The organism is Xanthobacter flavus (genome assembly GCF_017875275.1).
Classification (GTDB): Bacteria; Pseudomonadota; Alphaproteobacteria; order Rhizobiales; family Xanthobacteraceae; genus Xanthobacter; species Xanthobacter flavus_A.
Genome location: NZ_JAGGML010000001.1, coordinates 4,184,726 through 4,242,396, shown reverse-complemented (window position 1 = coordinate 4,242,396; position 57,671 = coordinate 4,184,726). Strand labels below are relative to the sequence as shown.

Annotated in this window: 49 protein-coding genes and 1 pseudogene (1 of these 50 cut by a window edge); 34 read left to right on the top strand and 16 right to left on the bottom strand. The window is 67.5% G+C overall.

Annotated elements, in window-relative coordinates:
* Positions 1–36 precede the first annotated feature (36 nt).
* A pseudogene (locus tag J2126_RS20040) lies at positions 37–367 on the bottom strand (transposase); the annotation flags it as partial.
* On the opposite strand from J2126_RS20040, the gene J2126_RS25855 reads away from it, so the two are divergent.
* From J2126_RS25855 to J2126_RS19990, 10 genes are all read left to right on the top strand, one after another.
* Positions 314–1,069, top strand: coding sequence for an RNA polymerase sigma factor (locus J2126_RS25855; RefSeq protein WP_348634352.1), 756 nt, complete (start codon positions 314–316; stop codon positions 1,067–1,069). The pseudogene J2126_RS20040 and the gene J2126_RS25855 overlap by 54 nt on opposite strands.
* 28 nt (positions 1,070–1,097) lie before the next feature.
* On the top strand, positions 1,098–2,063 hold the full coding sequence (locus J2126_RS20030; RefSeq protein ID WP_209488605.1) for a FecR family protein: 966 nt from the start codon (positions 1,098–1,100) through the stop codon (positions 2,061–2,063).
* A 205-nt stretch (positions 2,064–2,268) separates the two neighbouring features.
* Entirely contained in the window at positions 2,269–4,668 is a 2,400-nt protein-coding gene (locus tag J2126_RS20025) for a TonB-dependent siderophore receptor (RefSeq protein WP_209488604.1), read from the top strand.
* A 367-nt stretch (positions 4,669–5,035) separates the two neighbouring features.
* A complete protein-coding gene (locus J2126_RS20020) occupies positions 5,036–5,758 on the top strand; it encodes a response regulator (RefSeq protein WP_209488603.1) in 723 nt (240 codons plus the stop codon).
* The gene (locus J2126_RS20015; RefSeq protein ID WP_209488602.1) at positions 5,755–7,077 is read left to right on the top strand and encodes an ATP-binding protein; all 1,323 of its coding nucleotides are present in this window, start codon (positions 5,755–5,757) and stop codon (positions 7,075–7,077) included. Before J2126_RS20020 ends, J2126_RS20015 begins: the two co-directional genes overlap by 4 nt.
* Before the next feature lie 78 nt (positions 7,078–7,155).
* Positions 7,156–8,796 carry an efflux RND transporter periplasmic adaptor subunit gene (locus tag J2126_RS20010; RefSeq protein ID WP_209488601.1) on the top strand — a complete coding sequence of 547 codons (1,641 nt, stop codon included), beginning with the start codon at positions 7,156–7,158 and terminating at the stop codon, positions 8,794–8,796.
* 8 nt (positions 8,797–8,804) lie between these two features.
* Positions 8,805–11,936, top strand: a complete 3,132-nt coding sequence (locus J2126_RS20005; protein ID WP_209488600.1) for an efflux RND transporter permease subunit — start codon at positions 8,805–8,807, stop codon at positions 11,934–11,936.
* A gap of 12 nt (positions 11,937–11,948) precedes the next feature.
* The gene (locus J2126_RS20000; protein ID WP_209488599.1) at positions 11,949–12,323 is read left to right on the top strand and encodes a hypothetical protein; all 375 of its coding nucleotides are present in this window, start codon (positions 11,949–11,951) and stop codon (positions 12,321–12,323) included.
* Positions 12,324–12,376: 53 nt separating this feature from the next.
* Entirely contained in the window at positions 12,377–13,834 is a 1,458-nt protein-coding gene (locus tag J2126_RS19995; protein WP_209488598.1) for a multicopper oxidase family protein, read from the top strand.
* Between the two features lie 171 nt (positions 13,835–14,005).
* A complete protein-coding gene (locus J2126_RS19990; protein WP_209490402.1) occupies positions 14,006–15,055 on the top strand; it encodes a DMT family transporter in 1,050 nt (349 codons plus the stop codon).
* A gap of 401 nt (positions 15,056–15,456) precedes the next feature.
* Here the strand turns inward: J2126_RS19990 and J2126_RS25680 are convergent, their stop codons facing one another.
* Positions 15,457–17,133 carry a sigma-54-dependent Fis family transcriptional regulator gene (locus J2126_RS25680; RefSeq protein WP_209488597.1) on the bottom strand — a complete coding sequence of 559 codons (1,677 nt, stop codon included), beginning with the start codon at positions 17,131–17,133 and terminating at the stop codon, positions 15,457–15,459.
* Positions 17,134–17,626: 493 nt separating this feature from the next.
* Between J2126_RS25680 and J2126_RS19980 the strand changes: the two genes are divergently transcribed.
* Entirely contained in the window at positions 17,627–18,529 is a 903-nt protein-coding gene (locus tag J2126_RS19980) for a LysR family transcriptional regulator (protein WP_209488596.1), read from the top strand.
* A gap of 71 nt (positions 18,530–18,600) precedes the next feature.
* Here the strand turns inward: J2126_RS19980 and catA are convergent, their stop codons facing one another.
* Entirely contained in the window at positions 18,601–19,527 is a 927-nt protein-coding gene (gene catA, locus J2126_RS19975; protein ID WP_209488595.1) for a catechol 1,2-dioxygenase, read from the bottom strand.
* Between the two features lie 42 nt (positions 19,528–19,569).
* Positions 19,570–20,754 carry a muconate/chloromuconate family cycloisomerase gene (locus tag J2126_RS19970; protein ID WP_209488594.1) on the bottom strand — a complete coding sequence of 395 codons (1,185 nt, stop codon included), beginning with the start codon at positions 20,752–20,754 and terminating at the stop codon, positions 19,570–19,572.
* A gap of 315 nt (positions 20,755–21,069) precedes the next feature.
* On the opposite strand from J2126_RS19970, the gene J2126_RS19965 reads away from it, so the two are divergent.
* From J2126_RS19965 to J2126_RS19950, 4 genes are all read left to right on the top strand, one after another.
* The gene (locus J2126_RS19965; RefSeq protein WP_209488593.1) at positions 21,070–21,897 is read left to right on the top strand and encodes a transporter; all 828 of its coding nucleotides are present in this window, start codon (positions 21,070–21,072) and stop codon (positions 21,895–21,897) included.
* Between the two features lie 104 nt (positions 21,898–22,001).
* Positions 22,002–23,069 (top strand): aromatic ring-hydroxylating dioxygenase subunit alpha, encoded by a 1,068-nt coding sequence (locus J2126_RS19960; protein ID WP_209488592.1) that lies wholly within the window; start codon positions 22,002–22,004, stop codon positions 23,067–23,069.
* Positions 23,066–24,022: a PDR/VanB family oxidoreductase gene (locus tag J2126_RS19955; RefSeq protein ID WP_209488591.1), complete on the top strand. Its 957-nt coding sequence runs from the start codon at positions 23,066–23,068 to the stop codon at positions 24,020–24,022. Before J2126_RS19960 ends, J2126_RS19955 begins: the two co-directional genes overlap by 4 nt.
* Positions 24,023–24,092: 70 nt before the next feature.
* On the top strand, positions 24,093–25,157 hold the full coding sequence (locus J2126_RS19950; protein ID WP_209488590.1) for an aromatic ring-hydroxylating dioxygenase subunit alpha: 1,065 nt from the start codon (positions 24,093–24,095) through the stop codon (positions 25,155–25,157).
* A gap of 107 nt (positions 25,158–25,264) precedes the next feature.
* Here J2126_RS19950 and J2126_RS19945 read toward each other — a convergent pair whose 3' ends face one another.
* The 6 genes from J2126_RS19945 to J2126_RS19920 all read right to left on the bottom strand — a co-directional run bounded on the left by J2126_RS19945 (position 25,265) and on the right by J2126_RS19920 (position 31,975).
* Complete coding sequence (locus J2126_RS19945) at positions 25,265–25,639, bottom strand: 2Fe-2S iron-sulfur cluster-binding protein (RefSeq protein ID WP_209488589.1); 375 nt, start codon at positions 25,637–25,639, stop codon at positions 25,265–25,267.
* The gene (locus tag J2126_RS19940) at positions 25,639–27,333 is read right to left on the bottom strand and encodes an L-aspartate oxidase (protein WP_209488588.1); all 1,695 of its coding nucleotides are present in this window, start codon (positions 27,331–27,333) and stop codon (positions 25,639–25,641) included. The genes J2126_RS19945 and J2126_RS19940 overlap by 1 nt, the downstream gene beginning before the upstream one ends.
* Positions 27,334–27,672: 339 nt before the next feature.
* On the bottom strand, positions 27,673–28,857 hold the full coding sequence (rhmD, locus tag J2126_RS19935; protein ID WP_209488587.1) for an L-rhamnonate dehydratase: 1,185 nt from the start codon (positions 28,855–28,857) through the stop codon (positions 27,673–27,675).
* 64 nt (positions 28,858–28,921) lie between these two features.
* On the bottom strand, positions 28,922–30,232 hold the full coding sequence (locus tag J2126_RS19930; protein WP_209488586.1) for an MFS transporter: 1,311 nt from the start codon (positions 30,230–30,232) through the stop codon (positions 28,922–28,924).
* 136 nt (positions 30,233–30,368) lie between these two features.
* On the bottom strand, positions 30,369–31,121 hold the full coding sequence (locus J2126_RS19925) for an SDR family NAD(P)-dependent oxidoreductase (protein WP_209488585.1): 753 nt from the start codon (positions 31,119–31,121) through the stop codon (positions 30,369–30,371).
* Between the two features lie 11 nt (positions 31,122–31,132).
* A complete protein-coding gene (locus J2126_RS19920) occupies positions 31,133–31,975 on the bottom strand; it encodes a fumarylacetoacetate hydrolase family protein (RefSeq protein ID WP_209488584.1) in 843 nt (280 codons plus the stop codon).
* A gap of 136 nt (positions 31,976–32,111) precedes the next feature.
* Between J2126_RS19920 and J2126_RS19915 the strand changes: the two genes are divergently transcribed.
* From J2126_RS19915 to J2126_RS19890, 6 genes are all read left to right on the top strand, one after another.
* Positions 32,112–33,137 (top strand): LysR family transcriptional regulator, encoded by a 1,026-nt coding sequence (locus J2126_RS19915; protein WP_209488583.1) that lies wholly within the window; start codon positions 32,112–32,114, stop codon positions 33,135–33,137.
* Between the two features lie 241 nt (positions 33,138–33,378).
* Positions 33,379–34,128, top strand: coding sequence for a Crp/Fnr family transcriptional regulator (locus J2126_RS19910; protein ID WP_209488582.1), 750 nt, complete (start codon positions 33,379–33,381; stop codon positions 34,126–34,128).
* Between the two features lie 256 nt (positions 34,129–34,384).
* Complete coding sequence (locus J2126_RS19905) at positions 34,385–35,689, top strand: M20 family metallopeptidase (protein ID WP_209488581.1); 1,305 nt, start codon at positions 34,385–34,387, stop codon at positions 35,687–35,689.
* Positions 35,686–36,528: an ABC transporter permease gene (locus tag J2126_RS19900; RefSeq protein ID WP_209488580.1), complete on the top strand. Its 843-nt coding sequence runs from the start codon at positions 35,686–35,688 to the stop codon at positions 36,526–36,528. The genes J2126_RS19905 and J2126_RS19900 overlap by 4 nt, the downstream gene beginning before the upstream one ends.
* A gap of 26 nt (positions 36,529–36,554) precedes the next feature.
* A complete protein-coding gene (locus J2126_RS19895; RefSeq protein WP_209488579.1) occupies positions 36,555–37,571 on the top strand; it encodes a taurine ABC transporter substrate-binding protein in 1,017 nt (338 codons plus the stop codon).
* Complete coding sequence (locus tag J2126_RS19890) at positions 37,568–38,446, top strand: ABC transporter ATP-binding protein (protein WP_245327497.1); 879 nt, start codon at positions 37,568–37,570, stop codon at positions 38,444–38,446. Before J2126_RS19895 ends, J2126_RS19890 begins: the two co-directional genes overlap by 4 nt.
* A 24-nt stretch (positions 38,447–38,470) precedes the next feature.
* Here J2126_RS19890 and J2126_RS19885 read toward each other — a convergent pair whose 3' ends face one another.
* The 5 genes from J2126_RS19885 to J2126_RS19865 all read right to left on the bottom strand — a co-directional run bounded on the left by J2126_RS19885 (position 38,471) and on the right by J2126_RS19865 (position 43,408).
* Positions 38,471–39,847, bottom strand: a complete 1,377-nt coding sequence (locus J2126_RS19885; protein ID WP_209488578.1) for an amidase family protein — start codon at positions 39,845–39,847, stop codon at positions 38,471–38,473.
* On the bottom strand, positions 39,840–40,637 hold the full coding sequence (locus J2126_RS19880) for an ABC transporter ATP-binding protein (RefSeq protein WP_245327496.1): 798 nt from the start codon (positions 40,635–40,637) through the stop codon (positions 39,840–39,842). Before J2126_RS19880 ends, J2126_RS19885 begins: the two co-directional genes overlap by 8 nt.
* A 47-nt stretch (positions 40,638–40,684) precedes the next feature.
* Positions 40,685–41,524: an ABC transporter permease gene (locus J2126_RS19875; RefSeq protein WP_209488576.1), complete on the bottom strand. Its 840-nt coding sequence runs from the start codon at positions 41,522–41,524 to the stop codon at positions 40,685–40,687.
* 12 nt (positions 41,525–41,536) lie between these two features.
* Positions 41,537–42,523 (bottom strand): ABC transporter substrate-binding protein, encoded by a 987-nt coding sequence (locus tag J2126_RS19870; RefSeq protein ID WP_209488575.1) that lies wholly within the window; start codon positions 42,521–42,523, stop codon positions 41,537–41,539.
* Positions 42,524–42,652: 129 nt separating this feature from the next.
* Positions 42,653–43,408, bottom strand: coding sequence for an SDR family NAD(P)-dependent oxidoreductase (locus tag J2126_RS19865; protein WP_209488574.1), 756 nt, complete (start codon positions 43,406–43,408; stop codon positions 42,653–42,655).
* A gap of 225 nt (positions 43,409–43,633) precedes the next feature.
* Between J2126_RS19865 and J2126_RS19860 the strand changes: the two genes are divergently transcribed.
* The 3 genes from J2126_RS19860 to cydB all read left to right on the top strand — a co-directional run bounded on the left by J2126_RS19860 (position 43,634) and on the right by cydB (position 47,668).
* Positions 43,634–45,064 (top strand): MFS transporter, encoded by a 1,431-nt coding sequence (locus tag J2126_RS19860; protein WP_209488573.1) that lies wholly within the window; start codon positions 43,634–43,636, stop codon positions 45,062–45,064.
* A 177-nt stretch (positions 45,065–45,241) separates the two neighbouring features.
* Entirely contained in the window at positions 45,242–46,636 is a 1,395-nt protein-coding gene (locus J2126_RS19855; protein ID WP_209488572.1) for a cytochrome ubiquinol oxidase subunit I, read from the top strand.
* Positions 46,637–46,663: 27 nt separating this feature from the next.
* Positions 46,664–47,668 carry a cytochrome d ubiquinol oxidase subunit II gene (cydB, locus tag J2126_RS19850; protein ID WP_209488571.1) on the top strand — a complete coding sequence of 335 codons (1,005 nt, stop codon included), beginning with the start codon at positions 46,664–46,666 and terminating at the stop codon, positions 47,666–47,668.
* Positions 47,669–47,692: 24 nt separating this feature from the next.
* Here cydB and J2126_RS19845 read toward each other — a convergent pair whose 3' ends face one another.
* A complete protein-coding gene (locus J2126_RS19845; protein ID WP_209488570.1) occupies positions 47,693–48,442 on the bottom strand; it encodes a ribonuclease HII in 750 nt (249 codons plus the stop codon).
* 176 nt (positions 48,443–48,618) lie between these two features.
* On the opposite strand from J2126_RS19845, the gene ypfJ reads away from it, so the two are divergent.
* The 10 genes from ypfJ to J2126_RS19795 form a co-directional block, all read left to right on the top strand.
* Positions 48,619–49,512, top strand: coding sequence for a KPN_02809 family neutral zinc metallopeptidase (gene ypfJ, locus J2126_RS19840; RefSeq protein ID WP_209488569.1), 894 nt, complete (start codon positions 48,619–48,621; stop codon positions 49,510–49,512).
* A gap of 368 nt (positions 49,513–49,880) precedes the next feature.
* Positions 49,881–50,162, top strand: a complete 282-nt coding sequence (locus J2126_RS19835) for an acyl carrier protein (RefSeq protein WP_012113283.1) — start codon at positions 49,881–49,883, stop codon at positions 50,160–50,162.
* A 9-nt stretch (positions 50,163–50,171) separates the two neighbouring features.
* Positions 50,172–50,645: a 3-hydroxyacyl-ACP dehydratase FabZ family protein gene (locus J2126_RS19830; protein ID WP_209488568.1), complete on the top strand. Its 474-nt coding sequence runs from the start codon at positions 50,172–50,174 to the stop codon at positions 50,643–50,645.
* On the top strand, positions 50,638–51,831 hold the full coding sequence (locus J2126_RS19825) for a beta-ketoacyl-ACP synthase (protein WP_209488567.1): 1,194 nt from the start codon (positions 50,638–50,640) through the stop codon (positions 51,829–51,831). Before J2126_RS19830 ends, J2126_RS19825 begins: the two co-directional genes overlap by 8 nt.
* Positions 51,832–51,994: 163 nt before the next feature.
* Positions 51,995–53,278: a beta-ketoacyl-ACP synthase gene (locus tag J2126_RS19820; protein WP_209488566.1), complete on the top strand. Its 1,284-nt coding sequence runs from the start codon at positions 51,995–51,997 to the stop codon at positions 53,276–53,278.
* A 31-nt stretch (positions 53,279–53,309) separates the two neighbouring features.
* On the top strand, positions 53,310–54,062 hold the full coding sequence (locus J2126_RS19815; protein ID WP_209488565.1) for an SDR family NAD(P)-dependent oxidoreductase: 753 nt from the start codon (positions 53,310–53,312) through the stop codon (positions 54,060–54,062).
* 21 nt (positions 54,063–54,083) lie between these two features.
* Positions 54,084–55,106 (top strand): zinc-binding dehydrogenase, encoded by a 1,023-nt coding sequence (locus J2126_RS19810; RefSeq protein ID WP_168458869.1) that lies wholly within the window; start codon positions 54,084–54,086, stop codon positions 55,104–55,106.
* Between the two features lie 203 nt (positions 55,107–55,309).
* Positions 55,310–56,245 carry a lipid A biosynthesis lauroyl acyltransferase gene (locus tag J2126_RS19805; RefSeq protein ID WP_209488564.1) on the top strand — a complete coding sequence of 312 codons (936 nt, stop codon included), beginning with the start codon at positions 55,310–55,312 and terminating at the stop codon, positions 56,243–56,245.
* 75 nt (positions 56,246–56,320) lie between these two features.
* Positions 56,321–56,803, top strand: a complete 483-nt coding sequence (purE, locus tag J2126_RS19800) for a 5-(carboxyamino)imidazole ribonucleotide mutase (RefSeq protein ID WP_209488563.1) — start codon at positions 56,321–56,323, stop codon at positions 56,801–56,803.
* 1 nt (position 56,804) lies between these two features.
* Positions 56,805–57,671, top strand: the 5' portion of a protein-coding gene (locus J2126_RS19795; RefSeq protein ID WP_209488562.1) for a 5-(carboxyamino)imidazole ribonucleotide synthase. Its footprint extends 246 nt past the window's final position; only the first 867 of its 1,113 coding nucleotides appear in the window; its start codon is at positions 56,805–56,807; its stop codon lies beyond the right edge, outside the window.

The window sequence follows — 57,671 nt, the reverse complement described above, 5'->3', positions numbered from 1 at the left end:
GCACTGGAGGAGCTGGCGCAGCAGGCAGAGGCCGCGCCGCCGTTCGCTCATCCCATGGGCTTCCATAAGGTAGGCGACAGCTCTGCGCTCGGCAGCGGACTTCACCACTTCTTTCCCAGCAGATCCTTCAGCGCGACGTCGTCCAGCATGGCGTCGGCCAGCATGCACTTCAGCTTGGCGTTTTCATCCTTGAGCGCCCACAACCGTTTGGCCTCCGGCGCGTCCATCCTGCCGAAACGGGCTTTTCACTTGTAAATGCCGCGTCACTGAACCCGTGCTTGCGACACAGCTCCGAGACCGGCACCCCGGCCTCGTGCTCCTTCAGGATGCCGATGATCTGCTTTTTCGTGAAGCGGCTGCGCCTCATGTTCTGGCCCTCTCAGTGGGCCAGAACGAACTTCGATCTGAATTAGCCAAGAGGGGCAACGTCAGGTTTCTTCTTACACCACCTTATCATTACTCCAAATCATCGCGATTGCTCGCCTTCAGCGAAGCAGCTATCAATTTCGCTCTTCTTCACCGAATAGCCGCCTGCCCCGCCACGATGATTGCGAAAACTGACACCGGCGGCGATCTGATGCTCGCCTACATGCGCCAATGGCATGAGTTGCGAACCCAACTCAGTCGACGCGTCGGTTCGCGGGACCTTGCCGAAGAGGCCCTTCAAGAGACGTGGCTGCGGCTTGCCGGCATGGGGCAGGCTCCAGTGGGGGTGCGTGACTGCCACGCTTTCCTCCTGCGCATCGCTGGCAACATCGCCATCGACCTGCTGCGGCGAGAACGCCGTCATGCCGCCCGGCAGATCAGCGACGACGCAGTGCTACGCGAGATTGCCGATGCCACGCCCTCTCCGGAAGCCTATGCGTTGCACCGCGACGAATTGCGGGTGCTGGTACGTGCCCTTGCCGAGTTGGGGCAGAAGCCCCGGGCCGCATTGCTGTTTAGCCGGTGCGACGGGCTGACACATGCAGAGATCGGCGCGCGCTTGAAAGTCTCCGACAGCATGGTCGCGAAATATCTGGTTCAAGCCCTACGGCACTGCCGCGACAGGCTGCGAGCATTGGACTAGCTTCGGCACGTTGCTTCGGTATCCGCGCATGACGCCCACGCCCCGCTCCGTCTCGCCCGCGTTCGCCCGCGCACCCATTGCGGCAAGCGATCGCGCCATCGAATGGCTCGTGCGCATCCATTCCGGGGCACCGGGGGCGGAAGCGGAGGCGCAGGCTTTCGCGCGCTGGCGCGCCGAGAGCCCCGAACACGAGGCGGCGGCGCGCGAGGCCGAGGCGCTCTGGCACGGGCTCGGCGGCGCTGGAGCCGTCGCGCGGGATACGGCGCGCAAGACATCACGGGAAAAGATCACGCGCCGGGCGCTGATCGGTGGCGGGGCGTTCGCCGCGCTGGGCCTAGGCGCGCTCGCCGCCGGTACTATCCGCGATCGTCTCGCTGCCGACGTTGCTACCGGTGTCAACGAGGTGCGGGCGACGGACCTGCCGGACGGATCGCGCGTTCTGCTCAATGCGAGCACGGCGCTGGCGCTCGATTTTAGTGGGGCCGAGCGGGCCGTGAGGCTGCTCTCCGGGCAGGCCCTCTTCACCGTCGCGCGCGATCCGGACCGCCCTTTTGTCGTCACCGCCGCTGACGGGCGGACCCGCGCCCTCGGCACCGCCTTCGACGTGGACATGCAGCCCGACGGGGTAGTGGTGACAGTTGTGGAGGGCGGCGTCACCGTGGCAGTACGCGAGGGCAGCGTTACCCTGCGCGCCGACCAGAGCCTGCGCTATGATGCCCAAGGGCGCGCGATAGGCCCGCGGACGGTGAATGCCGACTCCGTCACCGCCTGGCGGCGCGGCAAGCTCATCTTCGATCGCCGGCCGCTGGTGGAGGTGGTGGCCGAGCTCCAGCGTCACACCCACGCACGCATCATCATTGCCAGCGGCCGCCTCAAGGGGCTTGAGGTGACCGGTGTGTTCGAACTGGCCGATCCCGGATCGGTGCTGGAGACCATCGAGCAGACGCTTCCGGTCCGCGTCGTGCGACTGCCGCTGCTCAACGTCATCCTCTGAGCGCAAAAAAATCGCACGCGCCGCTGCAAGGTCGCGGGCGTCGCTTCGTCCTTGTCTTCGAAGGTCCTGAACGGCGGCGCGCTGGTGGACCGGCCTGAAGGAGAAAGAGACGATGGCGGCGGGATGGGATCGGCGGTGGCAGGTGGATGGGACAGCTGGGCGGACGGCTTGGCTTTCAGGAACCGCCGTGTGCGCCATGCTGGCGATGATCTACCCCGGCCCAGGGCGCGCGCAGGAGGGCGCACCTGGCATCACCTTCAGCATTCCGGCACAGGACCTCGGGAGCGCGCTCACGACATTCGCTGACAAGGCCGGCCTTCGCCTTCTGTTCCCGTCAGATCTTGTGGCCGGACGCCGCGCGCCGGGACTCTCCGGCACCTATTCGCGCGATGCCGGGCTGGCACGCCTGCTGGCGGGTACGGGCCTGGTCTACCGCTTCACCAGCTCCAATACGGTGACCATCGCAGCGCCTCAGGCGCAGGGCGCAGCCGGCTCCGGCGAGGCTTGGCTCGGCACCGTGGACGTGGAGGGCGATAACGCCCAGCAGGTGGTGGCGCTCGAGACGTCGGCCGGGACCAAGACCGAGACGCCGCTCATCGACACCCCGCAATCCATCAGCGTGGTGACGCGGGCGGAAATGGACCAGCGCGGTGTGCAGGATTTCAATTCTGCCGTGGCTTACACCCCGGGCGTGCGGGCGGTGGACTATCCCGGCGGCCAAGGGATGCCGGACCTCTACATTCGCGGCTTCCGCGCTATCGATCAAAATGCCAATTACCGCGACGGCCTGCGCAATGGCTTCAACAACTATGACAGCGATATCGAGGTCTATGGCCTCCAGCGCCTGGACGTGGTCAAAGGGCCGACTTCGGCTCTCTACGGCGCCGGCACCCCGGGTGGCATCATCGACGCCGTCACCAAGCGCCCGACGGCCACGCCGTTGCACGAGATCGAGATCCTCGGCGGCAACTACGACCGCATCCAGGGCGCCTTCGATATCGGCGGGCCTGCGACCGAAGACGGCACCTGGCTCTATCGCGTCACCGGCCTGTTTCGGGACAGCGGCACGCAGATCGACTATTCCCCAGACAACCGCATCTACATCGCTCCCGCCGTTACCTGGCAGCCGAACGCCAATACCTCGCTCACCCTGCTGGCGAACTACCAGAAGACGGAAAAGGGCGGCTCGGAGCAGAGCATCCCCATGGCCAACAGCCTGTTTCAGCTGGGGCCGAAGATATCGCCCAGCCTCTATCTCGGTGCGCCCGGACTGAGCAGCTGGAACGTCGAGAACACTTCTGTCGGCTACGAGTTCAAGCACACGTTCGACAATGACTGGCAATTGGTACAGAACGCCCGGTACGCCCACGCCGATGTGGACTACAACACCGCCTGGGGCTGGGACTGGCCTATCGCGGTGGTAGACAACAAATATTACAATGTCGGCGTGCAGTTGCGACCCAAGGTTTCGGACAGCTTCCTGATCGACACCCATCTCTCCCGCCATTTCCAGACCGGGCCGGTGGCACACAAGATCCTGCTCGGCGTCGACGGGGGATGGTACAACGCCAGCGAAATCCGAACGAATTCCACCAACTACAACGCCATCAACATTTTCGCGCCGAACTATAATTTCATCTATACGTTCGGCCGCCCCTGGTCGGATACGGAGAGTACCATCTCCCAGATCGGGATCTACGCGCAGGATCAGATGACAATCAACAACTGGTTGCTCACTTTGAGTGGACGCCAGGATTGGGCGCGCAACGAGGAAGCAAATTATTACTCGCGCACCATCCTCGCAGACTACGGCTTTACGGACGAAGTTGTGGCGGCCAACTATTCCGCTTTCACATGGCGTGCGGGCCTGGGGTACAAGTTCGACAACGGCGTGATGCCCTATGCCAGCTACGCCACCTCCTTCCTGCCGGTGGCTGGGACGGATTTTCAGGGCCGGTCGTTCAAGCCAACGACCGGCGAGCAGTACGAGGCCGGCATCAAGTATGAGCCGCAGGGCTGGCGGGCCATGTTCACGGCGTCGGTGTTCCAGATCACCCAGCAGAACGTGCTCACCACGGATCCCATCAACGTGGGCTATTCGGTGCAGGACGGCGAAGTGCGCTCGCGAGGCATCGAGCTGGAGGCCAAGGCGAACGTCACCGCTAACCTCGATATCATCGCCTCCTTCACCTATCTCGACACGGTGGTGACGCAGGACAATCCCAACGACGCCGGCATAAGCAAGGTGGGCACCGCGCCGTCGGGCGTCCCGCACAACAGCGCCGCTCTATGGGCCTACTACACCTTCTACGAGGGAACTCTGGATGGGCTCGGCATCGGCGCCGGCCTTCGCTATGTCGGCAGTTCTTGGGCCGTCATGAACGATGCCAATGGCGGGCAGATCGCGATCCCAGGCTATGCGCTGGTGGACGCGTCTCTTCGCTACGACCTTGGCAAGCTCGATCATCAGCTACGCGGCGCCACCTTCTCGCTGTCGGGAACAAACATCTTCGACACGGAATACTACACTGCCGGCTTCTACTGGAACTCAGTGATCTATGGCACGCGCCGCACCGTCTACGCCTCATTGAATTATCGATGGTAGGAGCAGGGCGGCAGCAGCGAGTTCGATCTGCTCCAGGCAAGCTGAAGAGCCTGCACTTCGGTGAGACTGATCTGCGCGCCGAACCTACGCAGCCAGCGCGCAGGCTATGGCGGGCGCGATCCGCGAAGCGGAACTGACTTGAAGCACTTCGGCCGGCGTCCGGGACGCCGGGCGCCGGCAGCTGCTTTTCCATGGTAGCTTGGCGCGTCCGCCTCAAGCCCTGACACTGGGGCGAACGGAACCGGCAGACCGCCCTCATAGGTCGTCACCCTTCCGCCCCACCGACACCGACGCATACCTCCGGCGTGATGACGGTTGCGAAGGCTCGTCGAAGCTATAGAAATGCGGCTCCGAGGAGCGAGCGACCGTGTCCCCCGAAGGCCACATCCTCATCGTTGACGACGATGCCGAGATCCGGCGCCTGGCCGGCAAGTTCCTGCGCGAGCACGGGCACAAGGTCACGGCCGCGCACGATGCCCGCGAGATGCGGGAGGCGATGGCCGCCGGCACGGTGGACCTCGTGATTCTCGACGTCATGCTGCCGGGGGTGAGCGGGCTCGATTTGTGCCGGGACATCCGCCGCACCTCGAGTGTGCCCATCATCATGCTGACCGCCCGCGGCAGCGATGTGGACCGGATCGTCGGGCTGGAGCTGGGTGCCGACGATTACCTGGCGAAGCCCTTCAACCCGCGCGAGCTGCTCGCCCGCATCCATGCGGTGCTGCGGCGTATGCAGCCCCAAGGGACCGGCACGGGAGCGGGCGCGGCGAGCGGCGGGCGGCTCGCCTTCTCCGGCTGGACGCTCGATACCCGGCGGCGGGAGCTGACCAATCCGGGAGGCGCCATCGTCGATCTCTCCACCGGCGAATACGACCTGCTGCTGACCTTCCTCGAACACCCCCAGCGGGTGCTGACGCGCGACCAGTTGATGGACGCGGCCAAGAACCGCATCGCCACCGGCTTCGACCGGGCGATCGATATCCAGGTGAGCCGGCTGCGCAGGAAGCTCGATTCGAGCGGCGGGCCGGAGATGGTCAAGACGGTGCGCGGGACCGGCTATTTCTTCGTCCCGGAGGTGGCGCGCTCATGATCCGCGCCATCGACAGTCTCGCCCTGCGGACCGCAGTCGTGGCCGTGCTCGGAATCGTCGTCGTCCATGTGCTGAGCCTGTGGACCTACGAGCACGCCATCGAGCGCGAGCGCCATGCGGCACATGCCGTCCGCCTCGCAGATCAGGTCGTGGCGCTGCGCCGGTCGCTCGCCGCGACGCCGCCGGGCCAGCGCGAGGACGTGGCCCATGCGCTTTCCGGCGGCGCCATCGATGCCCATTGGGGCCGCGAGGCCATGGCCGCGACGGGGCCCCACGCTGACCCATCCGCCCAACGCCTCGCCGCCGAGGTGCGCGCGCTCGCACCGGACCTTGCCGCAGCGGACATTCTGGTTGGCGCCGGGCCCGATCCGCACCTCAGCCTCGTGGCCGTGCGCCTGCCCGACGGGAGCTGGCTGAACGTGCGCCTGTTTGCCTCGGTGCCGCAGACCGCCGGGGGGCACGGCTCCCTGCTCTCCACCACGCTGATGGCGGCGGGGGTGCTGCTCCTGTCCCTCGCCATTGCCGCGTGGCTCACGCGGCCTTTGCGGGCCATGGCGCGCACCGTCGCGGCCCTGCCACCGGACGCGGCGCGCATTCACCTGCCCGAGACGGGACCGAAAGAGGTGAGGGAGCTGGCCCATGCCTTCAACGGCATGCAGGCGCGCATCGCGGGACTGGTCGAGCGGCGCACCCAGGCCCTCGCGGCCGTCTCCCACGATCTGCGCACGCCCATGACGCGTCTGCGCTTCCGCCTCGAGGATGTGAGCGACCCGGCGCTGCGCGACGCCATCGCAGGGGATGTCGCGGAGATGGAGCAGATGGTCGAGGCCACACTTTCCTACCTGCGGGGCGAGGCGAGCGAAGAGCCGGTGCGGCCGCTCGATCTTGTGGCTTTGGTGGAAACCATCGTGGACGACGCGCGGGACCGGGGCCTGCGGGCCGATCTTTCGGCCCCGCCGCGCCTGGTCGTCGCAGGGCGGCTCGTCAGCCTGAAGCGGATGGTGGGCAATCTGGTGGAAAACGCGCTCGCCTATGGCGGCTCCGCGCATGTGTCCATCATGGACGAGGAATCCGATACCGTCCTGACGGTGCGGGACGAGGGAGCGGGGATTCCAGAGGACCAACTGGCCGCCGTGCTTGAGCCCTTCGTGCGGCTTGAGGCCTCGCGCAGCCGCGCCACTGGAGGCGTCGGGCTCGGCCTCACCATCGCGCATGCGGTGGCCGAGGCGCATGGAGGAACGCTGGCCCTCGCCAACGCCCCCGGCGGCGGCCTCGTCGCCATGGTGCGCCTGCCCAAGGTCCAGGCTGAAACAAACTGATACAGAAGCGATACGCGGCGTGACGCGCCGCACGCTATCGCTCTCCGCTACCGGAATCGGCAGCGGACGGGTTGAGGCATGGGGCGCCATTTCTTGCGGAAAGCCGTGTTCGGCCTGTGCGGGCTTCTCGCCGGCGCGGTGCTGTCCGGCCCCGCTGCGGCCCACGAAGGCCACGACCACGGTGCGCCCCCGCCGCCCCCGCTGACGACGCTCGCCCCCCGCGCCGAGGCGGCCTCGGCCGATTTCGAGCTGGTGGCGGTGCTGCGCGAGGGCACCCTCACCATCCACCTCGACCGCTTCGCCGACAACGCGCCCGTGGAAGGCGCCACCATCGAGGTCGATACGCCTGGAGGATCGCGAACGGCAAAGCCCGCCGGGCCGGGCGACTATGTGCTGCCGGCTCCCTTCGCAGCGAAGCCGGGCGCGCACGACCTTGCCTTCACCGTTACGGCCGGCGACATGGTGGACGTCCTTGCCGCCACCTTGACCATACCTGCCGCTCCGACACCGTCCGAGACGCAAGCCCCGGCGGTGCTGGCGCAGCTCGGCGGGCTGCGGGCGGACCTCCTCGCGGGCATTCTGGCGGGCCTCCTCATCGGCTTCCTGGCCGGGGCGCTGGCCATGTCCCGGCGGCGGGCGGGCGCGCTCCTCATGCTCGGTTCGCTCGGCGTCGCGCTTGCCGGCGTCCCGCAGGGGGCATGGGCTGCGGACACGCAGCCCCCCGCCCGCGATGCCGCTCAGCGCCTCCCCGACGGCTCGGTGATCGTGCCCAAGCCCACCCAGCGCCTCCTTGGCGTGCGCACCCTCGTCACCGCCGCAGGCACCTTTGCCGGCACCGTCGAGCTGCCCGGCCGCGTGGTGCCGGACGCCAATGCCAGCGGCCTCGTCCAGACCGCCGTGGGCGGGCGCCTCGCGCCGCCGGAAGGTGGCTTCAAGCCCCTCGGCACGAAGGTCGCGGCTGGCGAGATCCTCGCTTATGTGCATCCGCCCATCGGCGCCTCCGACCTCAAGGACCTGGAGCAGCAGGGCTACGAACTGGACCAGCAGATCGCCATCGTGAAGCGCCGCTACGAGCGGCTGTCCGCCATTCCCAATGCCGTCACCCGCCGCGAGGTGGAGGAAGCGGAAATCGAGCTGAAGGGTCTTCAGACCCGCCGCGCCCGGCTGGAGCGGGTGCAGCGCGAGCCGGAGGCCCTGCGCGCGCCGGTATCCGGCGTCATCGCCGCCGCCGATGCCGTGGCGGGGCAGATGGCCGATCCGAACACGGTCGTCTTCCGCATTGTCGATCCCGGCCGGCTGTGGGTGGAGGCGCTCGGCTTCTCGCCGGATGCCGGGCGGTCCGGTGCCACAGGCCGCCTCTCCGACGGGCGGAGCGTGGCCCTCGCCTTCGTGGGCGCGGGGATATCCGACCGGGCACAGGCCCTTCCCCTCCTGTTTTCCGTCGCCTCGAATACCGGGGAGCTGCGCCCAGGCCAGTTCCTGACGGTCTTCGCGGAGGCCGGCGCCCCGCGCATTGGCATCGCGATCCCCCGCTCTGCGGTGGTGCGCGGGGCGAACGGCCAATCCATCGTCTATGCGCACCTCAGTGCCGAGCGCTTCGTCTCTCTGGAGGTTAAGACCGAGCCCCTCGACGCGTCCAGCGTGCTGGTGGTGGCGGGCCTCTCCCCCGGCCAGCGCGTGGTCACCGACGGCGCCGAACTCCTCGACCAGATCCGCTGAGGCCCGCGATGTTCACGGTCCTCGTCACCCAGTCCTTGCGTAACCGCCTGCTGGTGCTCGCACTCGCGCTCGTTCTGGTGGTCTACGGCGCCTATGCGGTCACGCGGCTGCCGGTGGACGTGCTGCCGGACCTCAACCGGCCCACCGTCACCATCATGACCGAGGCGGATGGCCTCGCCCCCGCCGAAGTGGAGCAACTCGTCACCTTCCCGCTGGAAACGGCCATGAACGGCCTGCCCGGCCTCGTCCGCCTGCGCTCGGTGTCCGGGGTCGGCCTCTCGGTCGTCTATGTGGAATTCGACTTCGGCACCGACATCTTCCGCAACCGCCAGCAGATCGCCGAGCGCCTCGCCCTCGTGCGGGACCGGCTGCCGGCGAACGTCTCCCCGCAGATGGGCCCCATCAGCTCCATCATGGGCCAGGTCCTGATGTTCGCCGTCACCAGCGACACCGCATCGCCCATGGCGGTGCGGGAGGCGGCGGACTTCGTCATCCGCCCGCGCCTCCTCGCCATCCCCGGCATTGCGCAGGTCATCCCCATGGGCGGGGAGGTGCGGCAGTTCCGCGTCTCGCCGGACGTTTCCGCCATGCGCGCCTACGGCATTACGCTCGATGCGCTGGAAAAGGCGCTCGCCCAATTCGGGACCAATTCCGGCGGCGGCTTCGCCGACCAAAGCGGGCGGGAGTTCCTCATCCGCAATATCGCCCGCACCCTGAGCCTGGACGACCTGAAGACCCTCGTCCTGCCGCGCCCCGCCGGCGGCACCGTCTTCCTCCATCAGATCGCGCAGGTGGACTACGCGGCGCGGCTGAAGCGCGGCGATGCCGGCTATATGGGCCGGCCTGCTGTGATCCTCTCGGTGGAGAAGCAGCCGGAAGCCGACACCCTGGCCATCACCAATGCGGTGGAAGAGGCGGTGGCCGACCTCAACCGCACGCTGCCCGACGGCATCCGCATCTCCCCGCCCGTGTTCCGGCAGGCGGACTTCATCGCCGCCTCCATCGGCAATGTGGAGAAGGTGCTGCTGGAGGCCATGGCGGTGGTGGCCGTGGTGCTGTTCCTGTTTCTTCTCAACTGGCGCACAACCGTCATCTCGCTCACCGCCATCCCGGTGTCGATCCTGGCCACCGCGATCGTGTTCCACGCCTTCGGCCTCTCCATCAACACCATGACGCTGGGCGGCCTCGCCATCGCTATCGGCGAATTGGTGGACGATGCGGTGGTGGATGTGGAGAACATCTTCCGCCGGCTGCGCGAGAATGCCGCCGCAGCCGTGCCCCGTCCCGTGTTCGACGTGGTGGTGGCGGCGAGCCGGGAGGTGCGCTCCGGCATCGTCTACGCGACCCTCATCATCGTATTGGTGTTCGTGCCACTGTTCGCCCTGCCGGGCATCGAGGGGCGGCTGTTCGCCCCGCTGGGGCAGGCCTATATCGTCTCCATCCTCGCGAGCCTTCTGACCTCCATCACGCTCACGCCGGTGCTCGCCTTCTACCTGCTGCCGGCCCTCAGCCGCCATGCGGAAAGGGACGGCGCGCTGGTGCGGATGCTGAAGGGCGGCTACGCGGCGTTGCTCTCCACCGCCTTCCGCCACCCGCGCCTGGTGATGGTGGGAACCGCCCTCCTGTTCGTCGCTGCGCTGGCCGCCGCCACGGGCCTGCCGCGCGCCTTCCTGCCGCCGTTCAACGAGGGCTCGCTCACCATTTCCATGTCGTTCCGCCCCGGCCTCTCGCTGGCCGAGAGCCACCGCATGGGGCTTGTTGCCGAGACGCTGATCCTGGACGTGCCGGAAGTGAAGGCGGTGGCCCGCCGCACCGGCCGGGCGGAGCTGGACGAACATGCGGAGGGCGTGCACGCCTCCGAGATCGAGGTGGACCTGCGGCCCTCCGCCCGAAGCCGGGCCGAGATCACGGCGGATATCCGCGACCGCCTCGCCGTTCTGCCGGCGTCCTTCAACGTGGGCCAGCCCATCTCCCACCGGCTGGACCACATGCTCTCCGGCGTGCGGGCCGAGATCGCCCTGAAGCTGTTCGGCGACGACCTCGACACCTTGCGCGCAACGGCGGAAAGCCTGCGCCAGCGCCTCGGCGCCATTCCCGGCCTCGTCGACCTGCAGGTGGAGCGGCAGGTGCGGGTGCCGGAGGTGACGGTGCGCGTGGATTACGGCCGCGCCGCCCTCCATGGCCTCCAGCCCGCACAGGTGACGGACGCGCTGGCGCGACTCTCCAACGGGCGCGTGGTCTCGACCCTCGTGGACGGCAACCGCCGCTTCGACCTAGTGGTCCGCCTGCCCGATGCAACGCGCAGCGCCGAGGGGCTGGCCCGCCTGCTCATCGAGACCCCATCCGGCTGGGTGCCCCTCTCCCAGGTGGCGGACGTGAAGGAGACGGACGGGCCGAACCAGATCCTGCGCGAGGGCGGGCGCCGGCGCATCGTGGTGCTCGCCAACACCTCCGGCAGGCGCGACACGGCGGCCATCATCGCCGACATGCGCCGCGTCATCGCCGCGACGGACTTGCCGTCCGGCATGTCCACGCGCCTCGAAGGCACCTTCGCGGCGCAGGAGGACTCCATGCGCACCATCGGCGCGCTCGCGGCGGTGTCGCTGCTCCTGGTCTTCGCCATCCTCTACAGCCGCTACCGCTCGGCGCTGTTCGCGCTGGTCATCATGGGCAGCGTGCCGCTGGCCCTCATCGGCGCGGTGGTGGCCTTGTGGCTGGCCGGCCAGCCACTCTCGGTGGCGAGCATGATCGGCTTCGTCACGCTCACCGGCATCGCCGCGCGCAACGGCATCCTGAAGATCAGCCACATCATCAATCTCGCCATATCCGAGGGCCTGCCCTTCGGCCCGGCCCTCGTCATGCGCGGGAGCCTTGAGCGGCTCACCCCGGTGCTGATGACGGCCGCCTCCGCTGGCATCGCTTTGCTGCCGCTCATGAGCGGGGCCGAGGTGCCGGGCAAGGAGATCCTGCACCCGGTGGCCGTCACCATCTTCGGCGGCCTCGTCAGCGCCACGCTGCTCGATGCCGTGCTCACCCCCGTCCTCGTCCTTGTCTACGGCCGCCGCCCGCTGGAGCGGCTGGTGGCGGCGGTGGGCGAGGCCGGCCCCAACCCGGCCGCCGCCCGTGCGGATGCCTTTTGATCGGAGTGCCCCATGATCTTCCGCCCCCTTGCGTCGGCCCTCATCGCTCTTCCCCTTCTCGCGACGCCGCTGCTCGCGCACGAGCCCGGCACCGGCGCCCACGGAGGCGTGCGCGTGGACGCCGGGCATTATCATGCGGAACTGGTGGCCGACGGGACACCTGCCGTCTCGCTCTATCTCAGCGACGGCTCCGACAAGCCGGTTCCGGCCGACGGCTTCAAGGCCAATGCCATCCTGCTGGTGGACGGCAAGGCCCAGCGCTTCCCTCTGACGCCCGCCGGCGGCAGCCGGCTTGCCGGGACCGCCGCGGTCGCCGTGCCCAAGGGCGTTAAGGGCGCCGTCCAGCTCACCGCGCCCGATGGCACCACGGCCCAGGCGAAATACTGAACTCAATCCCTGCCTTGCCTCGTCTGCCCGGCGACGCACCCAGGAGGCCGACCATGACCCAACCTAAGCAGATGTCCTCCGTGTCCCGCCGCACCGTCCTCACGGGTGGGGCCGCCGCCGGCGCGCTCGCTTTCTCCGGCGGGTGGAGCCGCGTCCGCGCCGCCCCGCTCATCACCGTGGAGAGCCTCACAATCGACGTGAACGGCAAGGCGGCCAAGGTTTTCGCCGTCAAGGGTCCGGCCGGTGAGGGCATCTTCGCCAAGGAGGGCGACCGCCTCTCCGGCGCCGTGCTCAACACCTCCGACACCCCCGCAGTGATGCACTGGCACGGCCAGATTTTCGCCCCGCCAGAGCAGGACCGGGCCCGCCCCGACGGCGGTGAATTGGCGCCCGGTGGGACGGACCAGGTGGATTTCCCGCTCACGCCCGGCACCCACTGGATGCATTCCCACACCCTGAGCGAGCAGCAACTGCTCGCCGCGCCGCTCGTCACCCGCGAGGCCGACGCCGGCGACGTGCAGGACGTGGTCTTGATGCTGCACGACTTCTCCTTTCGCAGCCCGCAGGAAATCCTCGCCGGTCTCGGCGGGAGCAGCACCCACGGCAGCCACGGCATGGGCGGGACCATGCACGGCATGTCCGGGATCGCCATGCCGGGAATGAACCATTCCGGGCACGGCATGGGCGGCATGGGCGGCGGGATGATGACCCATGCCAATGATGTGGACTACGACGCCTTCCTCGCCAACCGCCGCACCCTCGGCGATCCCGACGTGGTGCGGGTGGAGAAGGGCGGACGGGTGCGGCTGCGCATCATCAACGGCGGCACCGCCACCGCCTTTTTCATCTCGGCACCGGGCCTCTGGCCGCGCTGCATCGCGGTCGATGGCGTGCCCTGCGCACCTCTTCTGGCGGAAGCCTTTCCGCTGGCGCAGGGCCAGCGCATTGACTTGATGATGGATATTCCGGCCGGTGGCGGTGCCTTCCCCGTGCTGGCGCAGGTGGAGGCCTCGCGGCGCCGCACCGGCCTTGTTCTCGCGACCGCCGGGGCGTCCGTCCCGCGCATTCCCGAGGCCGCCCAGCGTCCGCAGGGGCTGCTCGACCTCGACTTCGAGGCGCGCCTTTCCGCCCGCAAGCCGCTCGCGCGGCGGAGGGCCGACAAGGTCTTTCCGATCATGCTCGGAGAGGAGGCCGGCTACCGCTGGACCATCAACGGGCGGACCCATGCCGAGGCCGAGCCCTTTGTTGTGAGCCCCGGAGAGCGGGTGGAGATGACCTTCATGAACCCCACCGGCATGAGCCATCCCATGCACCTGCACGGTCATCATTTCCAGGTGGTCGGCATAGGTGGGAAGCGCTTCCCCGGGGCGGTGCGCGACACGGTGACGGTGCCGCCGCACATGCCCGTCACCATCGCCTTCGATGCCGGGCCGAAGGGCGAATGGTTCCTCCACTGCCACCACCTCTACCACATGGCGACCGGCATGATGGCGGTGCTGAAGGTGGCCTGATCCCGCAGAGGAGAGACCATCATGCACTACGATCAGATGATGGGCGGCGGCATGTGGGGGATGTGGCTCTTCGGCCTCCTCATCCTGGCGCTCGTCGTGCTCGGCATTGCGGCGCTCATCAAGTATCTCGGGCGCTGAGGGCGACGCACCGCCCGCAGAGGATAGGGTCGAATTGTGAAGCTCGGTGTCGTCTTCGCCCTTGTCTCGGCTGCGCTGTTCGGCACGAGCACGCCGCTTGCCAAGCTGCTTCTCGGCGCCATCGATCCATGGATGATGGCCGGCCTGCTCTACCTCGGGGCAGGGGCTGGCCTCGCCGCCGTCCACCTGTCCCGGGCCGCGCTCCGGCTGCCGGCGGTGGAAGCGCCGCTGCGGCGGACCGATGTGCCATGGCTCGCGCTGGTGATCCTCGCCGGCGGCGTCCTCGGCCCCCTGCTGCTCATGTTCGGCCTTGCCCGGACCGATGGGGCGAGCGCATCCCTTCTGCTCAATCTGGAAGGTGTGGCGACCATGGCTATCGCCTGGATCGCTTTTCGCGAGAATGTGGACAGGCGCCTCCTTCTGGGCGCGCTCGCGATCCTCGCCGGCTCTGCGCTGCTGTCATGGCAGGGCCGGGCGACGCTCGACCTCGGTGCCGCGCTAATCGCGGGGGCGTGCCTGTGCTGGGGCGTCGACAACAACCTGACCCGGAAGCTCTCGTCTGGCGATCCCGTGCAGATCGCCATGCTGAAGGGCCTGATCGCCGGAACCATCAATCTCGTGATCGCCCTCGGCCACGGGGCGGCCTTCCCTTCGGGCGAGGCCACCGCAGCGGCTGCCGTGGTCGGCTTCTTCGGCTACGGTATTAGCCTCGCTTTGTTCGTGCTCGCGCTGCGCCATCTCGGCACCGCGCGCACCGGCGCCTATTTCTCGCTCGCGCCGTTCGTTGGGGCCGTCCTGTCCATTGCCCTGCTCGGCGAGGCCATTACGCTTCAGCTCGTGATCGCGGGTCTACTCATGGCGCTCGGCCTCTGGCTGCACCTCTCGGAGCAGCATGAGCACGAGCACGCACATGAGGCGCTGGAGCACGAGCACCGCCACCGCCACGACGCGCACCACCAGCACGCCCACGATGCGGATACACCCTCCGGCGAGCCGCACAGCCACTGGCACCGGCACGCGCCGATGGTGCACCGGCATCCGCATTACCCGGACATCCACCACAGGCACGGACACGGCGCGTAGGCGTTCTGCGCGCTCGCTGCTCAGATCCTGCACCGAGTATGGGAGGCGGCCTGATCGGCCCTCGTCCCGTCTATTCCCGCGTGCTCCCGGCAGTCCGACGGACAGCGCCCTCAAGTCATCTCCCCGACTTTTTGGCACTCTTGTTAACATCGGCATGATTGTAAAAAAAGTTTATAATTAATTTCATTTGGATATCGGAGAAATGAGGCGCCTTCATCCGGCACCATTTCTTTAGGCGCCAACGTCAACCAATCGAACGAGATCGATGAATTGGCGCCCCTGCCCGACAGTGGGCGTCCGAAGGCATCGCCGAGGGTTAGGTTTCATTCAAACTCCGGATGCCAACGCTATTACGCGACGGGGCGTAGTGGAAAGCCTCCGCTCGGCCGAGCCGGCGCGCGTCACTCGGCCGAGCGGTCCATCGCCTTGCGGATGCGGTATTCGAACTGGCCGCGTCCCATCTTCAGCATCCGGGCCGCGGCAGAGGCATTGCCGTTGCAGCGGCGCAAGGCGCGCTTCAGGAGGGCGTCTTCCAAGTCCTTGAAGGAGGTCATGTCGTCCAGCAGGCTGTCCACCGGATCGTCGACAGGAGTGTCGCCGGGGGCATTCCTGCCGGCTTCTTCGAGACGGCCGGATGCATCGATGCCGAAGAGCCGGGTGTTGATCTTCTCCCCACCCGCAAACAGGTGCTGGATGTCGATGCTGCCGCCCTCGTCGCACAGGATGACGGCGCGCTCGATCATGTTCTCCAGCTCGCGCACATTGCCCGGCCAGTCGTAGTTCCACAGCGCCTCGTGGGCATGGCGGGTGAGGCCGGCCACCGTCTTGCCGAAGCGTGCGCTGAATTGCTGGAGGAACAAGGAGACGAGAAGGGGGATGTCGCTGCGCCGGTCGCGCAGCGGCGGGATCGTCACTGGGAAGACGTTCAGCCGGTAGAACAGGTCTTCGCGGAAGCGGCCCGCCTCCACCTCCTGCCGCAGGTCGCGGTTGGCGGCAGCGATGATGCGCACATCCACCTTGCGCACGCGGGAATCGCCCACGCGCTCGATCTCCCGCTCCTGGAGTGCCCGCAGCAGCTTGCCCTGGGAGGGGAGCGGCAGGGTCGCGATCTCGTCGAGGAACAGAATGCCGCCATCCGCCCGCTCGAACCGCCCAGGGCGCGAGCGGTCGGCGCCGGTGAAGGCGCCCTTCTCCACGCCGAACAGCTCGGATTCCACCAGCTCGTCGGGGATGGCCGCGCAATTGATGGCGACGAAGGGCTTGTCGACGCGCGCGCTGATGGAATGGAGCGCCTTGGCGAACCGCTCCTTGCCCACCCCGCTCTCCCCGAGGAACAGAACCGTGCTGTCGGTGGGCGCGACGCGCCGAACCAGCCCCGCCACCGCGTTGAAGCCGGCGGAGACACCCACCATGTTGCCAAGGGCCGACGGCTTCGCGCCCGGCCCCGGCGCATCGCTCTTGGGGAGGCCGACAAATGTCTCGGCGTGGAGATAACTGGTGTCGTCCTCGGAGAGGTCGCTCCATTCCGCCAGCGGCCGGCCGATGACCCGGCAGTGCGAATGCCCCATGGCGCAGCATTCGATCTCCCGCCACAGGATGGGTATGCCTGTGATGGCGGTGCAGTAGCCGCTGGCATAGCCCACGATCATCCAGCAGGCCGGCGCGCCGCTGAGGCCGAGGTGCTCCAGATGGGCTTCGGCCTCCATGGAGAAGGTCATGCCGTCGATGGGCCTGTTGACGACGAAACCCTCCATCGCCCGCAGACGCGGACCCATAGAGAGCAGTTCCTCGATGGGGTGGTCGCCCGCGCTCTCGAGCACCCGCACGCCGTCGTCATAGCCCTGCTGGTAGCCGAGGCGCGTCATGATCTCCCGCGCCTGGGGGATGCCGAGCCGCTCCACCAGTTCCCGCCGCAGCGCGGTGAAGGAGGAGGCGTGTAGCAGAAGCATCCTCTGGCCGAACAATGCGATCTGTCCCACATCGGGCGCAAAGCGGACATGCTCGGCCAGCGCGCGGTCGATCCAGCCCGCATAGCCCGGCTGGGCTGCGCTGCCACCCTGCTCCGTCTTGGCGTTCATCACTCCCCCTTGGGACAGCTTCTTGTTTGATCGCAAGCTTTCCATGAAAGCAGACACCCGAAAAGACCGGCTTTCTGAAATCCGGCAGTTGCCCTCCGACCCGCCGGCCGGCTGGCGGGCACCGATCGCCGGATCGCCTCGGTTTCAGGGCCGATCCTGAGTTGGCACCGAAGATGCTTAGAAAGCCTCCAAACGGGAGCGGGCCGCGATCGGCCGCGCATCCCAGAAAATGCCTCGATGAAATGAGGCGGGGAGGTGTTTCATGAGCAAGCAGGCCTTGAAGAACGATCCGTGCGACCGGCAGCACACCCGGCAGTCCCGCGCCCCGTCGCCCGCGCCGCGGGCTCCGGCGGCAATCCTGCGCGCGCGCCACGCCGGCTAGTCCCGGCGCGCCGGCCGCTGCCGGCCTCCTGTTTCGTCCGATGCGCGATGGACCTTCGCCCGTCCGGCCGGAGGCAGCGCCCCCGTATCTTCAATTTGCGGATGGAAATCAGTGGCCTCCCTTGCCAAGAGTCTCGACTTCAAGCGCCTCTGGTATTTCGTCGCGGCGGCCGAAGAGCTGAATTTCAGCCGGGCTGCGGCGCGGCTGAACATCGCGCAGCCGCCGCTCAGCCGGCGCATTGCGCAGCTCGAACAGGACGTCGGAGCGGAGCTGTTCGACCGCAGCCGCAGCCAGATCCGCCTCACCCATGCCGGCGAGCTGATGCTGGCCCGTGCCCGCGAGATCCTGGCGCTGGTGGAGCATACGGAGGAGGAGGTGCAGCGCGCCGGCGAGGGCCGATCCGGCTGGCTCCGCATCGGCTTCGTAGGCACTGCCACCTACGGCGTGTTCCCGCCCATCGTCCGCGCCTTCCGCGCCACCTATCCCAATGTGGAACTGGCCCTGTCCGCCATGAACAATGCGGAGCTGCGCCGCGCGGTGCTGCACCGGGAAATCGACCTCGCCGTTGCCCGGCCGAAGCTGGTGGACGACGACCTGAAGAGCGAGCCGATCGCGCAGGAAGACCTCATCCTCGCGCTGCCGGACGATGGCCGCGAGCGGCCGTTCCATCTCGCCGAACTCAGGCACGAAACCTTCGTGCTCTATCCGCGCCAGCCGCGGCCAAGCTTTGCCGATCTCGTGCTCGACACCTGCGCCCATGCCGGCTTCATCCCGGCCGAGCAGGTCATGGCGCAGGACTACCAGACGGCCATCAGCCTCATCTCCATCGGGGTAGGCATCGGCCTCGTGCCGAGATCGGTGGCGGAAGGCGCACGCCCCGGCGTCGTGTTCAGGGGTTACGAGGGCCACAACCCCGGCACCAGCCTGTCTTTCAACTACCGACGCTTCGAGCAGAGCGCAGTGCTCTCCAACTTCGTCGCTTTGGGCAAGAAGATCGCTGGAGGCAAGGCGTGAGCATGCGCGCTCCCGCCTTGCCTCGCGCCCCCATCCTTGCGGCCGAAGGTAGGGACCTTCCTACAAACGCTTCAGGCCGCCGCTCGCGGGCGGTTGATCTCGGTGGTCACCGCCCCCTCGACATCGGGCACCAGAGCGAAGTCGAAGCCGATGAGCGCGAAGGGCGCATTGAGCCCGCGCGCATGGACTTCGGCCGCGTCCGCCACGCGCGTCACGTTCGGGATGAGGCCATCGCGGGTACCGAAGGCGAAGTCGGTGTGCAGGTACGCGTCGCCATCGATGTTGATCTGGGTGGTGAGCTTGCGATAGCCGGGCGCGCTCACGAAGAAATGGATGTGCGCCGGGCGCTCGGCGTGCCGCCCGAGGCTTTCGAACAGGAGGCGACTCTGCGAGCCGGGCGGGCAGCCGTAGCCGGAAGGCATGATGGTGCGGAAGCGGTAGATGCCGTCCGCGTCGGTCTCGATGCGGCGACGCAGGTTGAACGGCACCTGGCTCGGATCGAAGTGGGAATAATTGCCCTTGGTGTTGGCGTGCCAGACATCCACGATGGCGCCCGCCACCGGCTTTCCGTCCGAGCCCGTCACGCGGCCCTCCATGAACAGAACTTCGCCCGCGTCGGAGCCGTCATCGAGCCGCGCCTCGCCCTTCTCGAGGGGCGCGCCTGCCACATAGAGCGGCCCCTCGATGGTGCGCTGGGTACCGCCCTCGATGCCGGCGAGACGCTCCGCCTCGTCAAGGCGCAGATCGAGGAAATGCTCCACCGCGAGGCCCGGCGCAATCAGGCCGAGTTCGTCCGACTTTCCGGCAGCGGCGAAGTAGGCGACACCCGTCCAGAACTCGTCCATGGAGATGTCGAGATCGTCGATGGCGACCATGAGGTCGTGCGTCAGGCGATGGACGATCTCTTTGAGGCGCGGGTTGCCGCCTTCGGTATCGCTGCCGGCAGCGCGCCGCGCGAGGGTGTCGATGATCTTGCGATCGATGATGTTGCTGGGCATGGGCCTCTCCTGGGTCATTATGTTGGAAGCGGGTGGGGTGCTTCAGCCCTTTTGGCCGGATGCGACCACGCTAAGGGTGCGGCGGGGTCCGTCGCGGCGGAACCGCGCGATCCTGTCTTCATCGAGCGCGATGCCGAGGCCGGGGCCTTTCGGCACCGTCAGCGCGAAGTCGCTGTAGTCGAGCGGCTCGGTGAGCATTTCCTCGGTGATGAGCAGCGGCCCGAACAGCTCGGTGCCGAAGGCGAGGCGCGGGAAAGTCGCGAACAGGTGGGCGGAGGCGATGGTGGAGACGGCGCCCTCCAGCATGGTTCCGCCATAGAGCGCGATGCCGGCCGCATCGGCGATCTCCGCGACCCGTGCGGCGGCGTCCAGCCCGCCGGACTGCTCGATCTTAACCGCGAACACGTCGGCGGCATGCTGGGCGGCGAGATCGAAGGCCGAGGCCGGGCCCTGCAGACTTTCGTCGGCCATCACCGGAACGATGCCGCGCGCGGTGAGGCGGGCGAGCGCGTCGACACGGGCCACCGGCTGCTCCACGAGGTCGCAGCCCGCATCGGCGAGCGCGGCGAGGCCGAAATTCGCTTCGCTCTCGCTCCATGCCATGTTCACATCGACCCGCACGCTGGCGCGCTCGCCCAACGCCGCCTTGATGGCGGCCACATGGGCCACATCCTGCCGCACGGGCTGACGACCGATCTTCAGCTTGAAGACGTTGTGGCGACGCCGCGCCAGCATCTCCTCCGCCTCGGCGATGTCGCGGGCGGTGTCGCCAGAGGCCAGCGTCCAGGCCACCGGGAGGCGCTCGCGGACACGTCCCCCGAGAAGCTCCGATACCGGCAGCCCGACGCGCTGGCCCTGCGCATCGAGAAGGGCAGTCTCCACGGCACTCTTGGCGAAGTGATTGCCCTTCACCGCTTTGGAGAGGGTCTCCATGGTTGCCCGGATGCGCGTGGGATCGCAGGTCGCCAGCACGGGCGCCAAGTAGGTGTCGATGTGGAGCTTCATGCTCTCCGGGCTTTCCGGCCCGTAGGCCAGGCCCGCAATGGTCGCCCCCTCGCCGGTGCCGATGATGCCATCCGACATATGCAGCCGCACCAGCATCAGCGTCTGCCCTTCCATGGTCGCCACCGAGAGGCGGTGCGGCCGGATGGTCGGCAGATCGACGAGGAAGGTCTCGATCTTGTCGATCGTGGGAGATTTTCGGGAGAGGGGCGCGAATATCGTCATGGTCCCGATCCTCCACGTTCGGCCGGAGAGAATCCAAAACCATCTTGGTCGGACACTATACCTTGACGCGAATACGGCAACCGTTGCAGTCTTTGCTGTTTACGCGCCAGCTTTCACAAAGAAAAACGCCCACGCCTTTCGGCGTGGCGATGCCTGCCCATGCGCGCCCAGCGGAATCTCAGCCAGGGTATGAGGCCATACCATCTCGGTAATTGGCGACGTGCTTTGGCTCCAGTCTAATTCCAGGATAGCGGCACGGAGAGACATTCCCGCCTGCCGCACCAAATAACGACAAAATATTCGGGGATCCGCCAAATGAAGAAGATTGCAAGATTCCTCACAGGTGCAGGCATCGCTGCGGCTCTGTCGTCGCCGGCCTGCGCCGGCTCGGAAATCCTGCCCGGCATCAGCACCGGCATCGCCCTCGGCGCGCCGCTTCCCGAGGGCATCTATTCCATCACCATTCCCACCTATGGCGAGCGCAATTCCACCCCGCAGCAGGACGTGTTCGGCCTCGACACCGCTTGGCTGATCTGGTCGACGCCCTACACCTTCTTCGGCGGCCGCATCATGCTCGATACGGTGACGCCCTATGTGAACGTCAATCTCAAGAACGGCCCCAGCTTCTCCGGCGCCGGCAACACCATCATAGACATGCAGATCAAGTGGGATCTCGGCGGCGGCTTCTTCGGCGGCATCCAGGGCGGCGTCTACCTGCCGGTGAGTTCGGAGGTGGGGCGCAACGGCACGTCCTTCCAGGGCGTGGTCGCCTTCAGCTACCTCAAGGACGGCTGGAACCTCTCCTCCACCTTCATCTCCGGCACGGGGGTCGAAGGCATGGATGGCGGGCCCGCGTGGTTCAACGTCGATCTCACCGCCACCAAGACCTTCGGCAAGTTCGAGATCGGCGCCATCGCCTTCGGCTCCACGGACCTGAGCTCGCCCTTTCCCGGCTATGCAAGGCAGAGCCAGTTCGCTGTCGGCGGGCTGGTCGGTTACGACTTCGGGCCGATGAAGATCCAGCTGAAGTTGAGCCGCGACGTCTACGAGGACAATTACGGCGGCTACGACACGCGCGGCTGGGCCAACATCATCGTGCCCTTGTGGATGCCGACGCCCCCCACCGCCCGCGCTGCCCAATGAGGGATGCCTGCCGTCTGTGCCGAAAGGGCTGCTGCGCCTCGGCCGCGCGCGGCGCGAAGGCCGAACCCCAAGTCTTGAACCAACATAAATCTAGGGAGAAGACGATGACGGAAACATTCCTGAAGAATGCCTGGTATTGCGCCGGCTGGGACAGCGATATCGGCATCGGCGCCAAGGATCTCGTTGTCCGCAAGATCGCGGGGCGCCCGATTCTCCTTTATCGCAAGCTTGATGGTGGCATCGTCGCCATGGACGATCGCTGCCCCCACCGCTCCGCCCCGCTCTCGCTCGGCCGCAAGGAGCAGGATTCCATCCGCTGCATGTATCACGGCATGCTGTTCGGACCCGACGGCAAGTGTTCGCACGTTCCCGGCATGGCGACGGTGCCGGACGATGCGCGTGTGCCCTCGCTGCCAGTGGTGGAGCGCGACAACTGGGTGTGGGTATGGATGGGCGATCCCGCGAAGGCGGATGCCGACCTCATCTGCGAGGCCATCGGCCCCGGCAATCCGGACTGGATCCTCAAAACCAACAAGATCCAGATCAAGACCAATTACCGCCAGGAAATCCAGAACCTCGCCGATCTCAGCCATGTCTCTTGGGTCCATGAGATGACCTTCGGCGGCACCGAGGACTGGGGCTATATCAAGCCCAAGCACAATGTGACGCCGCGTGGCATCGAGACCAGATATTGCGTGCGTCAGGTGCCTGCGCCCGCCTTCGCCAAGCATCTCTTCCCCGAAGACGCCCGCTTCGACATCCAGGTGCATGTGCGCATGAGCGTGCCGTGCAACTTCATCCTGTCCTTCGCGGTCCACGAGGCGGGCGACGCCACATCCGGCCCCACCAACGGCCGCCTGCTGCTGGATACGTTCTCCAGCCAGGCCGTGACGCCGCGTGATGATGATTCCATTGACTATTACTTCTCCTGGGGCACCAGCAAGGCCACCTATATTCCCGGCATCGTCGATCTGATGCATACGGCGAACATGGAGGCCTTCCTCGAGGACAAGCGCATGCTGGAAGGCCAGCGCGAGCGCATGCTGGAATTCCCCAACGCCCCGCTGGTGGACATTGTGCACGATGCTGGCCCCGGCCGCATGCTGTTCGTGCTGGACAAGCTGCTGCAGGAAGAGAACGAGGCAGCAGCGGCGCGGGAAGCGGCACAATGACAGCCGCTTGGTTCGATGTCCGGGTCGTCTCGCGCGCTCTTGCCGCGCGGGACATCCTCTCCCTCGTCCTCGAGGCCGCGGACGGAGGCACCCTGCCCCCGTTCGACGCCGGGGCGCATGTGGACCTTCAGCTGCCGAACGGCCTCGTCCGGCAGTATTCGCTGTGCAACGCGCCAGCGCAGCCGGAGCGCTACCAGCTCGGCATCCTGCTGGAGCCGAACGGGCGCGGCGGATCCCTGAGCGCTCACCAGGACATTCGCGAAGGCGACACGGTGCGCATCAGCTCGCCGCGCAACCTCTTTCCGCTTGTGCCGGCCCCCCACGCGCTGCTGCTCGCGGGCGGCATCGGCATCACGCCGATCCTGTCCATGGCGGAGGACTTGAACGCGCGCGGCGCGCCGTTCGAGCTGCATTACTGCGTTCGCTCGCCGGATCGCGCCGCTTTCCGCGAGCGGCTCCAGGAGGCTCCGTTCGCCCCCGCCGTGAACATGCACTTCGATGACCTGCCGGAGACCATGCTGCTCCTACCGGAGGTGCTGGCGGCGCAACCCGTCGGCACGCACCTTTATGTGTGCGGTCCGGGCGGCTTCATCGATTTCGTCACATCCACCGCCTGCGCGGCCGGTTGGCCGGGGAGCCGCATCCACCTCGAACGTTTTGCCTCCGAAGTCCCCGCCGGCGACCGGCGGCCGTTCGAGATCGAGATCGCCGGCACGGGTCAGGTGATCGCGGTCAAGGCCGACCAGAGCGCGGCGACGGCGCTTGCCGCGGCGGGCGTCTCCATTCCGCTCTCCTGCGAGCAGGGCATTTGCGGCACCTGCGCCATGGAAGTGCTCTCCGGCATTCCCGACCATCGGGACATGTACCTGTCGCAGGACGAGCGCGCCGCCAACGACTGCTTCACGCCCTGCTGCTCGCGCGCCCACACGCCGCGCCTCGTGGTTCGGCTCTAGCCTTTTAAGAACGGGCTGATGCAGGCCGCGACACGCAGCCGGCACGCCCAGAACAAGACGGGAGGTTCTCATGACGGTTCAGGCTCGTTACCTGCAGCGCACCTGGTACGTGGCGGCGCTCTCCACCGAGGTCGGCCCCGAGGCGCTGTTTCCGCGCAGGCTGCTCGGCACCTCGGTGGTGCTTTATCGCCGCGCCGACGGCACGCCCGTGGCGCTGCACGACCGCTGCCCCCACCGGTTCGCCCCGCTGCACCTCGGCAAGAGGATCGGTGACGAGGTGGCCTGCCTCTATCACGCGCTGCAGTTCGACTGCACGGGCCAGTGCACCAAGAATCCCCACGGCAACGGCCATATCCCCAAGGCGGCGCGCGTGCGCACCTTCCCCGTGGTGGAACGCTACGGCTTCATCTGGATCTGGATGGCCGAGGAGGCGCCGAACCTCGATCTCTTGCCGGACTACTCGCCGCTCGACATCGGGCATCCCAATGCCGCCGGATATACTTACATGCACATGCCGGCCAATTACGAGCTCATCATCGACAATGTGATGGACCTCAGCCACATCGACCACGTGCATGGCGAGATCATCACGACCCGCGGCAAGCTGTCCCCTATCGTGCCGCAGATCCGCGAGACGCCGGCCAATATCTCGGCGCGCTGGGAATGGTCGCAGCAGCCGGCGATGATGATCTTCGCCAACTTCCTGCCCCGCCCCGCCGACGAAGCGCGGCACTATTTCGACATCACCTGGAGCGCACCAGCGAACATTCAGCTCTCTGTCGGCGCGGTACAGGACGGCAAGAGCTTCGACGAGGCGGTCAGCCAGTACGATCTGCACACCTGCACACCGGAGGACGAATTCTCCACCCACTACTTCTTCGCGACGCGCCGCAACCACGTGGTGGAGGATGCCGAATATAATCGCCTGAAGATCGAGGGCATGCATGCCGCCTTCGAGAACGAGGACGGGCCGGTGATCCGCGCGGTTCAGCAGGAGATGGGAACGGCGGATTTCTTCAGCCTTGATCCGGTTCTCATGTCTAATGACATCGCGGCGGTGAAGGTGCGCAAGCTCCTACAGAAGATGATCTCGGCCGAAGTCGCGGAGACCGCGAGCCTCAATGCCGCCGAATAGCGGAGCACGTTGCCACCATGCAAATCCGGGGCGCCAGACCAGCGCTCCGGATTTCGCCATCAGCCGGCGGGCTACTGCTTTATCATCCCGTCGGCCACCGAAACTGCTCACGCCCCCACCACGACTTTGCCGACGCCCGACTTGAGCGCATGCTCCAGGCGCTCGTCCGGCGGCGTGATCTCGGTCACGAGGTCGCGCAGGTGTGCCTTGTTGCCCAGCGGCTCCAGCATCATCTCGCGCGGCTCAAGGCGGGCCGTGCAGGCATAATCCACCTTGCCGTCGACGATGATCATGCACTCCTTGCAGGTGTTGGCATTGATGCAGGAGTGGCGGACGGACAGCGTGGAATCGAGGTTGGTCCGCACGAAGCGCAACCCGTCCAGAACCGACTGGCCGGGCGTGTAGGGCACCTCATAGGTCGAGGTGCGGCTCTCCTCACCGGCATGGCCGCGGCGGACGATCAGGGTGGCTGTCTCACGCATCACGCGACCTCGCAGATGGTACGGCCTTCGACCGGGGCGCGGTCGAGCACGATGTCGTCTCCCGCCAGCTTCACCGTGTGGTGCAGCACGAAGGCGGGATCCATGGCGGGGAAATCGTCGCGCTGGTGGGCGCCGCGGCTCTCCTTGCGGAGGAGCGCGGAGCGCGTCACCACCTCTGCGACGAGGAGCATCGTGCGCAGATCGAACCAGTCGAGCCGCGCCATGTTGTAAGGGCCGGGCGCACCCGGCGGCAGTGCGCCGAGGCGCGTCTTGAGGTCCGCGATGGCGACGAGCGCCCGGCGAAGGCCCTCCTCGGTGCGGAACGGGCCGACATTCACGGCCATGGTCTGCTGCAGGTCGGCGATGAGGCCGGCGTGGATCTCGCCGCCATCGGGCGTCACTGCGGAGACGAGGTCGAGCGCGCCGGCCGGCACCGGAGCATCGGCATTCCCGGCTGAACGCGCATGGAGCGATGCGGTGCGGCCGGCAGTGCGGCCGAACACGAAGGCTTCGGTGATGGCATTGCCGGAGAGGCGGTTGGCGCCGTTGGCGCCGCCGTTCGCCTCGCCGCAGGAGAACAGGCCCGGCACGCTCGTGCGCATCTGGGCGTCCACCTTCACCCCGCCCATGTGGTAGTGCGCGATGGGTGCCACCTCGATGGGCATCTGGGTGAGGTCGATGCCGTTGGCGGCGAGCCGGTCGATGACCGGTCCGAAGGAGGCCCGCAGCGTCTCCGCCGGGATGTGCTGGAACGACAGAAAGGCGCCGCCCGCGGGGGAGCCCCGGCCGGCCTTCACCTCGGAGAGGATTGCGAACGTGGCGCGGTCGCGCGTCACATTATAGGTGCCGGCCTCCTCATTGCCGTAGTCGTTGACGAACTCGCGCATCTCGGCGTTGAGCAGGCGACCGCCGAGCTTGTAGCGGAAGGGGTCCCACATGATGGGATCCATGCCCACGAGGCGCGGGGCAAGGTGGCCGATGGGGAAGAACTGCACGAACTCCATGTCCGTCAGCTCCGCGCCGGCGCGGAGCGCGAGGGCGTATCCGTCGCCGCCCATGTTGGCGGAGGCGCTGTTGCGCTGGTACAGCCGCGTGAGGCCGCCGGTGGCGATCACGACGGCCTTGGCCTTCACCGCCACCGGCCGCCCGTCGGCGAGCGAGAAGCCCGCCGCGCCGGTCGCGACGCCGTCGGTCACGAGGATATCGGTGATGTAGAGGTCGCCAATGCGTGTGACCTCCTTCTGGCGCAGCACGCGACCGCGCAGGGTCTTGGCCACCGCCGGGCCAGTGGAGAGAAAGTCCACGTAGACGCAGCGCGGCCGGTCGTGACCCGGCGCCAGCGCCTGGCGGATGGATCCGTCGTCGTTGCGCGCCCAGCCGACCTTCCACGCGTCCAGCTGGAGGATGTCGCGGGGACCCTCCTCGCACACCAGCTGGGCGAGGGAGACGTCGCAGAGTTCGCGGCCGGCGGCGAGGGTATCGGCGAGGTGATGCTCCCAGGAATCCGGCGTCTGGGAGCCGAGCGCCACCGCCACGGTCATCTGCGCCATGATGGTGGCGCCGCTGCGGCCGATGAGGCTCCGGTCGGCGAGGATGACGCTGGCGCCATCCTTCGCGGCCTCCAGCGCTGCCATCATGCCGGCGGCGCCGGAGCCGATCACCAGAATGTCGGTTTCGAGATGGACCACATCCATTGCCACTGTCCTGCCTTTCGTCGAGATCGGCCCTGCGTCAGACCGTGGCCGCCGAGCGGGAGGCCGACAGCGCGCCGCACCTCGCCAGCATCGGAGACTATCTCGTCATAAGGTAGCCGGGAACGGGATCGCATGTCCCGCCTACTTGCCCGAGGGGGAAATATTTTTCTCCCATCGAATGTCTGGCGGAAAGTGGGAGCGCAGGCGTGCGCCGGCAGGGCTCTTTCGCGCGGACAGCGGACCCAACCGCGCTCGGGCTGCAGGGCGAGTGGGAGGACGCCCAACAAAAAAGGCCGGCGCACACGGCGCCGGCCAGCCTGGGAGGAGACGGAACGAAGCTCAGTTGCCGTAAGGGCGGTGCAGCTCGACCTCGGGATTGAGGCGCACGCCGAAGCCGGGCTTGTCGAGCACCGAGGCCTTCATGCGGCCGTTGACCGGCACCGGCTCGTCCAGCAGCAGCGGGCTGAAGGCGGGGCGCACCTCGTCCGCATTGGGCGCGCTCATGATGATCTCGGTGAACGGGCTGTTATGGCGCGTGATGACGAAATGGTAGCTGTAGACGCCCGAGCCATGGGGCACCATGAGCTTGCCGTGGGCATCCGCCAGGGCCGAGATCTTGATCAGCTCGGTGACGCCGCCGCACCAGTTCACGTCCGGCTGGATGATGTCGCAGCAGTCCATCTCCAGCAGCATGCGGAAGCCCCAGCGGGTGGCCTCGTGCTCGCCGGTGGTCACCAGCATGCCCTTCGGCACGTTGCGCTTGAGGTCCGCGTAGCCCCAATAGTCATCAGGGGAGAGGCATTCCTCGATCCACTTCAGGCCGAATTCCTGCGCCTTGTGGGCGAGGCGAATGGAATAGTTGAGGTCGAGGCTCATCCAGCAGTCGTACATGAGCCAGAAGTCGTCGCCGACCTTGGCGCGCATGTCGGCCAGCTTCTCGATGTTCTTCTTCAGGCCCTCGTCGCCCTCGGCCGGGCCGTGCAGCAGCGGCAGCTTGCCGCCGATGAAGCCCATTTCCTTGGCAAGGTCCGGCCGCGCGCCGGTGGCGTAGAACTGCAGCTCATCGCGCACCGGGCCACCGAGCAGGGCATGCACCGGCTCGCCGCGCAGCTTGCCGAGCAGGTCCCACAATGCGATGTCCACGCCGGAGATGGTGTTCACCACCACGCCCTTGCGGCCGTAGAACTGGGTCGAGAAATACATCTGGTCCCAGATCTTCTCGATCTCGGTCACCTGACGGCCGATAAGGAAGCGCGAAAGGTGCTTCTCCACGATGAAGGCGCCGATCTCGCCAGCAGTGGTCACGCCGAGGCCGATGGTGCCGTCGGAGGCCTCCACCTCCACCACCAGCGTGCCGAGCACATTGATGCCGAAGGAGCGGCGGCTCTGCCGATATTCCTCGTAGCGCGCCATGGGGGTGGCGATGTGGTCGTCGATCCAGTGATAGCCCTGGGTGTCGTGATAGTCGGCGCCGCCGCCGCGCACGGTATAGGCGCGGACCGCCTTGATGGTCGGCATGGCCATGGTTCTGTCTCCTCTTCGCCCCGCGTCGTGCGCGGGGCGTCAGTTGGTCGAAATCAGGCGCAGATCACGCGCGGCGGGCGGCCGGCGCGGCGGGAAGCGCCCGCGACTGGCCGATGGCGAGGATCAGCAACGCGCCGATGAGCGTGGTCCCGGCGAGCAGATAGAGGCCGGCCGACTGGGAGGCGAAAGCCGCCTCCGCCCAAGTCTTCACGTTCGGCGCCACGAAGCCGCCCAGCGCACCGAGCGAGTTGATGAGGGCGATGCCGCCCGCCGCCGCCACGCCGCCGAGGTAGTCGGTGGGGAAGGTCCAGAAGATGGGCTGCACGGCGATGAAGCCAGCCGCGGCGAAGCACAGCGCGAGGAGCGCCAGCGCCGGCGAGGTGGTGGCCACCGATGCTGCGATGCCAAGGCCCGACACCGCAAGGATCGCCGCCGCATAGCCACGCCTGTTGCCGGAGGCGTCCGCCATGCGCGGCAGAATGTAGGCGGCCACCAGCGCGCACACCCACGGGATCGCCGAGACGAAGCCCACCTGCAGGCCGACCTTGGTGCCGAGCAGGTTCGCCACCTGCGTCGGCAGATAGAAGACGACGCCGTACACGCTCATCTGGATGAGGAAATAGATGAGCGCGAAGTGCAGCACCTTCATGTTGCGCATGGCGGAGAGCAGGTGCGACGGGCCGTGGGTGGTCTTGTGCGCCTCCTCGGCGGCGAGAACGCCGCTCAATTCGTCCTTCTCGGCCTGGGTCAGCCACTTGGCGTCAGCCGGCTTGTTGTCGAGGTAGAAATAGGCCCAGACACCGACGACGGTGGCGAGCAGCCCTTCCACCATGAACATCCACTGCCAGCCATGCAGCCCGCCGAGGCCATGCCAATCCAGCAGTAGGCCGGACAGCGGCGAGCCGAAGATGAAGGCGAGCGGCGCGCCGAAATAGAACAGCCCCATCGCCCGGCCGCGGGCGAAGGAGGGGAACCAGAGGGTCAGATAGAAGATCACGCCCGGGAAGAAGCCGGCCTCCGCGGCGCCCAGCAGCACGCGCAGGACGTAGAAGGTGAATTCGTTGTGGGCGAACATCATGGCCGCGGAGATGAGGCCCCAGGTGATCATGATGCGCGCCATCCAGATGCGCGCACCGACACGGTGCATGATGATGTTCGAAGGCACTTCGAACAGCGCATAGCTGAGGAAGAAGATGGAGGCGCCGAGCGCGAAGGCGGCATCCGAGATGCCGGTGTCGGCCTGGAACGCCTTCTTGGCGAAGCCTACGTTCGCCCGGTCGAGGAAGGCGAGCACGTACATCAGCAGAAGGAACGGCAGGAGCCGCTTTGTGACCTTGGAAATCGTCGCCTGAAGCGACGCGGACGGGGCGGGCATGAGCCTCTCCTGTTGGAAACGTTGCCTCCGGCCGTCTCGGGCTCATTCCCGGACGGCTCTTGTCTTGGCGCGGCCCGATGGCCGGGATGCGCGGGGAGACGGCGGCGTCACGCCGCCAGTAATTCTCGTATTGCGGTCAATACACCGCGCGGCCGCCGGAGATGTCGAACACCGCGCCGGTGGAGAAGGCGCAGTCCTCGGACGACAGCCAGGCGATGAGGGACGCCGCCTCGTCCACTTCCAGGAAGCGGCCCATGGGGATCTTCGACAGCATGAAGTCGATGTGCTCTTGGCTCATCTGGTTGAAGATCTCGGTGCGCGCGGCGGCGGGCGTGATGCAGTTCACCAGTACGTTGGACTGCGCCAGTTCCTTGCCCAGCGACTTGGTGAGGCCGATGAGGCCGGCCTTCGACGCGGAATAGTGCGAGGCGTTGGGATTGCCTTCCTTGCCGGCGATGGAGGCGACGTTGACGATGCGGCCCCAGCCGTTGGCGAGGAGATGCGGCACCACCGCCTTGGAGGTGAGGAAGGGGCCGACGAGGTTCACGTCGATCACCCGCCGCCACACGTCGGTGGCGAGTTCCCACGTCTTGCCGTTGCCGCCGGTGATGCCGGCATTGTTGACAAGGATGTCGATCTTGCCGTGCTTCGCCGCGACGCTGGCGGCGGCGGCGGTGACGGAGGCTTCGTCGGTCAGTTCCACAGTCTCGGTGGAGACCTTCCCGAGTTTGCCGAGTTCAGCCGCAGCCTCCGCGAGGCGGGCGGCGTCGATGTCCCAGAGCGAAACCTCGGCGCCGGAGGCGAGCATGCGCTGCGCGGTGGCATATCCGATACCGCGCGCGCCGCCGGTGATGATGGCCACGCGGCCCTTGAGATCAATGTTGGTCATGGCGCTGCTCCTCAGCCCTGCACGGTGGTCTGGCGCTGCTCGCCGAGGCCCTGGATGCCGAGGCGCATGGTCTGGCCCGGCGTGAGATAGAGCGGGGGCTTCTGCCCGAGGCCGACGCCGGGAGGGGTGCCGGTGGAGATCACGTCGCCCGGCTGGAGGCTCATGAACTGGCTGATGTAGCTCACGAGGTGCGCGACGCCGAAGATCATGGTGCGGGTGGAGCCGTCCTGGAAGCGCTTGCCATCCACCTCCAGCCACATGTGGAGGTCCTGCGGGTCGGCCACCTCGTCGGCGGTGACGAGCCAAGGACCCATGGGTCCGAAGGTGTCGCAGCCCTTGCCCTTGTCCCACTGGCCGCCGCGCTCGATCTGGAATTCGCGCTCCGACACATCGTTGATGACGCAATAGCCGGCGACGTGGGAGAGGGCGTCCTCTTCGCTCACGTATTTGGCCGGCTTGCCGATGACGATGCCCAATTCCACCTCCCAGTCGGTCTTCTTCGAGCCGCGGGGGATTTCCACATCGTCATTGGGTCCGACGATGGAGCTGGTAGCCTTCATGAACAGCACCGGCTCGGATGGCACGGGCAGACCGCTCTCGGCCGCATGGTCGGAATAGTTGAGGCCGACGCAGACCAGCTTGCCCACGGAGCCGACACAGGCGCCGATGCGGGGATTGCCCTCCACCAGCGGCAGGGTCGCCGGGTCGATGGCCTTCAGGCGATCGAGGCTGTCAGGAAGCAGGGCGGTTCCGGCGATGTCGGGGACGGAGCCGGTGAGGTCGCGCAGGCGGCCTTCCGCGTCGATGAGGCCAGGGCGTTCCTGCCCCGCCGCGCCATGGCGAACGAGCTTCATGTGTTTCCTCCCATCGGTCCGCCGTTCGTCCGTTATGGGCCGGACCGGTTCGAGCCAATTCGCGGGGACGCTAGCCGACTGAGCGATAACGGGATAATGAGAAGTTCTGTTCAGCCTATTCCATCAGGTTATCGCCATGCGGGACCTCGCACCGACGGCGCTCCTCTCGCGCCTGCGCTTCAAGCAGCTTCGGCTCGTGGACGTTCTCGGACGCACGGGAAATCTCCGCCGCACGGCGGCGGAGCTGAACATGACGCAGCCGGCTGCGACGAAAATCCTGCAGGATCTGGAGGACACGCTGGGGGTGAAGCTGTTCGAGCGCACGCCGCGTGCCATGATCGCCACCGAGATCGGCACCCATGTGGTGGACTATGCGCGCCGCGCGCTGACCGATGGCGAACGTTTCGCCGGAGCCCTCGCCAATCTCAAGCGCGGCGGCTATGGCGCGCTGGCGCTCGGGGCCATCATGGCGACCGCGTCCGACCTCCTGCCCCGCGCCATCGCCGAGCTGAAGCGCCAGCGTCCGCTCATGACCATCCAGGTGCTCGCCACCACCTCCGACCAGCTCATCGGCGCGCTCGGGCGGGGCGAGCTGGATCTCGTCATCGGCCGCCTGCCCACCAGCGAGGACCGGGCGAAGTTCGATTTCGAGCCCCTCTCCATGGAGGAGCTGTGGGCGTTCGCGGCGGCTTCGCATCCGCTGGCCGGGCGGACCCATCTCGACCTCGCCGACATGGGCGATCTGCCCTGGGTGCTCCAGCCGGCCCCGAGCCCCATGCGTCGTCTCATCGATACCGCATTCGCCGCGGCAGGGCTCAGGACGCTCGACAATCTGGTGGAGACCTCCTCCATCTTCGCCACGCTCAATCTGGTGCGGCACGCGGGCATGGTGTCCATGCTGCCGAGTACCATTGTCGCGCAGGAAGTGGCCGGCGGCGGCTTCGTCCGCCTGCCACTGGAGGTGAAGGGAGAGCTGGAGCCCTATGGCATCGTCACGCGGAAAGGCGTCGTGATGACGCCCAACGCGGCCGAATTCCTGTCCATCCTCAAGTCGCTCATCGCCAGCAAGGATCAGGAGGGCATGAGCCCGAGCGGTACAGATGGAAGGACTCGGCCTGGGGCCAACACCCTTTCCACCAAGCGTAAACCGGTCCGGAAATGACGGCAGGCATGCCCCTGCGCGCTCATAAACGACCTCCGTGCTTTGATGTGCCTCGGCCTGTCCGCCTCTTTGAAATCTGACCGCGAGACCGACAGCTTCCGCGACATCCGCCGGGCTGGCCGGTGCCGGCCCGGCGCTCGCCATGCAGATGTGATATCCGTGGACGACGGGAGATCGACGCGGCGTCTCGATATCCCCAGAGATCGGCCTCCCGCGCGACGAGAGGGTGGGACGAGGACCCATGGCATCAGATGGCGGACAGGAGCCCGGCCTCGGCGCGCCCATCCTTCTGGCGGAATGGGAGATGCCCCTTCTGCGCGAGGCAAGCCTCATCGAGCGGCTGTCGGAAGAGGACCAGGCGCTGGTGCGGATGCACGGCCACGAGATGCGCCTTGCATCCGGCGAGCCGCTTTTCCGGCAGGGCGAGCGCCACGACGGGATCGTGGTGATCGAGGAGGGCCAGATCCGCAGCTTTTACGTGGCGCCCTCGGGCCGGGAGATCACGCTCGCTTATTGGGCCAGAGGCCATTTCGTGGGCGGACCGGACGTGTTCGGCGGCGGCACGCACATGTGGGCGGCGACGGCGGTCCGGCCGAGCCGGCTGGTCTTCCTGCCCGGCGCGGGCCTGCGCCAGCTGGCGCGGCAAGTGCCGGACCTCGCCATCGGCATCATCGATGCGCTGGTGTTCAAGGCACGCTGCTACTCCGCCTTCGCGCAGATGCTCGGCACGCGCTCGGTTGCGCAGCGGCTCGTGCAGCTGCTGCAGCACCTCGCCCAGACCTATGGCGTGAAGGATGAGCGCGGCATCCTCATCGCCGCCGCCTTCACCCATGCGGACCTCGCCGCCCTCATCGGCGCCACGCGGCAATGGGTGACGGTGCAAATGGGCCGGATGCAGCAGGACGGCATCCTCACCAACCGGCGCGGCCTGATGGTCATATTGAAGCCGGAGGCCCTCGCCTCCGAGCTGGAGCGGGCCGACCCGCGCTGACCATCTACCCGGACGGCGCGATGCCGAGGCCTGCGCGTCTCAAGCAACGAATTGCTTTTATACATAAATTATCGATTTGATATTTTTTAAGCGGCCTGACTAAGGTCCGCTCTGGCTCCGGCCGCGAAACTGAGCGACAGCCATTCAAAAGCAATTCCTTTGCAATGGCAGAACCGCTCTATTCTCCAATGAGATAACGGCGCATTCCGCAAGTGGCATCCCCCTTGCTGAGGTCAATTCATATTCCGAGGATGCCATGACCGTCGCACGATCCGCCCAGCCCGCCGTAGCCTCCCACCGCGACGCGGTTTTGTCGTTCATCACCGAACAGGCGTGGCTCGATCTCGCTTGCGAATTGATCCCGGCCGGCCAGCCGGAGGCGGAGAATCCGCTGGACCCGGACTTGCCAGGCGGGAAGGAAGAGGGCATCGCACTTCTACTTGCCGACAAGCTGGCCGCGCTCGGTTTCACGGTGGACCTGAAGGCCCGCACGCCCCACCGGCTTAATGTCATCGGCGCGCTTGCGGGGGGTGGGGAGGGACCGTCCCTCATCCTCAACGATCACCTCGACACCTACCCTGCCGGCGATTGGGCGGCCTGGACCATGACCGGCGGCCATCCCTTCCGGCCGACGCGCCACGGCGATCTGCTCTATGCGCGCGGCACGTCGGACACCCGGGGCAATCTCGCCTGCACACTGCTCGCGGTGGAGGCAATCCGGGCGGCTGGCGTGCGCCTCAAGGGCACGCTGAAGTGCGTCTATACGGCAGACGAGGAGAAGAACGGGCCGGACGGCTCCATCTTCCTGCTCGACGAATGCGGGCTTGAAGCCGACTACACCATCGTCTGCGAGCCCACGGCCTGGACCGCGCCCGATGGCGGCTGGGGCATGGGCATCGCCATCGCCAATTGCGGCAACTTCCTCGTGGAGGTGGAGACCTCCGGCATCAAGACCCATCTCTGGCGCCCCGATACCGGCATCAATGCCATCACCAAGATGATGGAGCTGCTGCCGCAGCTCGAACAGATGAGCTTCGCCCATACCCCTGCCCCGCACGCGGGTGGCACGCCGCCTATGGTCACGGTGCTCCGCATCGCCGGGGGCGTGCCGCGCGAAATGCAGTTCACGCCCGACAGCTGCAAGGCGGTGCTGGGCGTGGTGGGCATCCTGCCCGGTATGACGCGCGAGAGCGTGATGGCGGACATCAATGCCGTGATCACGGGCGCGCTCGCTGCCGACCCGACCCTGAAGGCCGAGGCCCGTCCCTTCCCCGGTGCCCTTTTCGTGGATGGCACGGGCGAGCAGGAGGCGGACGCCGAACCCGTGCGCACTCTGCGGAAGGCCTATGGCGAGGTGCTTTCGGGCGAGCCGAAGCTCTATCGCAAGAACGCCTTCAACGACACCATCCGCTTCTCCGAGCGCGGCTTCAAGGCCATCACCTTCGGCCCAGGTGAAGACGGCTGGGCGCCGGTGAACGAGAGCATCCACATCGGCAAGGCGGTGGCGGCAACGCGCATCCTCGCGCTCACCGTCATGGATCTGCTGGGAGTGGAGGAATGAGCGCCGTGGAGACCGCTCCCGAGCACGCTTCAAGCCCGGTCCGGCCAAGGCTGCTGCCGGCCCGGCTGCGGGCCGCCCTGCCCCGCACGCGGCTCCTCACGGCGCTGACCGCCGCCACGCTCTTCGCGCTGTGGTGGCTCGCGGCCCATTATGCGTGGGTGAACCCGCTGTTCCTCCCTTCGCCCAGGACGGTGTGGGACGCCTTCGTGCGCACCGCCACCGTGGGCTACCAGGGCAGCCTCCTGCACGAGCACCTCATCGCCAGCCTGTACCGGGTGCTGGCGGGCTACAGCCTCGCGTGCCTCGTGGGCATCCCGCTCGGGATCGTCATGGGCCTCAGCCGCGACGTGAAGGCGGTGTTCGATCCGGTGATCGAATTCTACCGGCCCCTGCCGCCGCTGGCGCTCTACACCCTGATCGTCATGTGGCTCGGCATCGGCGATGCGTCCAAAATCGCCATCCTTTTCCTCGCCGCTCTGCCACCGCTGACCATCAGTTCCATGCAGGCGGCGGCGAGTGTCGATCCGCGCTACGTGAAGGCGGCCAAAAGCCTCGGCGCCAATTCGCGCCAGCTGTTCCGGCACGTCTTCCTGCCCGCCTGCCTGCCCGGCATCTGCACCGGCATGCGCATCTCGCTCGGCTTCACCTACACGGTGCTGGTGGCTGCCGAGATCGTCGCCGCGACCGCCGGCCTCGGCTGGATGATCTGGGACGCGAGCAAGTTCCTGCTCGGCGACATCGTGATCATGGGCCTGTTCGTCCTCGCCTTCACCGGCATGGCGCTGGATTTCCTCATCCGCCTCACCGAGCGCGCCCTCACCCCCTGGCGCTTCCGCTGACCCCCTTTCGCCGACTGGAGACTGAGATGAACACGCTTCGACGCACGGCTTCCCTTCTACTCGCCGCCGCCTTCTCCCTCGGCCTTTCTGCCGGCGCACGGGCGCAGCAGAAGCCGGAGGGGATCACCATCGGCTATCTTAACCTCGTCAATGCCCAGCTCGTCACCAAGGCGCTGGGCCTGCACGAGAAGTCCGGCGTGCCGATCAAGTGGGTCAAGTTCGGCTCGGGCGGCGACATGAACCGCGCGGTCGCGGCGAACCAGGTGGATTTCGGGGGCGTCGGCAACCCGCCCTTCACCCTCGGCGCCACCCGCGCTTTGCCCTACAAGGGCATCTTCGTGCTCAACATGCTCGGCCCGGTGGAATCCCTCGCCGTGCGCTCGGACAAGAACATCAAGTCCCTGAAGGACCTCGCCGGCAAGACGGCGGCCGCCCCCTTCGGCTCCACCACCCATTATCTGTTCATCGCCGCGCTCAAGGAGGCGGGGGTGAACCCCACCGACGTGAAGCTCATCGACCTTTCGCCCTCCGATGCCGTCGCCGCCTGGCTGCGCAAGGACATCGACGCGGCCTGGATCTGGGAGCCCAACCTCGACAAGATCGTGAAGAACGGCGGCGAAATCTTCCTTACCAGCGGCGAGATGGCGAAGCGCGGCTATCCCACCTGGGACGTGGGTGTCGTGATGAACGACTTCGCCGCCAAGTATCCCGCGCAGGTGGTCGCCTATGTGAAAGCGGAATGCGAGGGAATCGACTACTGGCTGAAGCATCCGAAGGAGACGGTGGACATCATCGCCAAGGAACTGTCCCTGCCGCCCGATGACGCCGCGCGCATGATGCAGGGTACCACCATCGTGCCCTGCCCCGAGCAGTTGACGAAGGACTATCTCGGCACGCCCGGCCAGATCGGCCAGTTCGCCGATACGGCCCTCGCGACAGCCACCTTCCTGAAGGACCAGGGACGGCTTCCCACCGTCCTGGACCGGGCCGGCTACGCGGCCTTCATCGATCCGTCCTACCTCGCGAAGGCGCTCGGCAAATGAGCGGCATTCGGGTGGCCACCGCGATGGCCCCGCCCCCTCCCCAGCCCACGCACCTCGCCCCTGCACCGGGGCGAGGCCGGTTGCAGCTGAAGGACCTCTCCATCGCCTACGGCGAGGGCGCAGCGCGGCGCACCGTGGTCGAGCGCTTCGACCTCGACGTGGAGCCGGGTGAGTTCGTCTGCGTGCTCGGCCCGTCCGGCTGCGGCAAGTCCACGGTGCTCAATGCGGTGGCGGGCTTCGTGCCCGCCGCGCGCGGGCTTCTGGAAGTGGATGGCGAAACCATCCGCGGCCCCGGCGCGGACCGGGGCATGGTGTTCCAGCAGGCGACTTTGTTTCCCTGGAAGAGCGTGCTGGACAACGTGGCCTTCGGCCCGCTCATGTCCACCGGGAGCACCTCGACGGCGGAGCAGACGGCGCGGACCTTCCTCTCGCTCGTCGGTCTTGCGGCGTTCGAGAAGCACTATCCGTCAGAGCTGTCGGGCGGCATGCAGCAGCGCGTGGGCATCGCCCGCGCGCTCGCCAACTACCCGCGCGTGCTGCTCATGGACGAGCCGTTCGGCGCCCTCGACGCGCAGACGCGGGCGATGATGCAGGAAGCGCTCCTGAACATCTGGGCGGAGTTCCGCACCACGGTTTTGTTCATCACCCACGACATCGAGGAAGCCATCTTCCTCGGCGACCGCGTGGTTGTGATGAGCGCCAATCCGGGACGCATCGTCGCCGACATCCGCGTGGACATTCCCCGCCCGCGCGCGCCCGAAGTGCAGTTCTCGGAGGCGTTCGTCGCCATCAAGCGGGAATGCTTCGCCCATATCCGGTCTGAAACGCTGAGGGCCTTCGCCCACCAGCAGAACGCCGCCGTACCGGCGGCGTAATCCTTCGATGCGGAAGCGGCAGGGTCACGCCTGCCGCTGGAACTGCCGCGCGAGACCGGCCACCACGCCATCCTGCCCGGCGAGCCCGATGAAGCTGAGCGACGAGGGCAGGCCCGCGCGGGCGGGAGCGCCCGGCGCAGCGATGGCGCATAGGTCCATGGGAGCCACGAAATAGGTGTAGGTGCCCATCACCGAATTCCGGGCCATGGGGTCCGCCAGCATCTCCTCGATGGTGTAGATGGTTGGCACGGTGGGCACCACGAAGGCGGCGAAGTCGGCGAGCGCGCCTTCGGCCGCGCGCTGTAGTTCTCGCATCCGGTACAGCGTCTCGAACGCCTGTTTGGCGGAATAGCCGCGCCCCGGCTCGATGGCGGCGAGCGCTGCCGGGTGGACGGCGTCGCGATGGGTGGAGATGATCTCGTCGTACTCGACGAGGCGCTCGGCCACCAGCGCGGACTGGAACACCAGCCTTCCCGCCTCCTCGAACGGCGCGAAATCGATCTCCTCCAGCGTGAAGCCGAGCCCGCGCAGACGATCGAGATTGGTGGCGAAGGCGGCCTCGGCATCAGCATCGCCGAAGAAGCGCATCTGATCCTGGCGCGGAATGGCGAGGCGGGATGACGGCGCCGGTGCCGGCGCGGTTCCGATGGCATCCGCATCGCGGCGGCTCCAGGGATCGAGCGCGTCATAGCCGGCGATCAGGCCCAGGATCTCGCTCGCGTCATCCACATGGGTCGCAAAGATGGGGATGCAGTCGAGCAGGCGGCTGTTGTAGACGGCGCCGCGCGTACTCACGAGCCCGAGGGATGGCCGCAGCCCCACGATGCCATTGCAGGCGGCCGGAACCCGTCCCGATCCGCCCGTGTCGCTTCCCAGCGAGAAGGAGACGATACCAGCCGCCACGGCGACGCCGGAGCCGGAGCTGGAGCCGCCGGGGATGAAGGCGGGGTCGAGCGCGTTGCGGCACAAAGGCTCCGGGCTGCGCGTGCCGTTCAGGCCCGTCGCAAACTGATCCAGCGTGTTCTTGCCGATGAGCACGGCGCCCGCCGCCTCGAGGCGCGTGATGGCGAGCGCGCTTTCCTGCGGCGCCATGGCGACGGCCGGGCAATTGAGCGTCGTCGCCATGCCCGCGACGTGCAGATTGTCCTTCACCGAAAACGTGAGGCCGAGCAGGGGAAGGTGCTCGCCGGCCTTGGCGCGCGCTGTAACCGCTGCCGCAGCGCGTTCCACGTCCGCGCGGGGAACCAGAGCGGTGAAGATGCCGTCTTCCGCCGCCGCCTGTGCGCGATCGGCTGCGTCCAGCGCCAGCGCCACCGGATCGGCCCCGGCGGCGAGCGCGGCCCGGGCGGTGGTGAAGCCGGTGCCTGCGGGGTGCGCGGCGGGAGCAACCTTATCAAGCATCGTGGGTCCCTTCGAAGGCCTTCTGGCTCTGCTGTCGGATGAGATCGAGACACTCGCGGCGAAGTGCCTGGAACGGCGCGCCAAGCGTCGTCTCGATCGTGCGCGGGCGCGGGAGCTGAACCGCGAGATCGCGGACGATGCGCCCCGGTCCCGCCGACATGACGAGCACGCGGTCGGCCAGCAGAACGGCCTCGTCGATATCGTGCGTGACGAAGAGGATGGTGGTGTCCAGCTGCGCCCACAGACGCAGCAAGCTCTCCTGCATCACCGTCCGGGTCTGGGCGTCGAGCGCGCCGAACGGTTCGTCCATCAGCAGGATGTTCGGCCGGTTGGCGAGCGCGCGGGCGATGGCGACGCGCTGCTGCATGCCGCCCGAGAGGGTATGCGGCAGCGCGTCGGCAGACCGCGAGAGGCCGACCATCTCGATCAGTTCGTCGGCGATCGCGCGGGCCTCGGCGCGGGATTTTCCGGCCATGCGCGGGCCATGCGCCACGTTCGCGCGGACCGACTTCCAGGGAAACAGACGGGGCTGCTGGAACACGACGCCCCGATCCGGGCCGGGGCCGGTGACGGTTTTCCCGCCGACCACCACGTCCCCCTCATAGGGCGTCTCGAAGCCCGCGACCGCGTTCAGCAGGGTGGACTTGCCGCAACCGGATGGCCCCAGCAGACAAATGAACTCGCCCCGGCGCACCTGAAAGGATACGCGGTCGACAGCCGGCACCAGTTCGCCGCCGTCCCGCTCGAAGGCGATGGTGACGTCGCGGACGTCGATCTCGACCTCGCCCATCTGCCGCATCGGCACGGGCGTCGGCTTTCGGATCATGGAGATAATGCTCATCGCCACCACACCAGGCGCTGCGCCAGCGTCGCAAAGCAGCGATCGGCGATGAAGGAGATGAGGCCCAGCGCCGCGAGGCCGGCAAAGACGAGCCCGGTCTGCATGTTCTGCTGGGCCAGCTGGATACGATAGAAGATGCCCGCGAAGGCGCCCGCCAGTTCTGCCGCCACCAGCGTGTAGAAGGAAATCCCGACCGCCGTGCGGAGCCCGACGACGATGAAGGGGAGCGCGCTCAGAAGCACCACCTCGCCGACAAGCCGTCGGCGGGGCGTGCCGAGCATCTGGGCGGCGCGCACCAGTCCCTGGTCCACCTTCTGAACGCCGAGGTGAGTGGAAAGCCACACGGTGAAGAACACACCCCAGACGATCAGGAAGACCTTGCCGCTCTCCGACAACCCGAACCACAGGATGACGATGGAGACGAAGGCGATGGGCGGGATCGGCCGCAGCACCTGAAACAGCGGGCCGAGCAGCCCGGAGAAGAAAGCGGAGCGCCCAGTCAGCAGACCGCATCCGACCCCGACGACGGAACCGACGAGGTAGCCGGTCGCCACACGCTTCAGGCTCGCCACCACGTCCTCGATGAACAGGCCGCTCGTCACCCATTCCATTGCGGCGCGCGCGACTTCGGTGGGCGCGGGAAACAGGATGGGATTGACGATCCGCGCCTGCGCGATCAGTTGCCACACCATCAGGAACAGCGGGATGGACACCACCCCCACCGCCATGTTGATCCGCTGGCTCAGCCGGGCCTTGCGCCGCCGGCTCGCCCCCGCGGCCGGAAGCACAACGCCCACTGGTCGGGAGAGTGCCGCCGGGGGAGAGATATCCGCCATGACGCCGGCGCTTCAGTTGAGCTTGTAATTGACGCGGGCGGCGTCCAGCGTGCGCAGAGGCTCGGGAAAGAGCACCACCGCGAAATCCGGCATGCCGGTCACGCCGGGCGGGTGGTTCTTCGTGTCGAGGCGCCACTGGGCATGAGCCTTCAGGGCATCGATCTGCTTGGCGCCGATGCCGACCTGATAGACATAGTCGCTCCAGATCGGCTTCAGATCCTCGGGCTTCATGCCGACGGCCTTGGAGACCACCTCGATCGCCTCCTCGGGATGCGCCTTCACCCACGCTTCGGCGGTGATGAGCGCGGCGAGGAATTTCGAGACCACCTGCGGATTGGCCTTCAGGTAATCCTGCATCACCACGATGTTGAAGGTCTCGGAATAGACGCCCTTGGTGTCGAGCAGAACAGCCTCGTCGCCGAGCGCCTTCTTGCCGTTGGAGATGTGGGGCTCCCAGGTATCGTAAGCATCGATGCTGCCGGCCGCCATCGCGGGCAGCATTTCCTGGGGCTTGAGATTGACCAGGGTGACATCCTTGGCGGTGAGCCCGGCCTTCTTCAGCAGCTCGGTGGTGTAGACCTCGCTGCCGGTGCCGGCGGTGTAGGCGATCTTCTTGCCCTTGAGATCGGCGATGGTCTTGATGCCCGCTTTCTTCGCGGTCAGAGTCTTGACGTCCGAATATTCCATGCCCGCAACGAAAGCGATGGGCTGTCCCGCCATGGCAGCAGCCGTAACCGGGGCTTCCGCGGTGGTGGCGATATCGGCTCCGCCGCCGATCACCGTGTCGAGGGCCTGCTTGCCGCTGGTGAAATTGCTGACCGTGACATCAAGGCCTTCCTTTTCGAACAGGCCCTGAGCCTTGGCGACGATGGTCAGCGCCGAGATGGGCGCCAGGTTCTGCGCGAGGCGCGCCTTCACGAGCTCTGCCGCTCCGGCGCTCGAAAATGGACCTAGGAGGAGGGCCGCGGCAATAACGCTGGAGAGCTTGAAATGCTGCATGGCCGGTCTCTCTGGTGCAGTGCACGGATGGCGCCATCGAATGCGCCCCGGCCCGGCTTTAGAAGCAATTAATTGCTGACTGCCGAGACCTGATCGCAAAAGCTTCCAGAACGTGCCTGACGCCACGGATCACTGCGCCAGAAACCCGCCGTCCACGGCCAGGACGTGGCCGGTCACCATGGCCGCCATGGGGCTCGCGAGGAAGAGGATGGCGTCCGCCACCTCCTCCGGCTCGGCGATGCGGCCGAGCGGCATCAGCTTCTCGATGGCGGCGAGCTTGTCCGGATCGCGCATCAGGGGATCGATGAAGGGTGTACGCACCCAGGTGGGCGCCACCGCGTTCACGCGGATCTTCACCGGGGCAAGCTCCACGGCCAGACCGCGGGTGAAATTCACCACCGCCCCCTTGCTCGCCTGATACGCCGGGTTGGGATAGGGCCCGCCGCCGCTCAGCCCCATGATGGACGTGACGTTCACGATGGCGCCGCCGCCCCGCGCCGTCATGGAGGGGACAGCCGCCCGCGCGCAGAGGAAGCCGCCGGTGACGTTGACGGCGAACACCTTCTCCCAGTCGGCAAGCTCAAGCTCCGTCAGACCCTTGCGGATGGACAGTCCGGCATTGTTGACGAGGATGTCGAGACCGCCGTGCGTTGCGACCACCTGACCGAACGCGGCTGCGACCGCGGCCTCGTCGGTCACGTCAAGGGCCAGCGCCTCGGCGCCGGAGAGGCCGGCTGCTGCGCGTCCGGCCGCGTCCCCGTCACGGTCGGCGAGGATGACGCGCGCGCCGGCCTCGGCCATGGCGGTCGCGGCGGCAAGGCCGATGCCGCTCGCTCCGCCCGTCACCACCGCCACCTGTCCCGTCAGATCGAGCCTTCGCGCCATGTGCCGTCCCCGGTTCAACTGCGCCGCGGCCGCGGCGAGAGGAGCGTTGATAGAAGATCGCTCCATCGATCTCCAGCAAAGCGCCACGGGCCGTGCCCCATGACAAGCGCTGCGGGCATCGACTAGAACTCTGCCGGACACAGCGACGATGGATCGATGGACCAGGGACTTCCAGGCAGCGCCGCGCCCACGCCCAGCCGTCTTGTTCAGAGGCTCGCCCGCCTCATGCAGGAACCCGCCCCCGTCGCGGCATTGGAACGGCTGCCGTGGCATTCCTGGATTGTCGTCGGCCTCGTCTCCATCGGCGCCTTCGTCGGCCAGCTCGACGCCACCATCGTCCAGCTCGCTTTGCCGACGCTGGCGAGCACGTTCGACGCCGGGCTCCATGCGGTGAGCTGGGTGTCGCTCGGCTATCTCGTGGCCTTCGCGTCCTTCCTGCCGATCTTCGGGCGCGTGTGCCAGATGTACGGGCGCAAGACGCTCTATCTCGTCGGCTATATCGTCTTCGTGGTGTCGAGCGCCCTGTGCGCGCTGGCGCCCGACCTGCCCTCGCTGGTGGCGGCGCGCGTGGTGCAGGGCATCGGCGGCGCGCTGCTGGGGGCCAACAGCATCGCCATCCTCGTCACCGCCGTGCCGGAGGAGAAGCGTGGGCGAGCGCTCGGCGTCTTCGCCGCGGCGCAGGCCATCGGCATGAGCGCGGGGCCGGCCGTGGGCGGCATCGTGCTCGGCGCGCTGGGATGGCCGTGGATATTCTGGCTTACCGTGCCGTTCGGCCTCCTCGCCGCGATAGCCGGCTGGGTCGCCCTGCCGCGCACCTCCGGTGCCCGGCCCGAGGCCCGGTTCGACTGGCTGGGCGCGCTGCTGCTCGCGCCGGCGCTGGTCATCCTAGTGCGTGCGCTGAACCACGCCGCCGGCTGGGGCCTGACATCGCCGCAGACCCTCGGCAGCGCGGTGCTGGCGACGGGGCTGCTGTGGCTGCTGGTGCGGCAGGAGCGGCGTGCGGCGCTTCCGCTCGTGGACCTCAAGCTGTTCGCCAATCCCGGCTTCGCGCTCGGCGCGACGGCGGTGGTGCTCGGCTATGCCATGCTCTACGCCATGTTCTTCCTCATGTCGTTCCTGCTGGAGCACGGCTACGGCGAACGCGCGTGGGAAGCGGGCCTGCACCTCGCCGTCATCCCGGTCATCCTCGGGCTGGTGGCGCCCCTCAGCGGCGGCCTCGCCGATCGCATCGGCATCCGGGTGCTGGGGGCCGGGGGGATGGGCGTGTGCCTCCTCGGCCTCATGGTGCTCGGCCTCGGCGTCGGCGCCCCCGCGGCGAGCCAGCTGATGAGTTTCGCCGCCTTCATGCTGTTTGGCGCCGGGCTCGGCCTGTTCATCGCCCCCAACAACCACGCCACCCTCAAGGCCGCGCCCCCGGAGCTGGCGACGCAGGCCGGCTCCCTCCTGAACCTGATGCGGGTGTTGGGCACCAGTCTCGGTGTCGCGGGGGCGACCTCCACCCTGTCACTTGGGCTGAAGCAGGCCGGCGGGATGACGGACCGGATGAAGGACGTCTCCGGCCCGGCGCTGGTCGGGGCCGTGGAGTGGGGGATTGTTCTCGTCGCCGTGATGGCGCTCATTGCCGCAGTCCTCTGCGTTCTAAGGCCACGTTCCTAGCGGCTTTTGCCACGTGGTGCGGCATTCGGGCATCGGGCTGGAGGGGCGTTTCACGCGCCTGCGTATCGACGCCGCCGGTCGCCCCGTCTATGGTCCAGCTGCGTCCTGCAGGTTGCATCGCACCCATCCGCGGCCGGATGATGCGCAGCCCTGACGGGACTGCCAGGAGCGGACGCCATGGATTTCGATCCAGTCACCCTCGCACGCATGCAGTTTGCCTTCACGGTCTCGTTCCACGTCATCTTTCCGGCCTTCACCATCGGCCTGTCCGCCTTCATCGCGACGCTGGAGCTGATCTGGCTGAAGACCGGGAAGGACGTGTTCCATCGCCTCGCGCGGTTCTGGACCAAGATCTTCGCCGTCTCCTTCGCCATGGGCGTCGTGTCCGGCATCGTGCTGTCCTACCAGTTCGGCACCAATTGGAGCCGCTATGCCGAGTTCGTCGGCTCGGTAATTGCGCCGCTCATCGGCTTCGAGGTGCTGACCGCCTTCTTCCTGGAGGCCACCTTCCTCGGCATCATGCTGTTCGGCTGGAACCGGGTGCCGCCGTGGCTGCATGTCCTGTCGTGCTGCGTCGTGGCGTTCGGCACCTTCATGTCTGCCTTCTGGATCCTCGCCGCCAACAGCTGGATGCAGACGCCGGCCGGCTACGAAATCCGCGACGGCGTCGGCTATCCGCTCGACTGGCTTGAGATCATCTTCAACCCGAGCTTCCACTGGCGCCTGCCGCACATGCTGCTCGCCGCCTACCTGACCACCTCGCTGGTGGTGCTCTCCGTGGGCGCGCGCTACCTGCTGGCCGGCAATTTCAAGGAAGAATCACGCGTGATGATGGTCATGGGCATCGGCATGCTCGCCATCGTCGGTCCCATCCAGGCCTTCGTCGGCGACAGCCACGGCCTCAATACCGCGCACTACCAGCCGGCCAAGATCGCCGCCGTCGAGGCGCACTGGGACAGCACCAAGCCCGCGCCCCTCGTTCTGTTCGCCTGGCCGGACGAGAAGGCCGAGAAGAACCTGTTCGAGATCTCGATCCCGAACGGTGCCTCGCTGATGATCACCCACAGCCTCGACGGCCTCTTCCCCGGCCTCAAGGATTTCCCGCCGCAGGATCGCCCGCCGGTGTTCGGCCCCTTCTTCGGCTTCCGCGCCATGGTGGGCGTGGGCGTCATCATGATCCTGCTGGGGTGGATCGGTGCCTGGCTGATTTTCAAGGGGCGCGAGACCACCACCCGCTGGTACCTCGTCGTCACCTCGTGGTGCTGGCCGCTGGGCTTCATCGCCATCCTGGCCGGCTGGATCGTCACCGAGCAGGGCCGCCAGCCCTGGGTGGTGGAAGGGTTGCTACGCACAGAGGATGCCATGTCGCCCCTCGCGGGCTGGACGGTCGGGCTGTCGCTGACGCTATTCGTCATCATCTACGCGGTGATCTTCGCCACCGGCATCCACTTCATGAACCGGCTCATCGTGCGCGGTCCCGACCAGACCCTCATCCAGCCGCCCGCCCGCGAACGCCCCACACGCCCCCTCGCCGCCGCCCATGGCGAAGGCCAGATGACCCCCGGAACCTGACCCACGGACGCGCAGGAGGACTAGGCCATGGAATGGTATCTCCCCGTCATCTGGGGCTTCATCATCGGCGTCGCGGTCATCATGTACGTGGTGCTCGACGGCTTCGACCTCGGCATCGGCATCCTGTTCCCCTTCGCCAAGGAGGAGAGGGAACGCGATGTCATGATGAACACCGTCGCCCCCTTCTGGGACGGCAACGAGACCTGGCTCATCCTCGGCGGCGGCGGCCTGTGGGTGGCCTTCCCCAAGGCCTATGCGGTGGTGATGCCGGCGCTTTATCTGCCGGTCATCATCATGCTTCTGGCCCTGGTGTTCCGGGGCGTCGCGTTTGAATTCCGCTGGGTGGCGGCCTCCAGTCGGCGGCTGTGGAACTTCGCCTTCTCCGCCGGCTCGCTCGTGGCGGCCTTCTTCCAGGGCATCATTCTCGGCGGGCTCCTCCAGGGCATCACGGTGAAGGACGGCGCCTTCGCCGGCGGTCCCCTCGACTGGGCGACGCCCTTCGCGCTCCTGTGCGGCGTCGGCGTCGTGGTGGGCTATGCCCTGCTTGGGGCCACCTGGCTGCTGGTGAAGACCGAAGGCACCATCGCCGACCGGGCGCGCAGCCACGCCATCCCGCTGCTCCTCGGCGTCATCGTGCTGATGGGGCTGGTGAGCCTGTGGACGCCGCTGGCGTTCGATCGCATCGCCACGCGCTGGTTCTCGCGGCCCAACATCTTCTTCCTCGCGCCGGTGCCCATCGTCACCGCTGCGCTGGCCTATTTCGTGTGGCACTGGCTGCGCACGGGGCGGGAGATGCTGCCGTTCTTCGGCACCATCGGTCTGTTCGTGCTCGGCTTCGCGGGCCTCGCCATCTCGACCTTTCCCTACCTCGTGCCGCCGAGCCTCACCGTGTGGCAGACGGCGGCAGCCCCGCCCAGTCAGATCCTGATGCTGTTCGGCGTCATCTTCCTACTGCCCGTGGTGCTGGGCTACATCGTCTTCGTCTACTGGATCTTCCGCGGCAAGGTGCGGGAAGGCGAAGGCTACCACTGAGGGCGCGTAGCGGCGCGGCGTAACCTATTCCGCCGCCTCGGGCACGTTGGCTCCACGGAACAGGCCGAGCTGCTGCTCGCGCACCGGCGCGAAGGACCGGCGGTGATGCAGGCAGGGGCCGTGGGTGACGAGCGCCGTACTGTGCTCGGCCGTCGCGTAGCCCATGTGCCGCTCGAAGCCGTAGGCGGGGAAGGCCGCGCCCACACCGGCCATCAGCCGGTCCCGCACCACCTTGGCGACGATGGAAGCGGCGGCGATGGAGGCAATCAGCCCGTCCCCGCCGATGATCGCCTCGACCGCACAGGGCACCTTGGGTGGATCGTTGCCATCCACCAGCAGGAAGGCAGGACGGCACGGCAGCCCCCGCACCGCCTGCGCCAGCGCCCACAGGGTCGCCTGCCGGATATTGTCGCGGTCGATGCGCTCCGGCGGCGCCATGGCCACCGCCACCTCGGCGGTGGCGCAGATTTCCAGATACAGGGCCTCGCGCTTGGCCCGTGTCAGCCGCTTCGAATCGTCCAGCCCCTGCGGCACCCGCGCCGGGTCGAGCACCACGGCGGCGGCGACCACGGGACCGGCCAGCGGCCCCCGTCCCACTTCGTCGGCACCCGCGACAGGGGTATGTCCCTGAGCGTAAAGGCCGCGCTCGCGCGCGAAATCGAGACCTGTCCACAGGGTCGCGACTGGCGCCGCCACCTTGCGCGGCCGGCCACGCGGGCGCGCGGCGGTCTGCGCAACAGTCTGGCTGGAGTTCGGCTCTCGGCGCGGTGGCATCGGTCCGGTGCTCGCCCGGTGAGGCCCCGGCGACGGGCAGGCCGAGCGATTCGGCCACTGACGTCGTTGATAGCATGGAACCGCGGCCGCGGCCGGGGATTGCTCCTCGTGCCGTGTCAGCCCATGTTCAAGGTCACGGTTCAAGCTGCCGGCGTTGGCGTCCGCGGGAGAAGAGCATGCGGTGGGAGGATTTCCGCTCCAGCGACAATGTGGAAGACCGGCGCGGCAGTGGCGGCGGCGGCTTCCAGATGCCCGGGGGCCGTGGCGGCCTCGGCATCGGAACCATCATCGTCGTGGGGCTGATCGGCTGGGCGCTGGGCATCAATCCGGCGGTTCTCATCGGCGGGCTGGAGGCCATCAATGGCGGCGGATCGCCCCAGCAAAGCGCGCCCGCCCCGCAGCGCGGCCGCCCGACCGCCCCGCCCACCGACCAGCTCGGGCGCTTCGCGGCGGCGGTCCTCGCCCAGACCGAGGACGTGTGGACCGAGCTGTTCCGCGCCGATGGCAAGACCTATCAGGATCCCAAGCTGGTGCTGTTCTCCGGCTCCACCCGCTCGGCCTGCGGCGGCGCGCAATCGGCCATGGGGCCGTTCTACTGTCCGCTCGACCAGAAGGTGTATCTCGACCTCACCTTCTTCCAGGAGATGAAGAACCGCTTCAAGGCGGGGGGTGATTTCGCGCAGGCCTATGTCATCGCCCACGAGGTCGGCCACCATGTGGAAAACCTCATCGGCATCCTGCCGAAGGTGCAGCAGGCCCAGGCCCGCGCCTCGTCCCGCGCCGAGGCCAACAATCTCTCCGTCCGCGTGGAGCTGATGGCCGATTGCCTCGCCGGCGTATGGGCCTACCACGCCAATGCTCGCTACCGCATTCTGGAGCCCGGCGACGTGGAGCAGGCGCTCAATGCCGCCAGCGCCATCGGCGACGACGCGCTGCAGAAGCGCTCACAGGGCTATGCGGTGCCCGACAGCTTCACCCATGGCACGTCGCAGCAACGGGTGAACTGGTTCACCCGCGGCCTGAAGACGGGCTCCATGCAGCAGTGCAATACCTTCTCGGGCCCGATCTGACGCAAAGCGGCGGATTCGTGCGCCGATTCGTTCCGGCTCGACGGGCATTCGAAATCACAACCCTTCGCGGCGCTGCGGGACGCCTTGAGCGCGGCTGCGCGTGGCCGCCCGCCGGCTTCCCCCTTGCCTCCGGGCGGCTGGCGTGCGAAGCAGCGTCAGCGCACGGTGCCGCCGCGGGAGACCTCTCGCGCGGACCGTTCGGCGTCGGCCATTGAAACCTCTTGCAGCCTTCGCTATAGGGGCCGACAACTCATTCCGAAGGGGCCATGCGGCCATCCCTCGGCCCCGGTCGGTGCCCTGCACCATGCCTGCGCGCCACGCGGGCGGGCCGCGACCGCAAGGGCCGAGCATACGAGAGGCGTCAGTCCATGTCTTCGACGTTCGACACGGTGGCCAACATCATCGCGGAAACCTGCGACATTCCGCGCGACACCATCACGCCGGACAGCCACGCCATCGACGATCTGGGCATCGACAGCCTCGACTTCCTCGACATCGCGTTCGCCATCGACAAGGCCTTCGGCATCAAGCTGCCGCTGGAGCAGTGGACGCAGGAAGTGAACGACGGCAAGGCCACGACCGAGCAGTATTTCGTGCTCAAGAACCTCTGCGCCCGCATCGACGAGTTGGTCGCTGCGAAGGCGGCCTGAGGCCGATAGATGCGTCCTGAAGTCTTCAAGATGATCGACCGGGTCGTCGCCATCGACCCGTCGCTCCAGAAGATCCACTGCCAGGGCCTGGTGCCCGAGGAAAGCTCCATCTTCGAGGGGCATTTTCCCGGTTACCCCATCATGCCCGGCGTGCTGCTGATCGAGGCCATGGCCCAGACCACCGGCTGGCTGGTGCTCGCCCGCAACCGTTTCGACCGGATGCCCTTCCTCGCCACCGTGAAGGAAGCGAAGCTGCGCACCTTCGTGCTGCCGGGGCAGAATCTCGATCTCTACTCGGAAATCCTGCACGAGGGTTCCGGCTTCGTCGTCGCCAAGACGAACGCCACCCTTGAGGGCAAGCCCATCTGCAGCGCCGAACTCACCTTCCGCGTGCTCCCCTGGCCGGAAGGCAAGATGAAGGCCGTGGTGATGAAGGTGGCCGAGTACGTCTCCTTCCCCCTTTCGGAATTTGCCGATGCCTGACGTGACTGACGGCCGGAGCCGGACCCAGCGCGACGTCTGGATCACCGGCATCGGCCTCGTCTCCTCCCTCGGGGAGGGGCTCGATGCCCACTGGCAGGCGCTCACCGCAGGCTCGGGTCCGGTCACGGACACCGCCACCTTCGCGCCTTACGTGGTTCATCCGCTGGTGAAGGTGAGCTTCGACAGCCAGATCCCCAAGAAGGGTGACCAGCGGCAGATGGAGCCCTGGCAGCGCATCGGCACCTATGCTGCCGGCCTTGCGCTGGACGCGGCCGGCATCGCCAAGAACGCTGAAATCCTGTCGAACACCGACATGGTGGTCGCGGCCGGCGGCGGCGAGCGCGATTTCGAGGTGGACGCCTCCATCCTCAACGATCTGGCAAGCTCCAACGACACTGGGCGCCTGCTGAACGAACGTCTCCTGTCGGACCTGCGGCCGACCCTCTCGCTGGCGCAGCTCTCCAACCTGCTCGCCGGCAACATATCCATTGTCCACGGCGTGACCGGCTCGTCCCGCACCTTCATGGGCGAGGAGAGCGCCGGCGTGGACGCGGCCCGCGTCGCTTACGCGCGCATCGCGGCGGGCCAGAGCGAGATCGGGCTCGTGGGCGGCGCCTACAATGCCGAGCGTGAGGACACTCTGCTCCTCAACGACCTCGACGGCTTCTGCATGAAGGGCGACTTCAGCCCGGCCTTCACCGCCCCCGGCATCGGCTCCGGCTCCATGGGCGCCTTCCTGGTGCTGGAATCGCCGGAGCATGCCAAGGCACGGGGCGCGACGCCCATCGCCAAGCTGTCCGGCGTGTGGTCCGAGCGGGCCAAGCGCGCCGTCACCGGCGCCATCACCGCGAAGGTGAAGGTGCTCCTCGACAGGGCCGGCACAGCGCCGGGCACTGCCGTCATCTCCGGCGTCACCGGTGCCCGCGAGGCGACCGAGGCCGAGGCCGAGGCGCTGACCGCGAGCGGCCTGCCCGTGCGCGCCGTCGCCAATCGCATCGGCCACGGCTTCGAGGCCCAGTTCATTGCCGCCCTCGCCCTTGCGGCGCTGGCAGTGTCCAAAGGCACCTTGTTCCCGCCGCTCCCCGGCGACCCGCTGGAAAAGCCGGCGGATGGCGTCTCCCGGGTGATCGTGACCCAGGTGGGCCACTGGCGGGGCGAAGGCGCGGGTCTCGTCGAGAAGGCCTGAGGGCCTTTCTCCCTCTCCCGCGAGGGAGGGACGGACGATTGTCCTTTGCGCCGGCTTCAGCGTATTTTCCGGCGCGAGTGCCGGGCCCTCCCACTGCGCGGGTCCCGGCGCGCCCTTCGAGCGGCGCCGGGGCGGGCGCGCTTCAACGACAGGAGCCGCGATCATGACGCAGGCGCATCTCGACAAGTTCGGCCGCCCCATCGTGGTGGTGACGGGTATCGGCGTCGTCACCTCCCTCGGTCAGGGCAAGGAAGACAACTGGCGGCGCCTCACCGCGGGTGAATCCGGCATCCACACCATCACCCGCTTCCCCATTGAGGGCATGCGCACCACCATCGCGGGCACGGTGGACTTCCTGTTCGACGGCCGCGTGGCGGCCCCCAACCTCTCCGAGAAGCTCGCGACTCTCGCTGCCGAGGAAGCCATCGCCGAATCCGGCATCGGCACGCCCGGCGAGTTTCCCGGCCCGCTGTTCGCCGCCGTGCCTCCGGTGGAGCTGGAATGGCCGGAGCGCCAGCAGATCGCCGAAGCGGTGGGCCACTACCCGATCGTCTATCACGACCTCCTGGGCGCGGCGGCCACCGGCAAGTTCCGGCCGTGGCACGAGCGCTTCCTGTTTGGCTCCGTGGCCGATCGCCTGGCCGACAAGTTCGGCACCCAGGGCCAGCCCATTTCCCTGTCCACTGCCTGCGCCTCCGGCGCCACCGCCATCCAGCTCGGCGTCGAGGCCATCCGCCGCGGCGAGACCGAGGTGGCGCTATCTCTGGGCACGGACGGCTCGGTGCACCCCGAGGCGCTGATCCGCTTCTCGCTGCTCTCCGCCCTGACCACCGCCAACGAGAAGCCGGAGGAGGCCGCCCGCCCCTTCGCCAAGAACCGCGACGGCTTCGTCATGGCCGAAGGTGCCGCCGCCCTGGTGCTGGAGAGCTACGCCCATGCGGTCGCGCGCGGCGCGAAGATCCTCGGCGTGCTGGAAGGCTGCGGCGAGATGGCGGACAACTTCCACCGCACCCGTTCCAGCCCGGACGGCCGCCCCATCGTCGGCTGCATGAAGAATGCGCTGGCTGATGCCGGCGTGACGCCGGACGACGTGGACTACATCAACGCCCACGGCACCTCGACGCCCGAGAACGACCGCATGGAATATGTGGGCCTCAAGGGCGTGTTCAGCGAGGAGAAGCTGGCGGCAACGCCCATTTCCTCAAACAAGTCCATGATCGGCCACACCCTGACGGCGGCCGGGGCCATCGAGGCGGCGGTGTCGCTGCTCACGATCCAGAATGGCCGCATCCCGCCGACCATCAACTACAACATCCCCGACCCGGCCATTCCGCTGGACGTGGTGCCGAACGTAGCCCGCGATGCGCAGGTGCGGCGGGTGATCTCCAACTCGTTCGGCTTCGGCGGCCAGAACGTCTGCCTCGTGCTCGCGGCGGAGCCGGCGTGAGCGGATCGCGCACCGGGACTGGCCTCAGCCGATGACCGCCCCCATCCTCGTCACCGGCGGCGGACGTGGGCTCGGCGCCGCCATCGTGCGGCGTCTCGCCCAGGCGGGCCATCCCGTCGTCTTCACCTACCGCTCGGCCGTGGCCGAGGCGGAGGCGCTGATGGCCGACATCCGCGCGACCGTGCCGGAGGCCGTCGTCTCCGCCCGTCCCCTGGACCTTGCCGATCGCGCGGCGGTGGAGGCCTTCGCCGAGGAGCTGGAGGCGGGGGATACCTATTTCGGCTTCTGCCACAATGCCGGCGCCTCCTACGACACGCTCGCCGCCATGATCGACCAGGACAAGGCCGAGGCGGTGATGCAGGTGAACCACTTCGCCTTCGTCCGCCTCACCCGCGCTTTGGTGCGGCCCATGACTCGGGCGCGCGCCGGGCGGATCGTCGCCATCGGCTCGGTGGCAGCGCTTCAGGCGAACCAGGGCAATGCTGCCTATGCCGCCTCCAAGGCCGCTCTGCTCGCCCATGTGCGCGGCCTCGCCATCGAGACCGCCCGGCGTGGCGTGACGGTGAACTATGTCGCTCCCGGCTTCATCGATACCGCCATGCTGGAGAAGTTCGCGGACTATCGGGCGAAGATGGAGGCGCAGATCCCCGCCGGCCGCTTCGCCACGCCCGACGACGTGGCGCAGGTGGTGGCCTTTCTCTTCTCCCCCGGCGCGGGCTATATGACCGGCGCCGTCCTCCCGGTGGATGGCGGGCTCTCCGCCTCGCTCGCCGCCCACCGCTGACATCATATTCAGAGAACAACAATGCGTGGCCTTCAGCTCGTCTCCGACCGCAAGCTCGAACTCGTCGAACTCCCCGAGGCGGAAGCCCCGGGCGCCGGAGAGGTGCAGATCCGAGTGAAGGCGCTGGCGCTGAACCATATCGACGTATGGGGCTGGCGCGGCATGGCCTTCGCCAAGCGCAAGATGCCCCTCGTGGTGGGCGCCGAGGCGGCCGGCGAGATCGTGGCCCTGGGCGCCGACGTGCGGGGCCTCAAGGTCGGCCAGACGGTCGCCATGTATGGCGCCATGACCTGCGGCCACTGCGCCAACTGCCTGAAGGGCCGGGATAACCTCTGCCAGAACGTGGGCGGGGTGCTCGGCTTCCACATCGACGGCTTCGCCCGCGACGTGCTGAACATGCCCGAGCGGCTGGTGATCCCCGCCCCCGAAGGCGTCTCCTTCGAGGAAGCGGCCTGCGCCGGCATCACCTTCTCTACCGTCGAGCACATGCTGTTCGACAATGCGAAGCTGGAGAAGGGCGAGACCGTGCTCGTCCATGCCGGCGGCTCGGGCATCGGCTCCGCCGCCATCCGCCTCGCCAAGGATGTGGGCGCCACCGTCATCACCACCGTGGGCGATGACGAGAAGATGGAAAAGGCGAAGGCGCTGGGCGCCGACCACGTCATCAACTACCGCAAGGACCGCTTCGAGCACGAGGTCCGCAAGATCACCAAGAAGGTGGGCGTGGACGTGGTGTTCGAGCATGTGGGCGCCGACACCTGGAACGCCTCGCTGCTCTCCATGAAGCCCGGTGCGCGCCTCGTCACCTGCGGCTCCACCTCGGGCGTCTCGGTGCAGATGAACCTGATGCAGCTGTTCCAGCGCCAGTACAAGATCTTCGGATCGTTCGGCGCCACCATCCGCAACGTGGCCGACGGCCTCGAGAAGATGGGCCGTGGCGTCATGCCGGTGATCGACACCGTTGTGCCGCTCGAGAACTTCAACGAGGGCCTGGAGCGGCTGGAAAGCCGCAAGGTCTTCGGCAAGATCGTGGTGAAGTTCTGAGGCGGGCTGAAATGATGATCGCAGCCGGCGCCTCCGCTCCCCTCTCCCCTCGCAGGAGAGGGGAGAGGGGTGAGGGGGCAGCGCTGACAAGGGCCAGCTTCAGGGCCGGGGGCGGAAATACCCCTCACCCCAGCCCTCTCCCGCAAGGGGAGAGGGAGCTGCACCCGCCCTGCGAAGCCTCCCATATGACTGGGCCTTGACCCGTGGCCCGGCTCCCCCTCCCCGTCCGCAAGGCGATCCACCGGCTGAAGCTCGCGCTCGCGCCCGCAGCCGAGGTGCTGGTGGCGGGCTATGTGCGTTTCTCCGTCTGGTGGTTGCGCCTGTGGCCACTGTGGCTCTCGGCCGGCGGCATGGCTTTCTGGGCGAAGCTGCTCGGACCCTTCTTCGCAGTCAGCAAGGTGGCACGGCGCAATCTTGCCGCCGCCTTCCCGGAAAAGAGCAAGGCGGAGATCAATGCCCTCGTCCGTGGCATCTGGGCCAACATGGGGCGCCTTTCCGCCGAATTCGCCCAGCAGGATCGCCTGTGGGACTATGACCCCGCGCATCCCGACGCCGGCCGGATCGAGGTGAAGGGCGCGGAGATCTTCCAGCGTCTGCGGGACGATGGCCGCCCCGCCCTCTTCTTCACCGCCCACACCGGCAATTGGGAATTGTGCGCCATCGCCGGCGCCAAGTTCGATGTGCCGGGCGGCGTCCTGTATCGCGCGCCCAACAACAAGCGCGCCGCCGAGCTCATCGAGGAGATGCGCTCGGGCACCATGCCGGGCCTCATCCGCGCCGGCCGCGACGCGGGGCGCCAGATGGCGCGCATGCTGGCCGAGGGGCAGCATCTCGGGATGCTGGTGGACCAGTATTGGACCGGTGGCCCCGAGGTGATGTTCTTCGGCCGCCCCTGCGCCACCAACCCGACGCTGGCCCGCCTCGCCCGGCAGTTCGACTGCCCGGTGCATGGCATGCGCGTGATCCGCCTGCCCGGCGCCCGGTTCCGGGTGGAGATCACCGAGGAAGTGCCCCTGCCCCGCGACGCCGAGGGCAAGATCGAGGTGGTGGGCGCCATGCAGGCCGTCACCTCCGTCATCGAGGGCTGGGTGCGCGAATATCCCGAGCAATGGCTCTGGCTGCACCGCCGCTGGCGGTGACCACCGCTTTCCCCTTGCCGCGGCCGCGCCATTCCTATAAAGCCCGCACTTTCCTATTTCGCGAAGGTTCGAGGGATGAGCACGGCTGACGTTGCCGTCATCATGGGCAGCCAGTCCGATTGGGAGACCATGCGCCACGCAGCAGAAACGCTGGAGGCGCTCGGGATTTCGCACGACTGCCGCATCGTCTCCGCCCATCGCACGCCCGATCGCATGTATGCCTTCGCCCGGAGCGCGCGGGCGGACGGCTTCAAGGTGATCATCGCCGGTGCCGGCGGCGCGGCCCATTTGCCCGGAATGGTGGCGGCGCTGACCTCCCTGCCGGTATTCGGCGTGCCGGTTCAGTCCAAGGCGCTGTCCGGCCTCGACAGTCTCTACTCCATCGTACAGATGCCGGCCGGCATCCCGGTGGGAACGCTGGCCATCGGTGTCGCGGGGGCAACAAACGCGGCCCTTCTCGCGGCGGCTGTCCTGGCCCTCTCGGACCCTGCCCTCGCCGAGCGGCTCGACGCCTGGCGCGCCGCGCGCACCGATGCGGTGGCGGAACGGCCGGTCTGACATGCTTCGTCCCGGCAGCGTCATCGGCATACTCGGCGGCGGCCAGCTCGGCCGCATGATCGCCCTCGCGGCGGCGGAGCTCGGTCTCAAGGCGCACGTCCTGTGCCCGGACAAGGACAGCCCCGCCTTCCATGTGAGCGCCGCGCATTTTTGCGCCGCCTATGACGATTTCGACGCGCTGGCGCGGTTCGCCGCCGGCGTCGATGTCGTGACCTACGAATTCGAGAACGTGCCGCTGGCCACCGCCGAATTCCTCGCCGCGCGCGTGCCGCTTCGGCCCGGTGCCAAGGCCCTGGCCATCACGCAGGACCGGCTCGCGGAAAAGAGCTTCGTGCGCGACCTCGGCATCGAGACCGCGCCGTTCGCCGCCGTGGACAGCCTCGCCGACCTTGAAGTCGCGGTCGTACAGCTCGGACTGCCCGCGGTGCTGAAGACGCGCCGCTTCGGCTATGACGGCAAGGGGCAGGTGATGATCCGCCCCGGCGAGGACCTCACCGCGGCGTGGCACGCGCTCGGAAGGCAGAGCGCGATCCTTGAGGGCTTCGTCAGCTTTTCCCGCGAGGTCTCGGTGGTGGCCGCCCGGCGGGCCGACGGCGCATTCTGCGCCTACGATGTGACCGAGAACGTCCACCGCGAGCATATCCTGCACACCTCCACGGTCCCCGCCACGCTCACCCCCGAGGCCGCCCGCAAGGCGCGCGCCATGGCGCGGGACATCGGCGACGCGCTCGAATACGAGGGCGTGTTCGCGGTCGAGATGTTCGTGGTCTGCCAGGGCTCGAGCGAGCGGGTGATCGTGAATGAGATTGCGCCCCGTGTGCACAACAGCGGTCACTGGACCCAGGACGGCGCGGTCACGTCCCAATTC

Bases quoted from the DNA above. Each gene is read 5' to 3' on its own strand.
- J2126_RS20030 (WP_209488605.1), top strand. From the start codon at position 1,098: ATGACGCCCACGCCCCGCTCCGTCTCGCCCGCGTTCGCCCGCGCACCC.
- J2126_RS20025 (WP_209488604.1), top strand. From the start codon at position 2,269: ATGATCTACCCCGGCCCAGGGCGCGCGCAGGAGGGCGCACCTGGCATC.
- J2126_RS20015 (WP_209488602.1), top strand. From the start codon at position 5,755: ATGATCCGCGCCATCGACAGTCTCGCCCTGCGGACCGCAGTCGTGGCC.
- J2126_RS20010 (WP_209488601.1), top strand. From the start codon at position 7,156: ATGGGGCGCCATTTCTTGCGGAAAGCCGTGTTCGGCCTGTGCGGGCTT.
- J2126_RS20005 (WP_209488600.1), top strand. From the start codon at position 8,805: ATGTTCACGGTCCTCGTCACCCAGTCCTTGCGTAACCGCCTGCTGGTG.
- J2126_RS20000 (WP_209488599.1), top strand. From the start codon at position 11,949: ATGATCTTCCGCCCCCTTGCGTCGGCCCTCATCGCTCTTCCCCTTCTC.
- J2126_RS19995 (WP_209488598.1), top strand. From the start codon at position 12,377: ATGACCCAACCTAAGCAGATGTCCTCCGTGTCCCGCCGCACCGTCCTC.
- J2126_RS25680 (WP_209488597.1), bottom strand. From the start codon at position 17,133: ATGAACGCCAAGACGGAGCAGGGTGGCAGCGCAGCCCAGCCGGGCTAT.
- catA (WP_209488595.1), bottom strand. From the start codon at position 19,527: ATGCCCAGCAACATCATCGATCGCAAGATCATCGACACCCTCGCGCGG.
- J2126_RS19970 (WP_209488594.1), bottom strand. From the start codon at position 20,754: ATGACGATATTCGCGCCCCTCTCCCGAAAATCTCCCACGATCGACAAG.
- J2126_RS19965 (WP_209488593.1), top strand. From the start codon at position 21,070: ATGAAGAAGATTGCAAGATTCCTCACAGGTGCAGGCATCGCTGCGGCT.
- J2126_RS19960 (WP_209488592.1), top strand. From the start codon at position 22,002: ATGACGGAAACATTCCTGAAGAATGCCTGGTATTGCGCCGGCTGGGAC.
- J2126_RS19955 (WP_209488591.1), top strand. From the start codon at position 23,066: ATGACAGCCGCTTGGTTCGATGTCCGGGTCGTCTCGCGCGCTCTTGCC.
- J2126_RS19950 (WP_209488590.1), top strand. From the start codon at position 24,093: ATGACGGTTCAGGCTCGTTACCTGCAGCGCACCTGGTACGTGGCGGCG.
- J2126_RS19945 (WP_209488589.1), bottom strand. From the start codon at position 25,639: ATGCGTGAGACAGCCACCCTGATCGTCCGCCGCGGCCATGCCGGTGAG.
- J2126_RS19940 (WP_209488588.1), bottom strand. From the start codon at position 27,333: ATGGATGTGGTCCATCTCGAAACCGACATTCTGGTGATCGGCTCCGGC.
- rhmD (WP_209488587.1), bottom strand. From the start codon at position 28,857: ATGGCCATGCCGACCATCAAGGCGGTCCGCGCCTATACCGTGCGCGGC.
- J2126_RS19930 (WP_209488586.1), bottom strand. From the start codon at position 30,232: ATGCCCGCCCCGTCCGCGTCGCTTCAGGCGACGATTTCCAAGGTCACA.
- J2126_RS19925 (WP_209488585.1), bottom strand. From the start codon at position 31,121: ATGACCAACATTGATCTCAAGGGCCGCGTGGCCATCATCACCGGCGGC.
- J2126_RS19920 (WP_209488584.1), bottom strand. From the start codon at position 31,975: ATGAAGCTCGTTCGCCATGGCGCGGCGGGGCAGGAACGCCCTGGCCTC.
- J2126_RS19915 (WP_209488583.1), top strand. From the start codon at position 32,112: ATGCGGGACCTCGCACCGACGGCGCTCCTCTCGCGCCTGCGCTTCAAG.
- J2126_RS19910 (WP_209488582.1), top strand. From the start codon at position 33,379: ATGGCATCAGATGGCGGACAGGAGCCCGGCCTCGGCGCGCCCATCCTT.
- J2126_RS19905 (WP_209488581.1), top strand. From the start codon at position 34,385: ATGACCGTCGCACGATCCGCCCAGCCCGCCGTAGCCTCCCACCGCGAC.
- J2126_RS19900 (WP_209488580.1), top strand. From the start codon at position 35,686: ATGAGCGCCGTGGAGACCGCTCCCGAGCACGCTTCAAGCCCGGTCCGG.
- J2126_RS19895 (WP_209488579.1), top strand. From the start codon at position 36,555: ATGAACACGCTTCGACGCACGGCTTCCCTTCTACTCGCCGCCGCCTTC.
- J2126_RS19890 (WP_245327497.1), top strand. From the start codon at position 37,568: ATGAGCGGCATTCGGGTGGCCACCGCGATGGCCCCGCCCCCTCCCCAG.
- J2126_RS19885 (WP_209488578.1), bottom strand. From the start codon at position 39,847: ATGCTTGATAAGGTTGCTCCCGCCGCGCACCCCGCAGGCACCGGCTTC.
- J2126_RS19880 (WP_245327496.1), bottom strand. From the start codon at position 40,637: ATGGGCGAGGTCGAGATCGACGTCCGCGACGTCACCATCGCCTTCGAG.
- J2126_RS19875 (WP_209488576.1), bottom strand. From the start codon at position 41,524: ATGGCGGATATCTCTCCCCCGGCGGCACTCTCCCGACCAGTGGGCGTT.
- J2126_RS19870 (WP_209488575.1), bottom strand. From the start codon at position 42,523: ATGCAGCATTTCAAGCTCTCCAGCGTTATTGCCGCGGCCCTCCTCCTA.
- J2126_RS19865 (WP_209488574.1), bottom strand. From the start codon at position 43,408: ATGGCGCGAAGGCTCGATCTGACGGGACAGGTGGCGGTGGTGACGGGC.
- J2126_RS19860 (WP_209488573.1), top strand. From the start codon at position 43,634: ATGCAGGAACCCGCCCCCGTCGCGGCATTGGAACGGCTGCCGTGGCAT.
- J2126_RS19855 (WP_209488572.1), top strand. From the start codon at position 45,242: ATGGATTTCGATCCAGTCACCCTCGCACGCATGCAGTTTGCCTTCACG.
- cydB (WP_209488571.1), top strand. From the start codon at position 46,664: ATGGAATGGTATCTCCCCGTCATCTGGGGCTTCATCATCGGCGTCGCG.
- J2126_RS19845 (WP_209488570.1), bottom strand. From the start codon at position 48,442: ATGCCACCGCGCCGAGAGCCGAACTCCAGCCAGACTGTTGCGCAGACC.
- ypfJ (WP_209488569.1), top strand. From the start codon at position 48,619: ATGCGGTGGGAGGATTTCCGCTCCAGCGACAATGTGGAAGACCGGCGC.
- J2126_RS19835 (WP_012113283.1), top strand. From the start codon at position 49,881: ATGTCTTCGACGTTCGACACGGTGGCCAACATCATCGCGGAAACCTGC.
- J2126_RS19830 (WP_209488568.1), top strand. From the start codon at position 50,172: ATGCGTCCTGAAGTCTTCAAGATGATCGACCGGGTCGTCGCCATCGAC.
- J2126_RS19825 (WP_209488567.1), top strand. From the start codon at position 50,638: ATGCCTGACGTGACTGACGGCCGGAGCCGGACCCAGCGCGACGTCTGG.
- J2126_RS19820 (WP_209488566.1), top strand. From the start codon at position 51,995: ATGACGCAGGCGCATCTCGACAAGTTCGGCCGCCCCATCGTGGTGGTG.
- J2126_RS19815 (WP_209488565.1), top strand. From the start codon at position 53,310: ATGACCGCCCCCATCCTCGTCACCGGCGGCGGACGTGGGCTCGGCGCC.
- J2126_RS19810 (WP_168458869.1), top strand. From the start codon at position 54,084: ATGCGTGGCCTTCAGCTCGTCTCCGACCGCAAGCTCGAACTCGTCGAA.
- purE (WP_209488563.1), top strand. From the start codon at position 56,321: ATGAGCACGGCTGACGTTGCCGTCATCATGGGCAGCCAGTCCGATTGG.